General features: G+C 36.9%; 51 protein-coding genes (1 of these 51 running past the window's edge). 14 read left to right on the top strand and 37 right to left on the bottom strand.

The genetic code is table 11. From position 1 onward, the window contains the following. Together ACYT32_RS07585 and ACYT32_RS07580 are read left to right on the top strand one after the other, a co-directional pair. On the top strand, nt 1–776 hold the 3' portion of the coding sequence (locus ACYT32_RS07585) for a pyruvate, water dikinase regulatory protein (RefSeq protein WP_395265560.1). Its footprint begins 46 nt before the window's first position; the window shows 776 of its 822 coding nt (coding positions 47–822); its start codon lies off the left edge, out of view; it ends in the stop codon at nt 774–776. Nucleotides 777–978: 202 nt separating this feature from the next. Then, nucleotides 979–2,259 (top strand): PTS sugar transporter subunit IIC, encoded by a 1,281-nt coding sequence (locus ACYT32_RS07580; RefSeq protein ID WP_395265561.1) that lies wholly within the window; start codon nt 979–981, stop codon nt 2,257–2,259. A gap of 57 nt (nt 2,260–2,316) precedes the next feature. On the opposite strand, the gene ACYT32_RS07575 is transcribed toward ACYT32_RS07580, so the two are convergent. The 6 genes from ACYT32_RS07575 to hisS form a co-directional block, all read right to left on the bottom strand. Beyond that, nucleotides 2,317–3,213 carry a deoxyribonuclease IV gene (locus ACYT32_RS07575; RefSeq protein WP_395265562.1) on the bottom strand — a complete coding sequence of 299 codons (897 nt, stop codon included), beginning with the start codon at nt 3,211–3,213 and terminating at the stop codon, nt 2,317–2,319. Nucleotides 3,214–3,292: 79 nt separating this feature from the next. Further along, nucleotides 3,293–4,171, bottom strand: coding sequence for a YitT family protein (locus ACYT32_RS07570; protein WP_395265563.1), 879 nt, complete (start codon nt 4,169–4,171; stop codon nt 3,293–3,295). A gap of 65 nt (nt 4,172–4,236) precedes the next feature. Next, nucleotides 4,237–4,755, bottom strand: a complete 519-nt coding sequence (gene msrA / locus ACYT32_RS07565; protein ID WP_395265564.1) for a peptide-methionine (S)-S-oxide reductase MsrA — start codon at nt 4,753–4,755, stop codon at nt 4,237–4,239. Continuing rightward, entirely contained in the window at nt 4,755–5,195 is a 441-nt protein-coding gene (msrB, locus tag ACYT32_RS07560; RefSeq protein WP_395265565.1) for a peptide-methionine (R)-S-oxide reductase MsrB, read from the bottom strand. The genes msrA and msrB overlap by 1 nt, the downstream gene beginning before the upstream one ends. Nucleotides 5,196–5,480: 285 nt before the next feature. After that, nucleotides 5,481–7,250 (bottom strand): aspartate--tRNA ligase, encoded by a 1,770-nt coding sequence (gene aspS, locus ACYT32_RS07555; protein ID WP_395265566.1) that lies wholly within the window; start codon nt 7,248–7,250, stop codon nt 5,481–5,483. Between the two features lie 2 nt (nt 7,251–7,252). Continuing rightward, nucleotides 7,253–8,524, bottom strand: a complete 1,272-nt coding sequence (gene hisS / locus ACYT32_RS07550) for a histidine--tRNA ligase (protein ID WP_395265567.1) — start codon at nt 8,522–8,524, stop codon at nt 7,253–7,255. Nucleotides 8,525–8,927: 403 nt separating this feature from the next. Here hisS and ACYT32_RS07545 point away from each other — a divergent pair, with 403 nt between their 5' ends. Next, a complete protein-coding gene (locus ACYT32_RS07545; RefSeq protein WP_395265568.1) occupies nt 8,928–10,229 on the top strand; it encodes an N-acetylmuramoyl-L-alanine amidase in 1,302 nt (433 codons plus the stop codon). Nucleotides 10,230–10,385: 156 nt separating this feature from the next. Here ACYT32_RS07545 and ACYT32_RS07540 read toward each other — a convergent pair whose 3' ends face one another. From ACYT32_RS07540 to ACYT32_RS07495, 10 genes are all read right to left on the bottom strand, one after another. Next, nucleotides 10,386–11,216: a triphosphoribosyl-dephospho-CoA synthase gene (locus ACYT32_RS07540; protein WP_395265569.1), complete on the bottom strand. Its 831-nt coding sequence runs from the start codon at nt 11,214–11,216 to the stop codon at nt 10,386–10,388. Nucleotides 11,217–11,552: 336 nt separating this feature from the next. Then, the gene (locus tag ACYT32_RS07535) at nt 11,553–11,948 is read right to left on the bottom strand and encodes a hypothetical protein (protein ID WP_395265570.1); all 396 of its coding nucleotides are present in this window, start codon (nt 11,946–11,948) and stop codon (nt 11,553–11,555) included. 9 nt (nt 11,949–11,957) lie between these two features. After that, nucleotides 11,958–12,581, bottom strand: coding sequence for an HAD-IA family hydrolase (locus tag ACYT32_RS07530; protein WP_395265571.1), 624 nt, complete (start codon nt 12,579–12,581; stop codon nt 11,958–11,960). Nucleotides 12,582–12,583: 2 nt separating this feature from the next. Further along, nucleotides 12,584–13,021 (bottom strand): D-aminoacyl-tRNA deacylase, encoded by a 438-nt coding sequence (gene dtd / locus ACYT32_RS07525; protein ID WP_395265572.1) that lies wholly within the window; start codon nt 13,019–13,021, stop codon nt 12,584–12,586. Continuing rightward, on the bottom strand, nt 13,021–15,252 hold the full coding sequence (locus tag ACYT32_RS07520) for a RelA/SpoT family protein (RefSeq protein ID WP_395265573.1): 2,232 nt from the start codon (nt 15,250–15,252) through the stop codon (nt 13,021–13,023). The genes dtd and ACYT32_RS07520 overlap by 1 nt, the downstream gene beginning before the upstream one ends. 86 nt (nt 15,253–15,338) lie before the next feature. Next, nucleotides 15,339–15,677: a hypothetical protein gene (locus tag ACYT32_RS07515; protein WP_395265574.1), complete on the bottom strand. Its 339-nt coding sequence runs from the start codon at nt 15,675–15,677 to the stop codon at nt 15,339–15,341. A 10-nt stretch (nt 15,678–15,687) separates the two neighbouring features. Continuing rightward, entirely contained in the window at nt 15,688–16,437 is a 750-nt protein-coding gene (locus ACYT32_RS07510) for an RsmE family RNA methyltransferase (protein WP_395265575.1), read from the bottom strand. Further along, on the bottom strand, nt 16,418–17,335 hold the full coding sequence (gene prmA / locus ACYT32_RS07505) for a 50S ribosomal protein L11 methyltransferase (protein WP_395265576.1): 918 nt from the start codon (nt 17,333–17,335) through the stop codon (nt 16,418–16,420). Before prmA ends, ACYT32_RS07510 begins: the two co-directional genes overlap by 20 nt. A gap of 64 nt (nt 17,336–17,399) precedes the next feature. Continuing rightward, entirely contained in the window at nt 17,400–17,801 is a 402-nt protein-coding gene (locus ACYT32_RS07500; RefSeq protein ID WP_395265577.1) for a hypothetical protein, read from the bottom strand. Nucleotides 17,802–18,287: 486 nt separating this feature from the next. Then, nucleotides 18,288–18,473, bottom strand: coding sequence for a hypothetical protein (locus ACYT32_RS07495; protein ID WP_395265578.1), 186 nt, complete (start codon nt 18,471–18,473; stop codon nt 18,288–18,290). Between the two features lie 169 nt (nt 18,474–18,642). On the opposite strand from ACYT32_RS07495, the gene ACYT32_RS07490 reads away from it, so the two are divergent. Further along, a complete protein-coding gene (locus ACYT32_RS07490) occupies nt 18,643–19,149 on the top strand; it encodes an aminoacyl-tRNA deacylase (RefSeq protein ID WP_395265579.1) in 507 nt (168 codons plus the stop codon). Nucleotides 19,150–19,188: 39 nt separating this feature from the next. Here ACYT32_RS07490 and ACYT32_RS07485 read toward each other — a convergent pair whose 3' ends face one another. Then, nucleotides 19,189–19,320, bottom strand: coding sequence for a hypothetical protein (locus ACYT32_RS07485; RefSeq protein WP_395265580.1), 132 nt, complete (start codon nt 19,318–19,320; stop codon nt 19,189–19,191). A 156-nt stretch (nt 19,321–19,476) separates the two neighbouring features. Between ACYT32_RS07485 and ACYT32_RS07480 the strand changes: the two genes are divergently transcribed. Beyond that, nucleotides 19,477–19,656, top strand: a complete 180-nt coding sequence (locus tag ACYT32_RS07480) for a hypothetical protein (protein ID WP_395265581.1) — start codon at nt 19,477–19,479, stop codon at nt 19,654–19,656. A gap of 138 nt (nt 19,657–19,794) precedes the next feature. On the opposite strand, the gene ACYT32_RS07475 is transcribed toward ACYT32_RS07480, so the two are convergent. Beyond that, nucleotides 19,795–19,968, bottom strand: a complete 174-nt coding sequence (locus ACYT32_RS07475) for a hypothetical protein (protein WP_461793388.1) — start codon at nt 19,966–19,968, stop codon at nt 19,795–19,797. A 99-nt stretch (nt 19,969–20,067) separates the two neighbouring features. On the opposite strand from ACYT32_RS07475, the gene ACYT32_RS07470 reads away from it, so the two are divergent. From ACYT32_RS07470 to ACYT32_RS07460, 3 genes are all read left to right on the top strand, one after another. After that, nucleotides 20,068–21,291: a M20/M25/M40 family metallo-hydrolase gene (locus ACYT32_RS07470; RefSeq protein ID WP_395265583.1), complete on the top strand. Its 1,224-nt coding sequence runs from the start codon at nt 20,068–20,070 to the stop codon at nt 21,289–21,291. Nucleotides 21,292–21,715: 424 nt separating this feature from the next. Beyond that, complete coding sequence (locus ACYT32_RS07465) at nt 21,716–22,729, top strand: inorganic phosphate transporter (RefSeq protein WP_395265584.1); 1,014 nt, start codon at nt 21,716–21,718, stop codon at nt 22,727–22,729. A gap of 12 nt (nt 22,730–22,741) precedes the next feature. Next, nucleotides 22,742–23,365 carry a DUF47 domain-containing protein gene (locus tag ACYT32_RS07460; protein ID WP_395265585.1) on the top strand — a complete coding sequence of 208 codons (624 nt, stop codon included), beginning with the start codon at nt 22,742–22,744 and terminating at the stop codon, nt 23,363–23,365. Between the two features lie 129 nt (nt 23,366–23,494). Here ACYT32_RS07460 and ACYT32_RS07455 read toward each other — a convergent pair whose 3' ends face one another. Then, nucleotides 23,495–24,463: a DUF6933 domain-containing protein gene (locus ACYT32_RS07455; RefSeq protein ID WP_395265586.1), complete on the bottom strand. Its 969-nt coding sequence runs from the start codon at nt 24,461–24,463 to the stop codon at nt 23,495–23,497. 131 nt (nt 24,464–24,594) lie between these two features. After that, nucleotides 24,595–25,656 carry a ribosome small subunit-dependent GTPase A gene (rsgA, locus tag ACYT32_RS07450; RefSeq protein ID WP_395265587.1) on the bottom strand — a complete coding sequence of 354 codons (1,062 nt, stop codon included), beginning with the start codon at nt 25,654–25,656 and terminating at the stop codon, nt 24,595–24,597. A 344-nt stretch (nt 25,657–26,000) separates the two neighbouring features. On the opposite strand from rsgA, the gene ACYT32_RS07445 reads away from it, so the two are divergent. Continuing rightward, entirely contained in the window at nt 26,001–26,345 is a 345-nt protein-coding gene (locus ACYT32_RS07445) for a hypothetical protein (RefSeq protein ID WP_395265588.1), read from the top strand. A 106-nt stretch (nt 26,346–26,451) separates the two neighbouring features. On the opposite strand, the gene ACYT32_RS07440 is transcribed toward ACYT32_RS07445, so the two are convergent. Further along, nucleotides 26,452–26,976 carry a MarR family winged helix-turn-helix transcriptional regulator gene (locus ACYT32_RS07440; RefSeq protein WP_395265589.1) on the bottom strand — a complete coding sequence of 175 codons (525 nt, stop codon included), beginning with the start codon at nt 26,974–26,976 and terminating at the stop codon, nt 26,452–26,454. A gap of 150 nt (nt 26,977–27,126) precedes the next feature. On the opposite strand from ACYT32_RS07440, the gene ACYT32_RS07435 reads away from it, so the two are divergent. Together ACYT32_RS07435 and ACYT32_RS07430 are read left to right on the top strand one after the other, a co-directional pair. After that, on the top strand, nt 27,127–28,062 hold the full coding sequence (locus ACYT32_RS07435) for an ATP-binding cassette domain-containing protein (protein ID WP_395265590.1): 936 nt from the start codon (nt 27,127–27,129) through the stop codon (nt 28,060–28,062). Nucleotides 28,063–28,081: 19 nt separating this feature from the next. Continuing rightward, nucleotides 28,082–28,858 (top strand): ABC transporter permease, encoded by a 777-nt coding sequence (locus ACYT32_RS07430; protein ID WP_395265591.1) that lies wholly within the window; start codon nt 28,082–28,084, stop codon nt 28,856–28,858. Nucleotides 28,859–29,128: 270 nt separating this feature from the next. Here the strand turns inward: ACYT32_RS07430 and ACYT32_RS07425 are convergent, their stop codons facing one another. Next, on the bottom strand, nt 29,129–30,646 hold the full coding sequence (locus ACYT32_RS07425; protein ID WP_395265592.1) for a collagen-binding domain-containing protein: 1,518 nt from the start codon (nt 30,644–30,646) through the stop codon (nt 29,129–29,131). 528 nt (nt 30,647–31,174) lie between these two features. After that, nucleotides 31,175–33,373, bottom strand: coding sequence for a Tex family protein (locus ACYT32_RS07420; RefSeq protein WP_395265593.1), 2,199 nt, complete (start codon nt 33,371–33,373; stop codon nt 31,175–31,177). 154 nt (nt 33,374–33,527) lie between these two features. Here ACYT32_RS07420 and ACYT32_RS07415 point away from each other — a divergent pair, with 154 nt between their 5' ends. Both ACYT32_RS07415 and ACYT32_RS07410 read left to right on the top strand, forming a co-directional pair. Then, nucleotides 33,528–34,025, top strand: a complete 498-nt coding sequence (locus ACYT32_RS07415) for a prolyl-tRNA synthetase associated domain-containing protein (RefSeq protein ID WP_395265594.1) — start codon at nt 33,528–33,530, stop codon at nt 34,023–34,025. Between the two features lie 32 nt (nt 34,026–34,057). Further along, a complete protein-coding gene (locus ACYT32_RS07410; RefSeq protein ID WP_395265595.1) occupies nt 34,058–34,591 on the top strand; it encodes a GNAT family N-acetyltransferase in 534 nt (177 codons plus the stop codon). Nucleotides 34,592–34,640: 49 nt separating this feature from the next. Here ACYT32_RS07410 and ACYT32_RS07405 read toward each other — a convergent pair whose 3' ends face one another. The 14 genes from ACYT32_RS07405 to ACYT32_RS07340 all read right to left on the bottom strand — a co-directional run bounded on the left by ACYT32_RS07405 (nt 34,641) and on the right by ACYT32_RS07340 (nt 56,961). Beyond that, nucleotides 34,641–35,063, bottom strand: a complete 423-nt coding sequence (locus ACYT32_RS07405; RefSeq protein WP_395265596.1) for a hypothetical protein — start codon at nt 35,061–35,063, stop codon at nt 34,641–34,643. A gap of 432 nt (nt 35,064–35,495) precedes the next feature. After that, on the bottom strand, nt 35,496–37,277 hold the full coding sequence (locus ACYT32_RS07400; protein WP_395265597.1) for an ABC transporter ATP-binding protein: 1,782 nt from the start codon (nt 37,275–37,277) through the stop codon (nt 35,496–35,498). Continuing rightward, nucleotides 37,274–38,995, bottom strand: a complete 1,722-nt coding sequence (locus tag ACYT32_RS07395) for an ABC transporter ATP-binding protein (RefSeq protein WP_395265598.1) — start codon at nt 38,993–38,995, stop codon at nt 37,274–37,276. The genes ACYT32_RS07400 and ACYT32_RS07395 overlap by 4 nt, the downstream gene beginning before the upstream one ends. A gap of 522 nt (nt 38,996–39,517) precedes the next feature. Further along, nucleotides 39,518–41,074, bottom strand: coding sequence for a hydantoinase/oxoprolinase N-terminal domain-containing protein (locus ACYT32_RS07390; RefSeq protein WP_395265599.1), 1,557 nt, complete (start codon nt 41,072–41,074; stop codon nt 39,518–39,520). Beyond that, complete coding sequence (locus ACYT32_RS07385) at nt 41,067–42,188, bottom strand: DUF917 domain-containing protein (protein WP_395265600.1); 1,122 nt, start codon at nt 42,186–42,188, stop codon at nt 41,067–41,069. The genes ACYT32_RS07390 and ACYT32_RS07385 overlap by 8 nt, the downstream gene beginning before the upstream one ends. Before the next feature lie 26 nt (nt 42,189–42,214). After that, the gene (locus ACYT32_RS07380; protein WP_395265601.1) at nt 42,215–43,561 is read right to left on the bottom strand and encodes a purine-cytosine permease family protein; all 1,347 of its coding nucleotides are present in this window, start codon (nt 43,559–43,561) and stop codon (nt 42,215–42,217) included. A gap of 699 nt (nt 43,562–44,260) precedes the next feature. Beyond that, the gene (locus tag ACYT32_RS07375) at nt 44,261–44,758 is read right to left on the bottom strand and encodes a VanZ family protein (RefSeq protein ID WP_395265602.1); all 498 of its coding nucleotides are present in this window, start codon (nt 44,756–44,758) and stop codon (nt 44,261–44,263) included. 70 nt (nt 44,759–44,828) lie between these two features. Beyond that, nucleotides 44,829–47,285: an SLAP domain-containing protein gene (locus tag ACYT32_RS07370; protein ID WP_461793387.1), complete on the bottom strand. Its 2,457-nt coding sequence runs from the start codon at nt 47,283–47,285 to the stop codon at nt 44,829–44,831. A gap of 507 nt (nt 47,286–47,792) precedes the next feature. After that, nucleotides 47,793–49,007 (bottom strand): PTS fructose transporter subunit IIC, encoded by a 1,215-nt coding sequence (locus ACYT32_RS07365; RefSeq protein ID WP_395265604.1) that lies wholly within the window; start codon nt 49,005–49,007, stop codon nt 47,793–47,795. Nucleotides 49,008–49,032: 25 nt separating this feature from the next. Next, nucleotides 49,033–49,497: a PTS sugar transporter subunit IIA gene (locus ACYT32_RS07360; RefSeq protein WP_395265605.1), complete on the bottom strand. Its 465-nt coding sequence runs from the start codon at nt 49,495–49,497 to the stop codon at nt 49,033–49,035. Next, nucleotides 49,490–51,412 (bottom strand): BglG family transcription antiterminator, encoded by a 1,923-nt coding sequence (locus ACYT32_RS07355; RefSeq protein WP_395265606.1) that lies wholly within the window; start codon nt 51,410–51,412, stop codon nt 49,490–49,492. Before ACYT32_RS07355 ends, ACYT32_RS07360 begins: the two co-directional genes overlap by 8 nt. 470 nt (nt 51,413–51,882) lie before the next feature. Continuing rightward, the gene (gene ppsA / locus ACYT32_RS07350) at nt 51,883–54,279 is read right to left on the bottom strand and encodes a phosphoenolpyruvate synthase (protein ID WP_395265607.1); all 2,397 of its coding nucleotides are present in this window, start codon (nt 54,277–54,279) and stop codon (nt 51,883–51,885) included. An 882-nt stretch (nt 54,280–55,161) separates the two neighbouring features. Beyond that, nucleotides 55,162–55,890, bottom strand: coding sequence for an SDR family oxidoreductase (locus ACYT32_RS07345; protein ID WP_395265609.1), 729 nt, complete (start codon nt 55,888–55,890; stop codon nt 55,162–55,164). 267 nt (nt 55,891–56,157) lie between these two features. Beyond that, complete coding sequence (locus ACYT32_RS07340; RefSeq protein WP_395265610.1) at nt 56,158–56,961, bottom strand: aldo/keto reductase; 804 nt, start codon at nt 56,959–56,961, stop codon at nt 56,158–56,160. Nucleotides 56,962–57,107: 146 nt separating this feature from the next. Between ACYT32_RS07340 and ACYT32_RS07335 the strand changes: the two genes are divergently transcribed. After that, a partial coding sequence (locus tag ACYT32_RS07335) for an aldo/keto reductase (RefSeq protein WP_395265611.1) occupies nt 57,108–57,671 on the top strand: 564 nt, incomplete at its 3' end.

Below are 57,671 nucleotides of genomic sequence, written 5' to 3'. Positions count from 1 at the left end.
AAACCGCTTTAAGAGTTGCTAGAGCAGCTTTCATACAATTCCCAGAAATGGATACAACTTTCACTAAATATCCCTTTATAAAAAAAGATGATCAGCTTCAAAGGATCTTAAATCGGGCTCGAGACGTCCATGCGGTGATTTTACATACAATTGTCTCAAAAGAAATCTGTGAAAATATCAATGAATTTTGTCAAAAGAATGGCATCGTCTATTATGATATTTTAAATCCCATTATTGGAACATATTCACAGATCAGTCATCAAACACCTTTGCGTAAAAAAGGCTTGTTGCATGAATTGGATAAAGACTATTTCGATATGATCTCTGCAATGGAGTTTACTATTACTAACGATGACGGTCAAAATCCAAAAGGTTTCCTCGAAGCCGACTTAGTTCTACTTGGTATTTCCAGAACTTCGAAAACCCCACTGTCGCTTTATCTAGCCAATAAAAACATTAAGGTAGCTAATCTACCACTATCACCGGCAACGGCCATCCCAGAGCAATTATGGGCGGTTGACAAGCAAAAGATCATTGGCTTAACTAACGATATGAATGTTCTATTAAAAATCCGTCGTCAAAGAATGATTGCCTACGGGTTAAATCCTGATACTAATTATTCAGATGAAGGCGAGATTCAAAAAGAAATCGACTACTCGAATGATATTTATCAAAAATTAGGTTGTCCGGTGATCAATGTTGCTGATCGTTCAATCGAAGAGACCGCAGCCATCATTATGGAAAAATTGAATTTCAATGGCTACAAAAATAGTTAAAAAATAATCCAAGTTACTAACCTATTACCTCTGACTCGAAACTTTGAATCAGAGGTTTTTTTATTTCATTAATCCGAAAATTATAAATAATTAAAAATATTTACTAAATTTGGTATATACCTATTGTTTGCAAACGATTCCAGGTTTATACTCTTGTTTGTTGTCAACTGAATTGAGCAACTATTAAGAGGGGGGATTTTTCATGAACAAATTCATGGATTGGCTTCAAGGAACTATCATGCCGCCGATGTCTAAAGTCGGTAACAATCGATACTTAGTCTCGATTCGTAACGGTCTTGTACTAACGCTTCCAGCTATTATCAGTGGGAGTATCTTTCTTATTTTAGGTAATATCCCGATTGCCGCTTGGACTAATCTGATCAAGCCTTATATGAATATGATCAGCGTCGCCGTCAATGGTTCTTTTGGAATCATTTCGTTACTAGCTGCTATCGGTATCGGATTTGAATTGGCTAAATCGTTAGAGATCGATCCAATTTCTGGCGCTGGGTTATCGACTATGGCCTTTGTTATCGTCTCATTCGATAATAAATTCAAACTCAACACTGATAATTTTTCATCATCAGGTTTATTTACAGCTATTATTACAGCAATGATTTCAGTAACTATTTTTAATTTCTTCATCAAAAAGAATATTGTCATCAAACTACCTGATGGTGTTCCCACGGCGGTATCAAATTCATTCGTTTCACTACTGCCTGGTTTTGTCATCCTGTTACTCTTTTGGGTCATCAGAATGCCTTTACACATCGATATCAACCAAGTAATTCAATCGATTTTCCATCCATTATTGTTTGCGATGAACACCTTACCGGGAATCTTAGTCTATACTTTCTTGGTCAGTTTACTTTGGGTCTGTGGTATTCACGGTGATATGACGCTAGAAGGAATTGCTGACCCTATCTTTTTACAATTTCTCGCTGCAAATGCAACCGCCTTTGCTCACCATCAACCACTGCCCTACGCGACAGCTGCCGGTTTTTCTAGTTTAATGGTCAACGTTGGTGGTACTGGTGCCACAATCACCTTGGTATTATTGATGCTCTTTTCCAAGAGTCGAACGTACCGCGATTTAGGACGAGTAGCTTTTCCAGGCGCCTTATTTGAAATCAACGAGCCCGTTATCTTTGGTTTCCCAATCGTTATGAATCCTTTGACGATGATACCTTTCATCATTATTCCATTGGTATTAGCCACTGGTAGTTACATTTTAATCAGCTTAGGTCTGATGAATGCTCCTGTAGCCATGGTGCCTTGGACAATGCCTCCAATTATCGGACCATTGATGGCCACAGGTTGGGATTGGCGTGCCGCCGTTTGGTCAGCTATTGAATTAATTATTGCTGGAGCAATGTATTATCCATTCTTTAAAGTAGCCGAAAAACAGATGGTTGCTGACGAACTAAAGAATGCCCAAAATGAAACTCAAACAACGACAGACCATCTACCTGTAAATTCGTAAAAAAATAAAGGGCCTCTAATTTAATAATTAGGTCCTTTATTTTTGTCTGGGAAAAGTCTATTGAGCTCTCAGTTTATCTTTCATTTCAGGATCAAATTGCCCTGCTTTTAACATTTCAATTTCTAGTTTGTATGGAGCAACACCCTTTTTATCATTTTCGTCTTTTTTAACATAAGGCGTTTCCATAATTTTAGGGACATTTTCCAACTGTGGATGGTGGGCAACATAATTCAAAGCATCAAAACCAATCGTTCCAAAACCTATACTGTCATGGCGATCCTTGTGCGACCCCATTTCATTCTTGGAATCATTCAAGTGGATAACGGAAAGTTTATCCAACCCAATAATGTGATCAAATTCATTCAAAACGCCGTCAAAATCATTTTTAACGTCGTAGCCGGCATCGTTCATGTGACAAGTATCCATTGTGACTGACAATTTATCGTTTTGTTGACAATTATCAAAAATTTCAGCAATTTGTTCAAAAGTGATCCCTACTTCCGTTCCCTTACCAGCCATAGTTTCAATCGCAACACTGACTTTTTGATCCGGCATAATAGCTTCATTCAAAGCTTGGCCAATTTGTTTCAAAGCCACCTCTGGCCCTTGATTCAAATGTGCTCCGGGATGAAAGCTCAACGCTTCAATACCTAAAGCATCCGAACGCATAAATTCATCATGCATAAAAGAGATCCCAAAAGGTAATTTGTCTGGTTTGACCGTGTTACCAAGATTAACAATATAAGGGGCATGACCAATAATATGGTCAATTCCGTATTCTTTCAAAAGTTTTTGGCCCTCTGGAATCTTCATTTCTGAAACATCTTTTCGACGAGTATTTTGTGGCGCCCCGGTAAAGATCATCATCGCATTAGCGCCATAACTGTGAGCCTCTTGTGCCGAGCCAACTAACATCTTTGGTGCTTTCATCGCTACATGTGAACCTATAATCATCCTAAAAACCTCCCTGAATTTAACTATCAAAAGTATAGCATAACAAAAAAAGTGAAACCTGACGGTCTCACCTAAAATTCTAATAAATATGTGCCTGATAGAAACGTCCCATAACTTTAACAGTATCGGTCACACTAACAAAGGCATGTGGATCAGATAATGACATCGCATTTTCTAAGTCATGTAATTCTGAACGGGAAATTACTGTAAAAAGAATTGTTTTTTCTTCATGCTTATAGGCACCTTCTGCATCATGAACAATCGTGATACCACGACGCATCTCATTTTGAATTTGCGTAATAACATTCTTTGGTTTTGAAGTTACGATCATAACTTGAAGTTTTTGATCCTTATTGTAAATCATATCAATAACTTGTCCGTTGATGAAGATACTGACCGCACTGTAGAGAGCATGGACCCAGCCGAAGAGAAAACCAGCACAGGCAACAATGAAGATATTGAAGATAATGTTGATCGTACCAACACTCTTACCAGTTTTCTTTCGTAAAATAATTCCCAAAATATCGATACCACCGGTAGAAATACCATTTCTCAGCGCCATTCCGGTACCGAAACCATTCGCTACTGCACCAAAAATGGCACAAACAAGCGGATCAGCAGTGATTCTAACAGGTGGCAATAAATGCATCATCAAACTGGCTAAAGCTACTGCAATCACCGTGAAAACAGTAAACTTATGATCGATTTTTCGCCACGACAATACGAATAGTGGTTCATTAAGTGCAAAGTACATAACCGCTGTTGACAAATTAAACGGCAACCAGCGATGTGAAACGGTAGAAATCAATTGGGCTGCACCAGTTACACCAGAACCATAAATCCCGCCCGGCGTCCAGAACATATTAACCGCAATCGATACCGCAATTGAATACAAAAAAGCTATTGATACTTTAGATAAGTACTGATGTCTTTCAATCAGCTTATCAATCTCGCCCATACTAAAAGTTCTCCTAGTTGTCTTAGTTACCTAAACATATTAGCACAAATGACGGGAATTTCAGACTATTTACGATGTTTTTTAATAAAATCAGCTCGACCGCCGCTCTCTTCGAGTTCAAAGCGTTCTGGATTTTTCTTATAAAAATCTTGATGATAGTCCTCAGCAGGGTAAAAAGTCGTCGCTGGTTGAATTTGAGTAACAATTGGTTCAGAAAATTCTCCTGATTCACTTAAAGCTTTTTTCGAGGCCTCGGCTATTTCTTTTTGTGACTCATTCTGATAAAAAATAACAGGACGATATCTATCACCACGGTCTTGGAACTGGCCCATTGCATCGGTTGGATCAGCTATTTGCCAATAAATTTCAACCAAATCTTGATAAGACACAACGTCGGCATCGTAAGTGATTTCAACAGATTCGGCATGACCTGTAGTCTCGGTACAAACTTGTTCATAGGTCGGATTGGCAACATGACCTCCGCAATAACCGGAAACAACTGAAATAATTCCTGGTTGTTCGTCAAAAGGCTTTACCATGCACCAAAAGCAGCCCCCAGCAAAAATGGCAGTCTCTTTTTTCATTAATCAGCATCCCCTTCATCAACATATTTCTTATAATCGGAATATCCTTGGTCATCCATATCTTCATATGGAATAAACTTCAAGGCAGCTGAATTAATACAATAACGTAAACCACCTAATTCTTGAGGTCCATCGGTGAAAACATGTCCCAAATGTGAGTCAGCACTTTCACTTCTAACTTCCGTTCTTTCACGACTCAAGCGAGTATCACGACGTTCCTTTAATTTAGCAATTGGTTCACTGAATGATGGCCAACCGCAACCAGCATCGTATTTCTTAGCTGATGAGAACAATGGCTCACCACTAGTAACATCAACATAGATGCCCTTTTTGTAAAAATCATCGTATTTTCCACTAAAAGAACGCTCTGTGGCAGCATGTTGGGTTACTTCAAGTTCTTCTTCATTCAGATTGGTTAGATCTTTTTTAAATTCCTTCATAAATAAACACTCCTTCTCTATTTATGTAACTAGTATAAGCTTTCATTAATTTTTTTCTAGCTATTTGCTTAAATTGTGTGCAATTAAAAAGCAAACTAAACAAAATATCAATTAATCAAAGGATTATCTAAGAACATCAGAAATGTATTTAAATACAGGATAAAAAATACCAGTACCTCAACCATCAATAATAGTTGACCCACTGGTATTTTAATCTAGAAATAATTTGTTGCTTTGCAAAATCTATCTTGCAAGTTTAGTTAATTGCAGTTTGTGTTAATCACATTAATCCTTTTTACTTACTTCAATGCCCAAATCATCCAATTGTTGTTTGGCAACTTCAAGCGGAGCATGTGTCATTGGTTCGGTAGCGTTTGAATTCTTAGGGAAAGCAATCACGTCACGGATATTGTCCTTGCCAGATAATAACATAGCGAAACGATCCAAACCGATTGCCAAACCACCATGTGGAGGACAACCATATTGCAAGGCATCTAATAGGAAGCCGAATTGTTCATAAGCTTTTTCTTTAGTAAAGTTCAAAGCCTTGAGCATCTTTTCTTGAATCTTGTAGTCATGGATACGAATTGATCCACCACCGAGTTCATAACCATTGAGCACGATATCATAACTTTGAGCGTAAGCTTTATGTGGATCTTCGCCATCATTTAGATAGTGAACATCTTCTTCATTTGGCATAGTGAAAGGATGATGGGCGGCAGTCCAACGTTGAATACCTTCATCATATTCGAATAATGGCCAGTTAACTACCCAAATAAAGGCAAATTCATTTGGATCATAAAGATGTTGTTCTTTGGCAATCGCATTTCTCAAGTAGCCTAAAGCATCGGCAACGACCTTTTTCTTGTCAGCAACGAATAGTAATAGATCATTATTTTCAAGGCCTAAACGTTCAACTAAGGCAGCTTCTTGAGGCTTGATGAATTTAGCAACGCCACCAGTTAACTCATTATCATTGAATTTAGTCCAGGCTAAACCTTTAGCACCGAAACGTTTGATATATTCTTGGTAAGCCTCAATATTCTTTCTGGAATATTTGTCAGCTCCATCTTTAACGACAATAGCCTTAACTTGACCCCCATTGTCAATGGTACCTTTGAAGACTTTGAATTCTGTATCGGCAAAAACATCATTAAGATTTTGTAGTTCCATACCAAAACGAACATCGGGTTTGTCAGAACCGAAGCGATCCATGGCATCGTCCCAGTTAATTCTTGGGAAAGGAGTCTTAACTTCAATACCCTTTTCATCCTTCATAACTCGAGCAATCAAACCTTCAGTAACAGTTTGGATTTCTTCTTTGCTCATGAAACTAGTTTCGATATCGATTTGAGTAAATTCTGGTTGACGGTCGCCACGAAGATCTTCATCACGGAAGCAGTGAGCCAATTGGAAGTAACGGTCAAAACCACCGACCATCAATAATTGTTTGAACAATTGTGGTGATTGTGGCAATGCAAAGAATCTACCTGGGTAGACACGTGAAGGTACCAAATAATCACGGGCACCTTCGGGTGTTGATGGTGTCAAGTTAGGAGTTTCGATATCAATGAAGCCGTTATCGTACAAATATTCATTAACAGAATGTTTAATCTGAGCACGAGTTCTGATGGCCTTTTGCATCTCTGGACGACGAAGGTCAAGGTAACGATACTTCAACTTAGTTTCTTCAGAAGAATCAATATCATCTTTAATTTCAAAAGGTGGTGTCAAAGACTTATTGAGAATTTCAACCTTTTCAACGACAACTTCAACTTTACCAGTTTTCATATCGTCGTTAGTAGCGCCTTCACCACGAAGTCTGACAGTCCCAATCGCATTGATGACATACTCTGAACGAAGCTCTTCAGCGGTTTGGAGTGCTGCTTGATGATCATTGTTGAAAACTAATTGGACGATTCCTTTGTAGTCTCTTAAGTCAACAAAAATCAAATTACCTAAATCGCGGCGTCGTTGAACCCAGCCGCTTAAAGAAACTTGTTTACCAACATATTCTTCTGTGATGTTGCCACAGTAATCAGTTCTTTCTTCCATAATTATCCCTCGATCTTTTTCAATTCTGCTGCTAAGTTTTCTAATGAAACGCTAACTTGGTCACCAGTCGCCATGTTCTTAACATTGGCTGTATCATTCTCTAGTTCTGTATCACCGATTGTGACAGTATATTTAGCGTGCAAATTATTGGCCGTCTTAAACTGAGCTTTAATTTTTCGTTGTAAATAATCCTTATCAGCACAGAATCCAGCTCTACGTAAGCTAGAGAGAATCTTAACTGAAGCTCGTTCAGCTTTTTGGCCGATAGTTACCAGATAGACATCCAAATCGTCTGTACTTGGCAAGTCTTCATCCTTCAATAACAACATCAAACGTTCAACCCCTAGGCCAAAACCAATACCTGGTGTTTCCGGACCACCTAATTCTTCGACCAATCCGTTATAACGACCACCGGCTAAAACAGTGATCTCCTTGTTGCCAAAAGCTGGATCAGTTACCATAAATTCAAAAATCGTGTGGTTATAATAATCAAGTCCGCGAACCATGGTCGAATCTACTTCGTAATTAATACCTAAGTCTTCGAGCAAACCTTTGAGATATTCAAATCTCTTTGCTGAAGCTTCGTTTAAATAATCCAAAATTGATGGCGCATTGGCAACGAACTTCTTATCATTCTCATCTTTACTATCAAGAATTCTTAGAGGATTTTTATCCAAACGAATCTTTGAATCCTCACTCAATTGATCTTTAAAAGGTGTGAAATAATCAACTAAAGCTTTGTGATAAGCGGCTCTTGATTCCGGATCGCCTAGCGTATTCAAAGCTACTTTCAAATTCTTAATACCTAAACGGTTTAAGAATTCCAAACCTACAGAAATAATTTCGGCATCTAATTCTGGTGAGTCAGATCCAAAAGCTTCGACTCCGATTTGGTGGAATTGACGTTGACGCCCAGATTGTGGACGTTCATATCTAAACATTGGGCCCTTGTACCAAACTTTATATGGTTTAACATGTTCTGGTCCATAAAGTTTATTTTCGACATAAGCCCGAACTACTCCCGCTGTTCCTTCAGGACGTAAAGCCAAATGACGATCACCTTTGTCTTTAAAATCATACATTTCTTTGGAAACGATATCTGAGGTATCGCCTGATGATCTTTCAAAGACTTCATATGATTCAAAGATTGGTGTTCTAATTTCAGAAAAACGATACTTATTAAAAGTTTCTTGAGCGATTGCTTCGACATATTGCCACTTTTGAGAATCTCCTGGCAAAATGTCCATCGTTCCTTTAGGTTTTTGATAGCGCATAAAAAATCCTCCTTAAATAAAAAACACCCTTGTCTAAATAAGACAAGGGTGCATTTTGCACGGTACCACCTAGTTTTTTTGCTGCAGTTAACGCCTGCCAAACGATAAAAAAGTCACACAATCAGTCGTTATCTGCTCTCAGCCACCAGATTCTCTGTAAAACGATTTATTTGATTAAGAATATACTTATAAACTATCCAAAAATACAGACGTTGTCAAGCCAATCAACCAATGTTAACGTTTTCTCCTAAAATTTATCAGCGATTTCACTTTTATTTTCAAACAGCAAGAAAAAGTGTAAAATTTATCAAAAATTTTGCAATCTAATCTTTCAACTTGTTGTCATATTAAGTAATATATAGTTATAGAAATGTCAGTAATTTGACACTAAGGAATCAGTTAAATGAAAAAAATTATAAAGTTTTTTATTAAAAACCGGATCCTTGTTGCTATTTTGCTCTTAATTGCTCTGTCAAGCTGGTCAACTGTCGCCCTAGCAAGTGCCAATGCTGTCGTTGTACAGTCTGATTCAGTTAATGTCCGAGTTGGCCCTGGTCTTTCCTATGCCAACATGGGACAGGTAAAAAAAGGTGACAAATTAGCCATCTTGGATGAAAAGAACAAGTGGTATCAAGTAAGATTGTCCGGAGATAAAATTGGCTGGGTTGCCAGCTGGCTGATCGATAATACTGATGTTAGCTCAGCTACTAATAAAGTTGGGATCATAAAGGTTCCTAATACAACCGTCTTCAAAGGTGCTGATGAGAACAGCAGCGTCTTGGGTACGATTGAACAATCACAAAAAGTTACCATTATGTATCAAGAACAAGATTGGACACAAATCCTTTACAATGGTACTGCTGGTTGGGTCAAATCGAGTTTCATCCAAGGTACCCAAGAAACTTCTGGTTCCACTTCAACGAGTGACAACTCAGATGATGGAATTAAAAAAGTTACAGTCACCCAACCCAATACTAAGTTACGAATTGAACCTGATCAAAACGGACGAGTAGTTAAAACAGCCAAAGTTGGTAAACAATTCGATTACTTGGGTAAAGACGGCAAATGGTACAAAGTTAGAGATTCTGACGGTTCAGTCGGTTACGTTGCCAGCTGGGTCGTAACGATTTCTGGAACTAAGAGTGCTGTTAAATCCGCCGCAACTAATATTTCAGAAGCAACTATCGTGATCGATCCTGGTCATGGTGGCGACGATTCTGGTGCTGAGTCTAAAAAAGATACTTATGAAAAGAATTTTACTTTAGCTTATGCAAAAGCTATTCAACAAGAACTGGCTAAAACAGGTGCACGGGTAATTTTGACCCGGACTGGTGATCAAAGTAAGACTCTTGGGCAAAGAGCTCGTTTGTCTAGCAAGATGCAAGCGGATGCCTTCATCAGTTTACACTTTGATTCCAGTGCTCAAGCTAATGCCGGTTCAGGCGTCACAACTTATTACTATAATAAGAATAAAGACGGTCAGTTAGCCGATGATATAAACTCACAATTGAAGAGTTTGGCTATCGGTAACCGTGGAACTGCTCAGAAAGACCTCTATGTCTTGCACTATAACAGCCAACCATCAATCTTGATCGAGCTAGGCTATATCAATTCGACTGCGGATTATAAGTACATTAACTCCAACTCGTACAAACAAAAGGTTGCGCAAGATGTTACAAATGGTCTCAAAGAATATTTCAAATAACAGTAATATAGCTGTGACAAAACAGCCTCTTTAGCATAAAAGTTCGGTGGGAAATTTTTTCAAATCCTCACCGAACTTTTTTATGTGACTTAAACTCGTAAAAAAAGCAAATCTTCCATAGATTTGCTTTTAAAATGCTATGCATATTTATTTAAATTAATAATTTGACTCAATTTCAAGTGAATATAAAAAAATCGTAACAATTAGTATATCTTTGTAAAAACCAAGACCCAGTTTATTCTCATTGGAATAGCTGTTCATTTCTTGTAATAGTTGACGTCCTTCAGTCCGATTGCAGCCGCCGACCCGTAAAATTTCCTTGGCATAACCTTGCATGTTTTTTAATTCTTCAACCTTATCAGGCATAATCATAACCTTGGGGTCAGTTTCTGCTACAATATCCATCAATGTATCTAAAAGATTTCGCTCAAAGTTGTCATTGTGACGACTCTTTAAGAATGGCAAAGCAATATCAAAAGCTGTTGGAAACCCCTTTATAGCTTCAGAACGTACTCCACCGATGCCATATTTCAAATATAACTTCTCACCTGGCATCAAGTCAGTCTTTTCTTCAAGCTCTTCAGGCTGCTCGTTATCAAGATCGACTAACATCTTTTTGACAGTTTCTTGCAGATGTTCTTGATCATATCCAGCGGCCGTCAAAAGTATCCCCAGTGAAAAAAGCGCACCTTGATTGGGATTTACGCCATTAGTTTCAGGCAAGTAAACGTTTTCCGCTTGTTTTCCCAAAGTACGCAAGGATTCAAACAATTCTGATAATCTATCACCGTCGAAATATTCTCCAAGTTGAACAAACTTAATGAAATAAGGCTTCAGAGTATAAACCTTGTCTATTGCTTGATGAATTGCTTGCTCTGAATTTGAAGAAGCGTCGCTTGGCTCTAGCAACCATGGCCTTGGTTGTAAATTTAATTCATATAGAAGCGACTTTATGGCAATTTTAGAAAGATCCGACTCACTTTTCATACACAATCACCTTTTCATTAATCAAAATTTGATGTAATAAGATGACCTTTTTAACCGAGTGAAGACATTGAAAAAGGTCCTGGCAAGACCGTTGTTAACGATTGGCATATTAGGTTCACATCGATTAAAAATATATTTACATCTCCCACGTTATTCTATGACATTTATTTATTATAATCCAGCTAATTAATGAAGCCTATGGGATATTTTTCATTTTTTATTATTCCACTTATTAATATTTTTGAAAAAAAAAACGTAGAATCAGCAGCTACGTAAGTAGCCATTGTTCTACGCTAAAAACATTTACAAAAACAAATTATTATTTAATTCAAAGACTTACTCCGAATAAGGATGAACGCAATCAGCTAATCGCGATTGAATATAATTTAATTCTGTTTTTTTCAACTCACGACTATCCTTAATCGTCTTTACCAGGCCAAGGATCGTTTCTTTTTCTTGGTTGTCAGTCAAATTCAAGCTGTATCCATTGCGTCGTAAGAAGAAATCCATCGCCGCAATAGCAGTTTGAGTATTATATTTTTCAAAAATATCATCACAAATGACGGTACAGAATAAATGAGTTAAATACTCATTCAAATTATCGAATTGGTTCAAAAACTCAATATTACTTTGCAAACGTTTCTCACTAAAAGTAATCTCGTCACTATCTTCAATTGCTAAATGAATTGCTACGACTTGATCGTATGACAATTTGTTCAGTTTATTTTCCATCGTTACATCCTAAAGTATTTTTTCGATTTCTATTAGATCTTTCACTTGATAATCATGATCAAAATCAACCTTATCAGCACTGAAAATGATTGTATTAGCGCCGACACTTTTACCGAAGTCAACATCGATCTTGCGGTCGCCAATGACCCACAATTCATCGCTCGATAATCCATATTTTTTGATCAAATACTGTAACATATCAGGATCTGGCTTACGTTGAAAGTCATCAGCAACACTGACAGCTTCTTTGAAATAGTCAGCTATTCCTAATGATTTAATCAATGGAAAAATAGATTGATCGCGGTGAGTCACGATAAATTGCGTATATCCATGATCAGCACAATAATGTAAAACTTGTTTGATATGAGGCATTAACGTGATTTTATCATGATATTCTTTTTCGTAGCGAAAATAACTGAGATAAAATACTTTAACCGCCTGCTCGACATTATCTTGATCTTGCAATAATTCAGTCACAAACTTTCTAACTGAAGTCTTCTTTGATTCCTTAAAAATAGTATCTTTTGACAAGCTAATATCAAAGTTTTCCCGCAGAGATCTCTGCGTCGCTGAGACAATCCCCGGATAACTATTGGCAATAGTGTCATCAAAGTCCCAAACAATACTCTTCATTATCATCTCTCCATTAAAATAGTTACTGGTCCATCATTGGTCAATGAGACTTGCATATCGGCACCAAATTCCCCAGTTTCAACTTTTAAACCATAACCTCGCAAAAGTTCGTTGAAGTGGTCGTACTTTCTACTAGAGGCTTCGAAATTTCCAGCCCCAGTAAAACTTGGACGATTTCCATGTTTGGTATCTGCATAAAGCGTAAATTGTGAAATGGACAAGATTTTTCCATTGACCTGATTGATTGCCAAATTCATTTTATCATCGGCATCGGAAAAGATTCTCATATTGGCAATCTTATGAGCCATATACTCCAAGGTTTCTTCATTATCCTCATCGGCAAAAGCTACTAATAAACAAAAGCCCTGATCGATTTGACCAAGGACTTTGTCATCAACAGTAACTTTAGCCTTTGAAACACGTTGTAACACTACTTTCATTAAGCTACCGTCCTCTTGATTTCATAGACATTTGGAATATTCTTCAACTTAGCAATAATATTATCCAAATGTTCCTTATTATTTACCCCAATGCTGACGTGAATGATCGCCATTTTTTCCTTGTCCAGACGACCGATCACATTATTCAGTGTATTGGTATTAGAATTTATTACTTGTAAAACTTCGTTGATCAATCCATTACGGTTAAAGGCATAAATATCCAATTCAGCGGTGTAACGTTTCTCTTTGGTGACATTATCCCAACTGACATCGATGAACCGCTTCTTTGCTTCCTCACTTTGGACATTAGGACAATCAGCTCGATGAATCGTCAAACCTCGTCCTTTAGTGATATAGCCGACAATATCATCCCCAGGAATTGGGTTACAACATTTGGCTAAGCGAATCAATAAATTATCGATTCCTTGAACAGAGATGCTGGTATTGGCGTTATTACGTTCCTTCTTCAGCTTTTCACTTTCAACTGGAGGCTGCACCGCTTTTTCAGTGGTATCAGTAATAACCTGTTCCTCGAGCTCTTTTTTCTCAGCTTCCTTTTTACGATCAGGGTCTTCACTCACTAACCGATGGACCACGTTAATTGGCGATAATTCACCGTATCCCACGGCATTGAACAACTCGTCTGGATCAGTATAATTGAAGATCTTCATCGCAATTTCCAAATGTTTCTTATCTAAATACTTCTTACTTGATAATGAACGATTCTTCAATTCGTTTTCAATTGCTTCTCGACCAAGAACGATATTTTCTTCACGATCTTTCGTTCTAAAATATCGTTTGATCTTGTTGCGAGCTCTGGAAGTATAAACGACGTTTACCCAGTCACGACTTGGTTCTGAACTGGAATTAGTCAACATCTCGACAATATCGCCATTTTTCAACTGATAGTTCAAAGGAACCATTCTGCCATTGATCTTGGCACCAATAGAATGATTACCTACCTCAGTGTGCACTTGATAAGCAAAGTCCAAGGTGACCGCACCTTTAGGCAATTCAATAACTTCGCCTTCAGGCGTAAAGACATAGACGCGATCGTTGAAGATTTCTCCTTTAACCGACTTCATAAAGTCAGAGGCATTGTCAGAGTTTTCTTGAAGTTCCAAGATTTCACGGAAGACATCGATCTTTTGTTCGTCATCGTCTAAATGAACACCCTCGAAATTACCTTCCTTGTAAGCCCAGTGAGCGGCAACACCATATTCAGCTACTTGGTGCATTTCAAAAGTTCTAATCTGGACTTCAAGTGGTTGACCACCAGGACCAATAATAGTTGTATGCAGCGATTGATAACCGTTAGCTTTTGGTACCGCAATATAATCTTTGAAACGTCCGGGAATTGGTTTCCACTTTGAATGGATCGACCCGAGGACGGCATAACAATCTTTCACCGAATCAACGACGATTCGAATTGCTAACAAATCGTATAATTCTGAAAATTGCTTATGTTTGTCCCGCATTTTTTTATAAATCGAGTAAATGTGCTTAGGACGACCATAAATATCATATTTAATACCGAGTGCATCGACATTTGTCTTAATATAATCGATAGCTTCTGCAATATAAGCTTCCCGTTGATCACGTTTACTATTCATCAAATGGACGATTCGATAATATTGTTGAGGATTAATGTAATGTAAAGAAAGATCCTCTAGCTCCCATTTGATTTTGCTAATACCTAAACGGTCTGCCAAAGGAGCGTAAATTTCCAAAGTTTCATTAGCAATCCGTCTTTGTTTATCAGGGCGCAAGGCTTTCAAAGTTCTCATATTATGCAAGCGATCAGCTAACTTAACCATAATCACCCGCAGATCCTTAGCAGTAGCGAGTAACATTTTACGGTGATTTTCAGCTAATAATTCTTGATGTGAATGATACTTGTATTTACTGATCTTAGTGACGCCATCGACAATTGTGGCAACTTGCTTGCCGAAGAGTTCCTGAACATCTCCCAAAGTGACTTTGGTATCTTCAACGACATCGTGCAAATATCCGGCAGCGACTGTATATGGGTCCATGTGTAACGAGGCTAAAATTTGTGCAACTTGCGTTGGATGAATGATGTATGGTTCACCAGTTGCACGCTTTTGATCTTTATGAACGTAGGCCGCAAACTTATACGATTTATTGACAAATTCAACATGCTCATCGTTCATATAACCACGACAGATATCTAAAACTTCTTCAGGCGTATAATCCTTATTCTTTTTCATAGAAATTCACCCCGTTTACAATAAAAAGCACTCATTGAGTGCTTTAAGTTATATACCATTATGATGGCTAGTTGCGATTATTTCAATTACTTTTCTTTTTCAAATAAGAAATAAATTAAAATACTTAGAACTAAATAAATTCCTGCTAAGAAATAGCCGTAACGTCCGTACTTAACAAAAACACTGACCACAAAAATGACTGGAAAAATAACTAAATTATAAAATGACAAGTTATATTTTCGTGAAAACCAACCGATAAAACTGGAAAACAAAATATTAATCACAAAGAATAGCCAAATAATACGGTTGGTTCTTCCTAAATGAAATAGATTAAAGATGATTGGCATGATGAATACCAATAAAATAGAAAGTAATGCAATGTAAGTTGTTTTTGATTTTTCAACTTTTTTCCAAATATTTTTCAAAATTCGATCCTCATTTTACATTTAGTTCGTACTTATATGATAGCACTGATAGGAAGTACATGGGGGCTGTTTCTGCTCGCATGATCCGTGGTCCTAGACCAACCGACAAGAAATCCGCTTGATTGAGAAAAGCAATTTCATCTTCTGAAAAACCACCTTCTGGTCCAAAAGTACAGACAATCGATTTGGGAAATTCATCCAATGATTGCGCTAATTGACTAATCTCACCATTCTTGGCCGATTCTTCATAAGCTACTAAATTGGTCTCAGCCTTATATTGCAATAAATTACTTAATTTATCCAGATAAATAACTTCGGGAATAATTCTTCGTTTGGACTGTTGCGACGCATTTTTAGCAATCTCGTTCAAACGGGCAAGCTTTTTTTCAACGACATTTGGTTTCCACTTCATGATCGAATACTTAGAATCAAAGAAAATAATCCGCTTTGCTCCTAATTCAGTTGACTTCTGTGTGATCCACTCGATCTTATCTTTTTTTGATAATGAACAAGCCACCGTCACATCTAACGGCATTTCAGTTGTAGGATTATCCAACAATTGAGTGGTCGTTTCAAAGCTTTGGTGATCATTGTCAATTCCCACAATCGTAGCGTGGAATAGATTTTGGTCAACATCTACCAAGTTAATGACATCACCTTTTTTATGACGCAACACTTTGATCACATGCTTGTATGTTTCCAAATCGTCTACTAGATAATTAGTGTCTTTAATTTTATTTTTAACGAAGTATTGCTCCATCTTCCGCCTCAAACTCTTCTTTTCTTCTACAAATCATCGTTGACCAACCTTTTAAGTGGAAAGCTTCCAAGACGATAAAACCTTGGTCTTCCATTTGCTGAGTGATTATTGCTTCTTTTTCATTGATGATACCTGACAAAATCACAAATCCATTCTGATTCAAATGACTGTCTAAATCAAGAATAAATTGTTCGATCACATCGGCTAACATATTCGCCACAATCACATCAACTTTGCCATTGACACCGTCTAACAATGAATTCTGGTAAACTTCAATATCTTCACAACCAGGATTCAATTGAATATTCTCTTTAGCTGCTCTAACAGCTTCAGGGTCAAGATCGTACGCTTTGATATCTTTGACACCCAATAACCGAGCTTGTATTGAAAGGATACCCGAACCAGTTCCTACATCGTAAAGTGAATGAGCATCGCCCAAAATGAGCTCTAAAGCTTGCATACATGAATAAGTCGTCGGATGAGTCCCGGTCCCAAATGACTTGCCTGGGTCCATTACAATCACATGTTCATCCGGATGTTGTGGTTGATAGTCTACCCAATTAGGAACGACGGTCAAATAACGGCTGATTTTAACGGGGTGGTAATACTGCTTCCATTCGTTTTCCCAACTACTGTCATCAAGTTCACTGACGGAAATTTCAACACCTGTCACATCAAAACCAAATTCTGGCAGACGCTTGATTTCCTGTTGTAAATTTTTCAAAATCTCGTCGTGGTAATTATTTTCATCAAAATAGGAATTGATCTTTGTTTTGACGTCGGTCTTGTCATCGTCAACCATTTCTGTCCCGTTGGCTCCAACACGCATAAAAATGTCAGAGATAATTTCTTGGTCAAAATCTTTTGGGATCGCAACTGATATTTTTTTCCAAAGCATAAACGTTCCTCCATTATTAATAAGATTACTAAAAAATGGCCATAAAAAAAAGACGTTCCCGCCTTTATTTGACGAAAAAGTTAATCGAATTAACAAATTCATCCCGACTTCTATCTATTTTACTCCGAGCTTGCTCCCAACTCAGATGATTTAAGGAATTATTCTCTAAATCTAAACATTGCAATGCAGCAATCAATTCCACAAAATAGTTATTCATTTTCTCGGCAATCCGACTATTTTGAAGATGGTATTTTTCGACATACGACATGCACAGTTTCATAAAGCGATGAATATTAGAAATGTAATTATCAGCTAACCGCGAATAAGTTTCATACCGAAGAGCCTCACCTCTTTCGATCACTTTCATCGTTTTAAAATACTCTGTAAAGACCTCATTGTATGTTACAAATCTTTCTAATAGAACATTCGTCTCTAAAATTCGATATTTGCTTGTCTTTGTTGCCATAATGATACACCCCATTTCCTTTTTCAACACTATAGCATACGTTTTAAGTTATGCAAAGAATAAGTTAAATATGATATGAAGGCTAATGATTGGAAAAAAAGGCAAAATCTTTAATCGGAGTAATTAAAAAATATACTTTGCTTTTTACTGGAAATGTACGCTGGTTTCTTTTGATCATGTTTAAATAACTTTCACAGAGAAAGACATATAATTTAAATAACTTTCACAGAGAAAGACATATAATATGAAGAAAAAATAAAATCAAATTTTATAAAGAGGCCCAAACGGCTATTTAATGCGTTTTCTTAACTATTTAAGTTGATTTTCAATTTTTATCACTTTGATAAATATATTTGTTCAATTTTATTTATTTTATTTTTAATAAAAAACGTAAAAAATTATTTTGCAGACAAAGAAAAAGGCAAAGTCCCAAAAAACTTTAGGACCTTGCCTTCAAACTGTATGCACACTCGCTTAAAACATCAATTACTTCTTATCTTTTACGTCGAGATCTTCTCCTGGCCGACCGACAACTTTCTTTCTTAAAGATTCATTATCTTTAAATAATTTTTGAGCCTCAGATAATTTTTTAGGACTATTCTTAATTTCTTGAGAAATTTTACTAAAATCATTCTTGGCAGGATCTTCTTGATTTTTCTTGAAAAAACTCATGCTAACCGCTCCTTATCCTGTTGTATCGCTAATAATTATATAACAATCGAGTGAAAATGGGTTTGAAAAGAAGAAATATTTTTCTACCAACCAAAGCTTCAATCCTTTTAAAAAATACTAGCTTTGTTATTATATACTACGTAACGATGATTTAGGGGTTGAAATAATTATGAGCAAAAAGAAAAAGATCCAAAAAACATTAGTCGAAAAGATCCTCGATAAGGAAAAAATCGACTACGTACCGATGACTTTTGAAACAGAATCTGATGGTGACACTCAAGAGTTAGTCACTGATAAAAGTACTCGGGATGGATACAAAATATATAAAACACTTGTCTTAACTGGTAATAAGACTGGCCCTCTTGTGGGCATGTTACCCTTAGACAAACACTTGAGCTACAAGATGTTAGCCAAATTGTCAGGAAATAAAAAAGTCGGCATGGTTCCACTGAAAGATCTTGTTAAAACGAGTGGCTTTGAACATGGAGCTAATAGCCCGGTAGGAATCCATTCCCTACATAATTATCCAATTTTCTTTGACAGTGAGGCTGAACGTTCGGAAAAAATTATTGTTTCGGCCGGTAAAATCGGTCAATCAATTTTGATCGAACCCCATGCACTGGCTAAAGCAGTTAATGCTACTTTTGGTGATTTTGCCGTAGATAATCCCGAATAATAAAAAAACCAATGACATAAGTCATTGGCAATAATATCTTTAAGCAGCTTTATTTTTTAGATTGTCGATAGCTTTTTCAATGGTTGTACCGTTACCAAAGTGGTTGCTATCATTAACATCAACTGCAGTGAATAATTGATCTTTAAGATCTAAAAGAATTCTATATTTCATATTATTCACGCCTCCTTTATGTTCCGTATATCTAAGAGGTAGCGACTAACTGTTACATTAAACGCTTTTAGCTCTAAAGTCAACCAAAAACTCTTTTACTTGACTTTAAAAGTAAATATGAATAAAATCTAAGTCACAATAAAAAAGGAGAATTAAATGAACAATATTTGGAAATACGTTTTGGGCTTCTTCATTGCCCTGCTTTTATTCTCAATCTTCATTCATATAATTTTGCCACTAGCACTTGTTCTGGCAATTATCGGTGGGATATATTACTTATATCGTAGACATCAAAACAACAAGTACACCCCCGATGGTCGCAAGAAAGTCAACTAATACAAAATAGAGGTCTTTAAGACCGTTTTTGAAGAATCATATACTAATCGATATGGTTCTTTTTCTTTGCACAGACTCAATTATACAAAACAAGGAAAAAAATAATTCCAGTTTTTGTCCTTGTTTTTGTAGAAACATCTATTTATTAGGCTTATCGATATCGGCTGTTCCTGCAATTAGCAACAAGACTCCCCCAGCCACTGCCGTAGTAATCAAATTTCCGTTACTCAACCATTTGAAAATAAACCCTAGCAGGGCAACAACTAGAAGCATAATACCTAGCCATAAATCTAATTTCATCAATAATTTCATTTTTCGCACCCTTTTATTATTCATTTTATAAAATTAATACTAAAATAAAGACTGAAACATCTATTAGTAACATTATACATTATCTTGGAGGGGTAACAAATGGACAAAGCACAACGTTTAAGTGTTTTAGACGATTTAATAAAGTTGAACACAGTTAATGGAAACGAAGAACTTGTAGCTAACTATCTCAAAAATTTATTCGAAAAAAATGGCATTAAAGCCGAATTAAACCAATATGCTGACAATCGCTATAATTTAATAGCTTCAATCGGTGATGGCTCTGGTAAGGTACTTGGCTTTACTGGACACGAAGATGTCGTTTCAACTGTAGATGACAGTAAATGGAATTATGGTCCATTTAATCCCAAACACATTGATGGCAAAATTTTTGGCCGTGGAACTACCGATATGAAAGGTGGTCTAGCTGGATTAGCCATTGCGATGATTGAACTTCATGAAGATGACAATTTTAAAGGCAATATTAAATTTATTGCCACTGTTGGTGAGGAAAAAGGCGAACTCGGTGCTGACAAATTAGCTAAAGAAGGCTACGCTGATGACCTATCTGCTCTAATCGTTGGTGAACCAAGCAACGCTTCATCTAAACTTGTGATGGATCAAATGATTGCCACTGGAATGATTGAGACTAATGGTAAGAAATCGGAATCACGAATAGCGGCTTTTTGTGCTCACAAAGGTTCCGTAACCTACAAAGTTATCTCTCATGGTAAAGCCGCACACAGTTCTATGCCTGAAGTCGGTATCAATGCCTTGGATAATTTGATTGCCTACTATAATCAACAGAGTGCTTACTTCCAAGAATTAGTCAAAACAGAAGATGATATTTTAGGCACAACTAAGCCATCTGTGACAGTGCTCAATGCTGGTGAACAAGAAAATACCATCCCTGATTACGCTGAAATGACTGTCAAGATCAGAACGATTCCTGAACACGGTAATGATGAAATAATTGCTGATTTGAAGAGTATTATCGATAAAATGAATCAAGCTGATCCCAAAATGAAACTTGAATTCCAACTACTCAGCAGCAACTGGCCAGTCAAAACTGACATCAATTCTAACTTTGTAAAATTAGTTAAAGAAAGCTACAAAGAAGTTCTTGATACTAACATTTTAACGGTTGGAGCTCCTGGTGGTACTGATGCCTCCAAATTTGTGGAAGCTAACCACGACCTGGATGTAATTGTTGCAGGACCAGGAAATGAAACTGCTCACCAAGTAAATGAATATTTATTTGAAGATGACTATCTACAGTACATCAATATTTATGAAGCCATTGCTAAAAAATTCAGTGAGCAATAGGCAAATAATAAGTAAAAAATTTTTGAACCGGCTGTTTTTTTATAAACTAGTTCACATTTGAAAAACTACTAATCCCCATATACTAAATATTCATTGCCACATTAATTACAATATTTTCAAAAGCACCCATCAATAATCCATTTTGATGAGTGCTTTTTTACTAGCCTCCCCTAATTTTCTCAATAAGCAATTATCATCACTTAGTAAAATTTTTAATCAATTAAAGTCAAAAAATTCTCTGTAGTTCATGGCGCCCCTTTAAAGTCTTTAGCCTCAATTTACAATCGTTTGGCTCATAATTGATAACCCGAAAAAAATAAGTTATTCTTAGTCGCAATTTTGATATAGGTTTTAACCAAAGTTCATGTTATGATTTTCACAAGAAAGCGTATTCTTTATTCATAAAATCAAGGTGGGTGATCTTATGTCTATTGCACTGATCGTTACAATTGTACTGGTAATGGGAGTCATCTTCGTTAATGGGTGGACAGATGCTACAAATGCGATTGCTACTGCTGTGTCAACTCGAGTTTTACGGCCACATGTTGCCATTGCCATGGCAGTTGTCATGAACTTTTTGGGCGCACTTTTTATGACCCTGTTCAATGCTCAAGTGGCGGAAACTATCAGCAATATTGTCAGTTTTGATGGTGCTGGCAACTCGAGTCAAATTGCCTTAGCGGCCTCGCTGTTTGCTATCGTCAGTTGGGCGGTGATGGCTTGGTGGTTTGGGATTCCAACCAGTGAATCACATGCCCTGATTGCTGGTTTAACAGGTGCAGCCATGGCCTTAGGTGGTTTGGATGCGGTAAATCCCAACGAATGGTTAAAAGTCATCATTGGCTTGGTAGTTTCAACTGTTTTAGGCCTAGGTGGCGGCTATTTGATCACCAAATTAATTATTTTTATTTTTAAAGGTGTCAATCGTCTACTAGCAAATAAAATCTTTACAATCGGTCAAGCTGTCAGCGCTATGGCAATGGCTTTTCTTCACGGGGCTCAAGACGGGCAAAAATTTATGGGTGTCTTCATGTTAACGCTTTATTACAACAATTTAGTCGAAAAGACTGGTAACGGCTTCAGCATTCCTATCTGGGTCATGGTCCTCTGCTCTGTCACAATGGGTATCGGCACATCGATCGGTGGAATGAGAATTATCAAGTCAGTGGGAATGGATATGGTCAAGTTGGAAAAGTACCAAGGCTTTTCAGCTGATTTAAGCGCTGCCATAACCTTATTTCTATCTTCAATCTTTGGTATCCCTGTTTCTACCACTCACACAAAAACTACCGCCATTATGGGTACTGGAGCTGCTCGACGTTTGTCATCTGTCGATTGGAAAATAGTTTACGATATGGTACTAGCTTGGATTTTGACCTTTCCGGGCTGTGGAATTATCGCCTACTTGATGGCAAAACTTTTTATTGCGATATTTTAAGGAGGATTTAAAATGTTACGAAAAAAAGAATTCGATTTTTTTAAAGCAATGGAACATTTAGCTGATGATGCCTTGGCAGCTAGCAAGGTCCTAGATGAAATCATCAATAACTTTGATACTCAGCCTTGGCAACAAAAAAGCGAGACGATTCACAAAATTGAAAGCGATGGCGATGATGAAGTTAAAAAAATCATGCATGAGTTATATATTTCTTTCATCACGCCAATCGATCGTGAAGATATTGTCCAATTAGTCGATAAACTAGATAACATCATTGATGGGATCGACGGTTTAACATATGAATTCGCTTACTTGCACATTCAAGAATTACGTCCTAATACCGATCAATTCATGAAGTTGATTAGTGCTGCCGTTCTGGATGTTTCACAAGCCGTCAAAGAATTCTCCCATTTTAAAAATTCTAAGATGTTGAATCAAAATATCGAAAACGCTAATAAAATTGAATCTCAAGGTGACGACCTTCACAACCAAAATTTAAGTATTCTTTTTTCAACAGAAACAGACCCTATCAACGTGATCCGTTGGCAAAAGCTCTACTCGGGTTTTGAAAAAATTCTCGATGCTTGTGAAGATTGTGCCGATGTAATTACCGGATTAGTTATTAAAAACAGTTAAAAAGTCGGAGTCTAAGTCTTGCCAACACGATTTAACAAAGAACCTAAAAAACAACTCACAGTCGTAATGATTGTGAGCTGTTTTATTATCTACAAAAATTTAAAATAATTAATACCAAACTCCTTCAACTTACCAAATTGAAGATTTCATTAATTCCTTCATTTCTTTAACAAAGTCACCATCGATCAATCCCTGCTGCGCTAAAAATTGATATAACTTATTCATACTCCGCTGTACTTGCTTTACCTCGGTCATACTGCTGCCATGAAAGTATAAATCACCCACTGATGAGGCATCATCGTCAAAAAGAGTTTTAAGATGATAAGCTAAATATTCATTCAAATATAACTTCAGCATATTTTGATGCGATTTGACCGTCTTTTTAGAATAATCGTCTTTAAGATAATCACTGAAACTAGCAATCAGTTCATCATTCAAATTTCCTATCGTGATAATTTGTTGATCAATTTTTTCGTAATCATCAGAAGATGAATACTTTTTCGCTGTAACGGCCGCTTCTTTTAATTTTTTACAGATATCTTGCAAATGTGTATTATCAACTTTTTTAGAATTTACTTTAGCCTTATGCCAAACGAGATTCTTTACCGCTAACGCCTCCGGTACAGAGCTGTAGTGAACAAAATTGTCTGAATCCAAATTTCGGACTGAGCTAGTCAAATCATTTGAAAGCAATACTTCATCCGTTTCGTTAGCATCCAAATATTGTTCTACTACCATCGATACTTCATTCAGATGTCCAACTTGACTCCGATTGACAGTTGGACCAATTTGCCAATCTCCGGCAGTTTTTAAATATTCATTAAGCGTTGCTTGTGAAATCCCCATATTTTGACATACCTCCGCTAGCTGCTCCTCAAATCTAGCTTTCATTTGTGAACGATTTTTGGCGTTGACATCAAATATGACAACCGTCAAAGTACTGGCATCATGACTAAAAATCACTACCTTTTTGCGATTATAAGTCAAGTACTTCACATGCCACGAAAAAACTGGATTTGCTAAAGCAGTTTGCTTATCTTCTTTCATTGGATAATCTTTGAATAAGGACTGTGCTTTTTGAACAACATTAATAAACATTCTGACACCTCTATAAGTTTTGTTGTACTGATATTATACGTTGAAATAATCACAAATAATAATAGAAAATGAAGTATGAGTCTTAAAAATAAGTTTTACTAACCCGATTTGACTTTTTCTGCTCATGCAGCTTATTTTCTAATGTGCTTGATATGTTTACGGACTTGCTTCATCTGCTGTTTACTGCCAAACATTCGATTTATTTTATCATTTTCTAATTGGCGGGAATTCATGCCATCATATGACATTTCTCGCTGCAATTTAAAGTAACTTTCCAGACGATCTAGGCTCAAAGTCCCCTCTGCAATCGCTTGTCTGACCGCACATCCAGGCTCAGTTTGATGAGAACAATTTCTAAATTTGCACCGGACAGCCAATTGTTCAATATCGCTAAACGTCTTGGACAAATCACCGACTTGAACTTGTAATTCCCGCATGCCTGGGGTATCAATTACTACTCCGCCTTGAGGCAACAATAATAACTGACGAAAAGTGGTGGTATGCCGTCCCTTATCATCAAATGTCCGAATATCATTCGTAACTAGTTTGTCTTCACCAGCTAACCAATTAATCAAAGTTGACTTACCAACACCTGAAGAACCAACGAAAGCAACTGTTCTATTTTGAGTAGTAAATTTTAATAAATCACTATAACCTTCTTGATTCTTAGCTGAACAGATGATGATATCAACACCCAAACAAACATCTTCCAACTGATGTAATTTTTCTGGTAGATCATCACATAGATCTGATTTTGTCAGAACTACTACTGGTAAGGCACCGCTTTCCCAACTAATCGTCAGATAGCGCTCTATGCGATGAACATTAAAATTATTGTTCAAAGACATACAGATAAAAACCACATCAATATTACTAGCAATAATTTGACCGTCATTATTTCCCGAAACTTCCCGAGTTAAGACACTTTTGCGGGTCAAAACTTGTTGAATGATGGCGACGTCTGAATTTTCATCGATCATAACCCAATCACCAACAGCGGGATAAGCCATCACATTCGTTATTTGATATTGCAACTTACCAGCAATTTTAGCCTGACTAAATCCCTTTTTTGTAACTATTCGATAAAGGGAACGATGTTGTTCGGTCACCCTTGCGAGAATTAAGTGAGGATAAGCTAATGCCATATTTTCAATATCTTCTGTTAAACCATATTTTTTTAAATTAATTTCCAATTTTCTTTTCCTTTACAAGTGGTGTCTCCTAAAACTTGCAAAAAAAAATGACACAATCACCCGATTGCATCACAAATAGAAAAAAGCATATTGCGCCAATTTCATTGTTTGCTAAGCATTAGGGTACACAAAATAAGCAGTTATTTAACTACTTTTATTTCATATTCTCTAAATCTTAACGAACAATGTCCATATAGCATCTACCTCATATTTTATTAGCTTTAAGATAGCATCTTCAAATTAAACTGTCAATTAGTCCTGAGACATTTGACACATTGAACAAAGTTCTGCAGAATAACTTAATAGAAACCACTCAAAATCAAACGAAAATGAAGGTCACGATCATGGATAAGCAAACTAAGTTTGTTAAATTAACGAATATTGGATTAGATAATTTGAAACTTTATAAGAAGGAGCCAACTGGCTATCTAGATAATGTCTGTTATCTGTATACCAGCACTAACAGTAGCCATACTTTTGTGGCGATGAACTCTACTCAAAAAGTATTAGATTTTTACAAGTTTAATACTTCAATGGAAAAAGACGATATTATGAAAAAAGTTATCAAACTCTTCAGCGATGATGAAGCAACTGATTTTAAGAAATCTTTTGAGTCGGTTCAAGAATTTTCTTTAACTGATAATGTTGTTGTTGAATTACCACTTAATAATGGTGTCTTTACAATCTAACTAAAAAACATCAAATAAAGCTAGTACTAAAATGCACTCTCTATATTGGAAACAATACAGAGAGTGCATTTTTCAATTCATATCCAAAACTCCAAGTAAATAATGTTTATGGTTCTCTTTTATCATCACGAATTTTAGCCATCACATGATTCAGCATGAGTTGATGATACTTATTATGCAAGGTAGGATCTGCATCTTTTATGTCGCGATACATCTGTTCATTTATTTTATCTAAAATATTATTAAACTGTTGCAGCTCTTCGTCACTCAAAGCCCGTAAGTACTTGGGAATAACTTGCATACTCTTATCTATTTCCAAACGACCAGCTTCAGTTAAACTAACGATTGTCACCCGTTTATCAGTGGTTGACTTTTTCCGTGATACTAATCCCCGACTCTCCAGTTTACGAACAAATTCGGCGACCGACTGTGGTGTCATATTAAGTCGTTCAACTAAATCTTTTTGTGACAAATTATTATTATCGGATAATGCTAACAATATTTTCCCTTGGCCTTGAAAGAGAGCTTTATAATCAATTTTGCGCTGAGCATCATCTTCAGCAATATTCTGTAACATCCCAAACTCGACTAATTTGCCGGCGGTCTTACCTTGATTAATTAAATCTGCCATTGATCAATTCCTCCATGTCATATTATACTCGCTAATCTGATTTAATTCAGGTCTACCTGAATAAATCTCTTGCTTTTTAATCAGGGACACCTTACAATGTATTTCGTCAGGTAGACCTGATTATTTTTCTCAAAAAGAGGTTATTAAAATATGCAAGCCAAGAATGCAATTACAGTCAATCATTTATCAAAAAAATTTATGCAACAAACTGCCGTTGACGATGTTTCGTTTACTGTTAAGAAAGGCGAAGTCTTCGGCCTATTAGGACCAAATGGTGCTGGTAAGACCACTATTCTACGAATGTTAACCACGCTATTGAAACCAAGTTCTGGTGAAATCACTATTTTTGGTCATGATATTCAAAAAAATGGCAAAGCTGCTCGGAGTACTTTTGGTGTGACTGGACAATATGCCTCGGTAGACGAAGATCTCTCGGCTAAGGAGAATCTCCTAATATTTTCAAGATTAAATGGTCTTAGTAAAAAAGCTGCTTTGGCAAGATCTCAAGAACTACTCCAAGAATTTTCGCTGGAAAAGAGCGCTGACAAATCAATCAAGGATTTTTCTGGTGGTATGAGACGAAGACTGGACTTAGCGATCAGTTTGATCACCCGTCCCGCACTGATTTTTTTAGACGAACCGACCACTGGCCTCGATCCCCGTACACGTTCACAAATGTGGGACACAATTAGAAGCTTAGTTAAACAAGGATCAACTATCTTTTTAACCACCCAATATCTCGAAGAAGCCGACAATTTGGCCGACCGAGTAGCTGTCATCGATCATGGAAAACTCATCAAAATTGGAACTCCCGATCAATTAAAACGTGAGACCGGTGAAGCAACTTTGTCTTTAAAAGTCGATCGAAGTCTTGATTTAACAGCCGCAATACAAATCTTTCAATCTGAATTGAGCACCAAGCCCAAGATAATCGATAACACCATCATTACTAAGTTTAAAAATACGGACCAGGCAATCAACGTTTTGGCACAATTAAAGAAAGGCCAAATCATTATTTCTGATTTGACCATTCAAGAACCTACTCTTGATGATGTCTTCATGGACTTGACTGTTGGTAAAAATTAAATAAGGAGCAAATACAACTATGGAAATCAAACAAACTCGTATTAATATAATTCAAAATATCATCACGATGGCTCATCGAAACTTATTAAAAACCCTACACAATCCCGATCAATTCATGGATGTCATCATTCAACCAGTTATGTTCACCTTACTGTTTGGATATCTTTTTGGAGGTGCCATCGCCGGAGGAGTGCACGCCTATTTACCAACAATCGTCCCTGGTATCTTAATTCAAACTATTTTATCTGCTGCTTCCGGATCTGGTACCCAAATCAGAGAAGATATGGAAACTGGAATTTTTGATCGTTTCAAGTCCTTGCCGATTGCCCATGTTGCTCCTCTAGCAGGACAATTATTGGCCGATATCTCAAGACTCTTTATTGCCACCATTGCCTCTTTAACAACTGGTTATTTAATGGGGTGGCGTCCCAATGTTAATTTTGGTTGGATCATTGTCATTATCTTGCTAGCTATCTTCATTGGCTGGGCAATTTCCTGGATCTATGCTTTGGTTGGACTATTAGCAAAAAGTGCCACAATGGTTGAAAGTATTTCCTTGATGACCATGTTATTATTGTCATTCTTATCCAATGCTTTCATCCCTATCAAAACTTTACCTAAAGTCTTACAAATCATTGCCAATCTCAATCCCATGACTTATGTCATCACCGCTATCCGCCAAATTTTAATAAAAGGCACATTTCCTAACACTGCTTGGACCGTTTTAATCTTTGGCCTCGCAATTGTCCTGATTTTCGCACCGTTGACTGTTTGGGCATATAACCGACAAAGTTAATCCCTATTAAACCTAATTTAAAAATTGAAAAAAAATATTGATATCATTCTGAAATCACGATGTTTGAGTCCTTACTTTTTTTTAAGACCTTTTGTCTACTTCTTTTTTAATTTGTAACTCGAGTATGACTGAAAAATATAGCTTATAAACAACAAAATTAACCAAAACAAAAACCCTTAGTTCGGCTGATATCCAAACTAAGGGTTTGCTTCGATCATATCTATTTTTTAGAAATTTGCTTTCATTGATTTATCAATATAAGAGTTGCCCTTACTTATCCATTCTTACTTTCTTAAACACAATACTTAATCCCAACATAATCACACCAGCAACTGTCATCAAAATACCACTAGCAGCACCAGCTTGTGGCAATCTACTTGACCCACTTGCCGAACTTGTATCATTTGATTGTGCAGTATTAGTTAATGGAACCAAACCACTACCTCTATTTATTGAAGATAATGTTTTTTCTTCATTATTACCATTAAAGTCTAAATTTCCCTCTGAACCACCGTTGATAATAATCTCTTGATCATCGTCATCCACATTTCCATCAGGTTCTGGCTCTGGACTTGTTGGTGTTGGATCAATTGTAAAGCCAGGGTCAACTAATTCATTCCCTTCGTTGTTTTCATCTGGTTCGCCTGGCTCTTCTGGCACAGTCACAATATTGTTGTTATCTTGCAAGTCCCATCTGTGAGTTTCGCCACCAACAACATTCACCTGTTCAGCTACGATATTACCGTCTAAATTGTGATGAATATTGATTGTGGCATCTGGAGCCAATACACTTCCTTGGAATGTATTATTCATTTCAATCACACCATCAAATTGCTTGTTAGCGTTTGTACTATCATAAAAATTCCAAAGCAAGTGGTTGTCGTCAAAATATTCTGTTTCTTGATTTGGTCGTTCGATAGGATTTTCTGCGCCATTATTGAATCTCAATTTAATTTGAGAATTCATTGCATAAGGATTTTGCCCCTTAGTGTCAACGTTGATAATAATTGAAGTGCCACCTTTGTCAGCTGATAATCCTGAAATTGTTAAAGGTGTATTGGCATTCAAAACTTCGGGATCTAAATTGATCACGATTTGATTGTTCGTATCAACTTCAAAATCACTAAGATCAATTACTCGTTGGTTTTGGTCTGAAAAATCAGCATTAGTAATTGTCTTAGAATTCGCCGAAACTAAACCTGCTGATTTGCTTTCCAAATTAATAAATTCTTGGTCAAAATCTAAATACTCGTTTGAATCTTTATCTTGGAAAATTTCATTATTAAGCAAGTGATTGATTGGGGTTTCATTAACTAGTGGAGAAGTATTGTCTTTGCCCAATTCAACGTCATTTGCTTCTCCAAAAATCACCTTATTTGTACGGTGATCGTTGGAACTAACGAATGAGCTTTCTGACATATTTTTTACTTCTTGAACATAAGAAATATCTTTATCCAATAATTTTTCATCCGTAATGTTTGTCCCAAAGTTAACATTTCCGAACAAAGATCCAACCGCAAGGTTTCCATTTGTATGTGCGTTTAAAGTTGCTTCTTTAGCAAAGATATGGAATTTAGAAGCGTATCCCAAATTGTTTTTAGATACGTCTTGAAAGTCGTCACTGACTTTGCCACCATTTTGAACTTCTGGATTGAGTGACTTCTCAGCCACCTTTTGAATTGATATTGCTGTATCATCACTAGCTTTCACATTTGTGATTCCCATCCCTGATAATACAACAGTACTAATTGCAACGCATGATAAAATATTCGCCTTCTTCATTTTCATTAATAATATGTTACTCCCTTATTTATTTCTTGATATAAATATTACCTTATACAAACGATAAGTTTGTTTCAAGTTATGAAAATAATTTTTTTGAATTTTGAATAGAAATGCTTTTTGGCATAAAAACAGACCATGAATTTTATGAAAATTCATGGTCCTATTTATTGTTTCACTTAAAGATTACTGATCCTGTATCCATTCTTTAATTAATTTCTCATAATCTTGGATCAATTGTTCTTGCTCAACAAATTTTCCCAGAGTATGAATCGAGTTCATCTCTTCGTTCAACAAAGGATGCTTATTAGTTCGTTTAGTATCCTCTGTGCTGACAATTCCTTGATTGGAAAGCTTATTAATATATTTTTTATAACCCATCGATAATAACCAAATATCTCGTAAACAACAAATTCAACCAAAAGAAAAACCCATAGTTCGGCTGATATCAAACTATAGGTTCACTTCAATCATATCTACTTTTTAAAAATTTGCATTCATTGATTTATCAATATAAGAGTTGGCCTTTACTTATCAATTCTTATTATCCTTGCGCATCGTCAATTGGATTCGATTTCGATTCTCATCGACACTTAGGACCCAGACGCTCACAATATCACCAATGGTCACAACGGTACTAGGATCACTGACAAAATGATCCGATAATTGGGAAATATGAACTAGGCCATCTTGTTTAACCCCGATATCAACAAAAGCACCGAAGTCGATCACATTTCTAACCGTTCCTTGCAATTCCATTCCCGGCTTCAAATCAGCCATAGTTAAAACATCTTGTCGCAATAGTGGGGCTGGCATGCTATCACGTAAATCACGGCCTGGTTTACTCAAGCCAGCCATAATATCAGTCAAAGTTGCTTCCCCAATAGCTAATTTTTGTGACCATTCTACCTTATTCAACTTACTCAATTTCTGTTGTAATTCAGGCGTACCTAAGGAATCTGGTGTAGCCTCGATCCCTTGTAAAAGCTGATGAGCGGCGGGATAACTTTCAGGATGAATATCGGTATTATCTAGTGGTTCACTTCCAGAAATAATTCTCAAGAAACCGACCGCTTGCTGATAAGCTTTAGGTCCTAAACGTGGTACCGACTTCAAGACTTTACGACTGTCAAAAGTTCCATTTTCATTTCGATATTTCACGATATTCTTCGCTGTCGTAGTCGTCAATCCTGAAATATGAGTCAATAGTTCTGGACTAGCGGTATTCAAATTGACACCAACTTGGTTAACCGCTGTTTCCACAACTCGATCCAACTGTTCATCTAACGACTTTTCAGGGACATCGTGCTGATACTGACCGACACCAATCGCTTTAGGATCAACTTTAATCAATTCCGCTAAAGGATCTTGCAGACGGCGGCCAATACTGATGGCTGAACGTTCTTCGACATGCAGATCTCCAAATTCTGCTCGAGCATTTGCACTGGCTGAATATACTGAAGCTCCGGCTTCATTGACGATCACATAATAGATTGGTTGGTGCAAAGCCTTCAAAATTTGACTGACAAATTCCTCCGATTCACGGCTGGCAGTCCCATTACCAATCGCAATCATTTCAACCTTATACTTTTCTAATAATTGTTTGAAAATTGGTGCAGCTTCTGCCCTTTTTTCACTGCTGGCTGGTTTATGCGGATAGATAACTTGTTTGGCTAAGAATCGTCCGTTTGCGTCGATAATAGCTAGCTTACACCCGGTTCGATATGCAGGATCAAAGCCCATTACTACTTTACCTTTCAAAGGTGCCTGCATTAAAAGGTGATAAAGATTTTTACCAAAAATTTGAATTGCATGATCATCAGCAGTTTCAGTTAATTGACGACGCAGTTCTCTTTCAATAGCGGGTCCAATAAAACGTTTATAACTGTCCTCAAAGGCTTCCTCGACTCTCTTTACAGCAGGACCTTGGTGACGTCCTATCAATTTAGAATGGCCATAACGAAGAATTTGTGCCGTATCAACCTCGATTCCAACAGTTAAAATCTTCTCTTTTTCACCCCGATTAATGGCTAAAATTCGATATGGCGGCAGCTGCTTCAAAGCTTGCGTGAAGTCATAATAAGTTTGATAAACTTGTTGTTCATCTTTTTCTTTGGCTCCACGTTTGACCTTACTAGTTAAAGCACCATTTTGCCAAGTATAACCCCGAACCCATTCTCTAAAATCAGCTCTCTCACTAAAAGTTTCCGCCAAAATTTCGTGTACTCCTGCCCAAACGGAATCCAAATCAGGCAGATCCTTATTGGGATCAATAAAGTCTGTAGCTTTACTGTCCAGATTATTTTGAGGAAAAGTTAGTAACCACTTAGTCAACGGTTCCAAGCCAGCTTCCCGAGCAATCGTAGCCTTGGTACGACGCTTTTGCTTATAAGGCAAATAGAGATCTTCTACTTGTTGTAAAACTATAGCTTGTTCTAATTGTTGCTTCAAATCAGGAGTCAATTTACCCTGTTCTTGAATTAATTTTAAAACATCTTCACGACGTTGATTTAGCTTCAATAAGCGACTAGCCTCATCTTCAATTGCCCGAATAGCTACCTCATCCAAAGCACCTGTGCGCTCTTTTCGATAACGAGCAATAAATGGAACCGTATTTCCTTCATCCAGAAGCGACAATACAGCTTGAATTTGAGGAACTCGATATTGATTAAGTTGTTGATGAACCGGTTTCGCCAATTCATTCAAATTAGTTTGTGTTTCTTTAGTTGCCATTACGCGCCTCCACGTCAAACTAGTTAATTACGCGGCTTTAATTATACCATGGTAACCAAAAATTTCTGTATCTCAATTTATGCGAAAGTCCTAAAACTAGCCTTTATTTAGAGTATAATTAAATTAAATTTTTTTAATTATGGAGGGCAGCTTTATGGAACCAGCAGAACAAGTTGAACAGGCTCTTGATGAAATGAAGATCAAATATCAAATTGTTCATCACCCTATCGCCCACACTACTGAGGAAGCGGATAAATTCATTGAGGGAATCGAAGGTGTCCGCACCAAAACGATGTTTCTCACCAATAAGAAAAAGACCGCATGTTATCTGTTAGTCATGGATGACAGCAAACGACTTGATTTCAAGCAATTTGAGACTTTGACTGGTGCCAAGAGACCAAAAATGGGGCATGACGACCTGTTGGCAGAAAAACTTGGCCTGGCACCCGGAATTGTTTCCATCTTTGGACTTTTGAATAATAAAGATCATGATGTCAGAGTCTACTTCGATAAAGAAATCTTGAGTGAAGCGCGAATGAGTTTTCATCCCAATATCAACACCAGTACTATTTTTGTGGCATCAGATGATGTTTTACAGTTCGTGAAAAATTTAGGCTATGACTATCAAATTATCGACCTAACTGAAGCTTAGCAATTACCATTTAGAATAGAAGGAAAAAATTAATGAGTTTAATTTATATTAGAAAAGCAACGATAAAAGATCTACCAGAAATTATGAACATTATTGATGAAGCTAAGGCTCTGTTAAAAGCTGACGGTAGCGTTCAATGGCAAGGCGGCTACCCTAATAGTGAAATTTTGACCAAGGATATTGCGGCCATGCAGTGTTTCGTCTTGATAGTTGATCAAAAAGTTGCTGGTACGGCCACTTTGATTGTCGGTAATGAACCTAGTTATGACGAAATCATCGGAGGTTCTTGGAACAATACTACTGATCCGTATGCTACAATCCATCGCATTGCAATTGGAAAAGCCTTTGCTGGTCAACATCTCAGCCATTTCTTCTTATCAAATCTAATCAGTGCCGCTTACGCTCAAGGGGTTCGTAATTTCAGAATAGACACTCACGCCGTCAATAAACGTCTTCAAGCTATGGCTAAAGGTTTTGGATACATTCATCGTGGTAAGATCTATGTCGATGAACCCGCTGAGAATCATGAAGACAACGCCCGCTTAGCCTTCGAACTTAATTTATAATAAAAGCCACCCAAAAAACGGGTGGCTTTTATTCATGCTTCTATTATAATTAGTCTTCATTGATCATTGAAACACCAGTTTTATTATTAAAATTGCCGTAATTATCAATTGTCAATCCCAAGGCCTGATTCCGTTCAACATTAACGACTGAGATACGTTCTGGTTTAAGGTACTGATTCTCCCCGATTTTCCACCAATATTGACCGTCTAATTTAATGTACTGACCATACCAGTGCTTCAAGTGATTATTAGCAACAATTGGCAAAGTCCGATTGGTAATGTTCATTTTTTGATCAACTTTCTGATAAACGCGAACTTGACTACTATTACCAACGTCATCAGCGCCCACAATAATAGTTTTTACTGGCGCCTTTTCAACTGGTTCATCGGCAACGGCTTGGATATTTTGAATAGGTAATAAAATCATTAAGAAACTTAATCCTAACAAAACTGGTAAAAACAATTTTTTCATCTATACTTACCCCTGTGATATTTTTTTAACAGATTTTAGTATATCAACGGCTTATATTGAGAGCAAGCAGATTAATCACTCATGTGCAGTAATATTGCTGGATTTATTAGGATAAATAGATAAAGCGAAAGTATCCCAACAATTCCCCAGACAAAATCAAACTTGAAACAAATCCTAATTTCATATAATTACAGGCATCTTTAAATAGATTTACCGAACAGAAGGTTTCCAAACTAAGCATAAAGATAAAGATAACGTGAAATCCCCGAAATACGACTAGTTTAAAATAATCATCGTGAAAGTTCCGTATCTTCTTCGTAAGGCATCACTAATTTTAAATGGTAATTTTCTTGTTTTGAATTCGTTGTCAAAATAGTGTTAATTAAAAAAAATACCAATCTCACAATATAGTTGAGGTTGGCATTTTTTAATTTAATCTGTAACCATCTGATTCCGATACAATCCTGCATAGAATCCATTCTCTTTTAGCAATTCTTCATGGTTACCTTGTTCAATAATTGAACCATTCTTCAAAACAACGATCTTATCAGCGTTCAAAATCGTCTTCAAACGATGGGCAATCACAAAACTAGTCCGACCTTGAATTACTCGATCCATCGCCGCTTGGATATTAGCTTCAGTAACGGTATCAACGTTTGATGTCGCTTCATCCAAAATCAATAACTGTGGATTGGTCAAAATCGTTCTCGCAATTGACATCAATTGTTTTTGGCCGGCAGAGAAAACACTCTGTTCATCGGAAACCTCTGTCTCATATCCATTTGGCAAACTTGTAATAAATTCATGAATATTAGCTTGCTTAGCAGCATCGATTACTTGTTCCATACTTGCCGTTGGATCTCCATAACGGATATTGTCAGCAATCGTTCCCGAAAATAGTTGAGGGTCTTGTAAAACGATTCCAACATTTTCACGGAGAGCTTTTAATGAAAATTTGCGAATGTCTGTCCCATCAATGGTAATTGATCCGCTATCAACATCATAGAAACGATTCAACAAATTCATGACGGTCGTCTTACCAGAACCAGTTGGTCCTACCAATGCGACCATCTCGCCTTTATGAACTGAAATCGAAACGCCGTGTAAAATTTCCTTGCCAGGTAAATAACTGAAATGAACATCGTCAATTTGTAATTCTTGCTTAATACCTGATAATTCTTGACCAGGTTTGGGCTCTATTTCATCTGGTTGGTTTCTCACTTCATCGACTCGGCGCGCTCCCGTAATGGCTAATTGAATCATTCCATAGAGCGATGTCAACGACATAATTGGTTGATAGTATTGTTGTGCATAGTTAACAAAGACCACCACTAAGGCCAAAGCTGCCCCAGTTGATAAAGTACCATTTAAGGCGAACCAGGAACCAAAGAAGATGACAATGGCAGTATTCAAAAGCGACATCCCTTGCATCAAAGGATTCAAAACTCCAGACCAAATTTGACCTTTTAAAGCTGAGTTACGAACCTTTTGATTGTGCTTGAGAAATCCTTTTACGGAGTCATTCTGCAAGCCATTAGTAATGATGACTTTTTGGGCGGTCACTTGTTCATTGATATAACCATTCAAACTTCCCAAGTCATCTTGTTGCTGATTAACGGCAACGCTAGCTTTTTTCATTACAAAGGCTGCGATAACTAAGGCAACCGGTGTGGAAGCCATCGTGACCCAAGCCATCGTGACGTTCTGATCAAACATGACGATCAACAAACCGATAAATTGTGCCACTGATAAAAAGATTTCAATCAAAGCCTGATTCAAAGCATTAAAAATATTATCCAAATCAGAAGTATAGCGGGCCAAAATATCACCATCGCTGTGCGAATCAAAGTATTGCACTTGCATCCGTTGCATCTTTCTAAATAATCCCACTCGCATTGTACCAGTCGAATAAGCTGTGATACGGGCCAAAATCAAACTGGCAATGAATAACGTTCCGGCATCACCTAAATACAGACCTAAATAAATCAGTAAGGTTTTGTGAAAATTACCTAAATTAGCATTAGCATGGGTTGCGGTATGAGTCCACTGTTGAACGTAAGTTGTTAATTCAGAAACAGCTCGTCCCAAATATGTGGGGGCAATAACGATACAGGCAGTAGAAATGCCAATCAAAATTGCCGTCATCAAGAATCCAAACCAATATCTTTTAAAATAATGGCCATAGTATTTACTAGCATTCTTTAAGTCGCTCATGACATTCCCTCCTCTCGTGCCTTTTGTGTTTGATAAATTTGTTGATAAACAGCATTATTGGCAACTAATTCATGGTGAGTGCCATTTCCAACTATCTGGCCATTATCCATTACTAAGATATGGTCAGCCCTAATAATGGAAGAAATCTTTTCTGCAATAACCACGGTAGTTGTCTTTTTCAAATCTTTATCCAAAGCTTCTTGGACCAGTTTTTCAGATTGAGCATCCAGAGCGGAAGTCGCATCATCCAAAATCAAAATCTTTGGTTCCGCAATAACTCCTCTGGTGATAGAAAGTCGCTGCTTTTGTCCCCCGGAGAAATTAGAAGAACGTTCTTCAACTGGAGCATCATAAGTCATTGGCAAACGGTCGATAAATTCCGAAGCTTGAGCGATGTTGGCTGCCCAGGCCATTGTTTCCATATTGGCATCGGATCTAACTTGTCGTAAATTAGCAGAAATTGTGCCTGAAAACAAAGTTGACCGCTGCAAGACGTAAGCAACTGTTTTACGTAAAGAAGCCTCTGACAATTGTTTGACATCAACTCCCCCAACTTTGACAGTTCCAGAATCAGGGTCGTACAAACGTGCGATCAATTGTGCCAAAGTTGTCTTACCTGACCCAGTTGCGCCAACAATTCCGATCATTTCACCCACTTTAGCTTTAAAACTAATATCTTTCAAAGTTGGAGTTGCATCCCCTGGATAAGTGAAGGTTACATGGTCAAATTCGATCTCGCCTTCAACGGGTTCATTATTACCTTCGATATAAGTCATACTTGGTTTTGTATCCATAACTTCGCCAATTCGGCCCAGTGAAATATTTGCTCTTGAAGCCATGATCATTAAAAAGCCACCATTGATGACCGCAAATAAAATTTGCATTAGATAGGAAATAAAACTAGTGATCGCAGCTAAATATGCTGGATGAACGGTAATATTTTGACCAACGATGTAAACGGCTAAGACAACTGCGATGTTAGCTGTTAAAAAGAAAGCTGGCATCAAAATCGCAAAGTTGTAGCCAATTTTTGCCGTAACTTTTGTCAACCGATCAGAGGCTTTAGAAAATTTTGAAATTTCATTGGGTTCCTGAACAAATGATTTCACGACACGAATACCCATCAAATTTTCTCGAGCAACCGTGTTAACATCTTCGATATTTTGTTGAGTTTGAGCAAAATAAATACTCATCTTTTTGTAAGAATACCAACTAACACTTAAAACAATCACCATCATACCCAACAAGACCCACCACTGTTGCGGCATGGTCACCATAGCTAAAATAAAAGCCCCGATAAACAGCAATGGAATTCGGCTAATTTGTTGAAAGCCAGCCATCACGATCTGTTGAACCTGATTGATATCATTTGTCATTCGCACGACTAAATTAGAAGCTGAAAATTTTTCCACATCGGCATAAGCAAACGTCTGAATTTGTTCATATAAATCAGCCCGCAAATCAGTAGCCACGCCCAAAGCGACCCGTGCCGAATAAATCGTATTTATGACTCCAGCTAAAATTCCCACGATAGCTAAACCGATCAAGACTAATCCTTGCTGAAAGATAACCGTCTTATTGTTATTTAAAATGGCATTCATAACTACTTGCAATAACCGTGGTTGCCAAAGAGTTGCAAAGACTAAAGCTATGACTGAAATCAAAGCAATGGCTACATCTTTTCGGTAACGTTTGATATATGGTAGCAATACCCTCATAGAGTTTCCCTCCTTCTCTAATTCAAGCCTTAAATTGAGAGTTAAAAAAGGACAAGACGCCTAAAAACACAGCAGCATCTTGTCCAGCCAGGCTAAAAAAGCCGACCCTCCGATAAATAAAAGTTGAATTAAAACGTTATTAGAAATGGTACACTGATTAATTATTAATTTCAAGATTATATTTGATAAGAATAAAAATATAAATGAAATTTTAACATTGCTAAATCTTGTAAATTTACAAACAAAGCTGCTGAAATTTATATCATGAGTGATTAGGAATCAAACTAAAAACCAAATATGATTTAAATCCTTAAGTTTGGATTTTTAAATATGTATATATTGCTTCTGTCTTCTCGGAGGTATGATGAATCATCAAGAGGTGAAGGAACAATAACCTTTATAGTATTAATGAAATTAAAAGAGATAAGGAGTGTTTAACATTTTCAATCAGTTAAACACTCCTTATTTACTTATTTAACATCAAGCTGATTAATTCTTAAGACACCGTTAAACTTAAATTATTTAATTATGACTATCACCTACAACCTTAACCTTTACTCTAGTTGTATCACCAGGTGCATATGAGAGTGGAATTTCTTCTACAGAAACTGTAGAAACAGTATTTTCAATTGCACCAGCACTGACAGCCTGTTGTCGTGCTTGCCGTTCTGCGTCATTAATGGCATCTGTTCTTGAGATATCAACATATTGATAAACCTTTTCGAATTCACCACCAATTTGAGCAATTGTGGCTCCAATTGCATTTGCTACCCCACCATACTGATCAGTGTATATATGAGAGACTCCATGAAGATTCTGTGGAGCAATTATTGCACCACCACCTACTAGGATAACCGAAATATCTTGAGAACTAGTCTTCATACAATCAAGTCCATCCTCCAAAATTTCTTTGATCTTAGACATTGCTTTCAATGCAAAGTCATTATCCAAATCTTCAATTAATTTAGGATCGCCAACTTCACACATACCTAATTTGGTCGCAATATCAGTCGTTGTAACAGTATTTCCACCAAACACTTTTGCTTTTTCAGTAATTTGATATCCAACACTATCTGGACCAACTGTTACTGTCCCGTCTTCCTTTTGTCTTACAATGCTTCCACCACCTAAACCAATAGATAGAATATCTGGCATACGGAAATTAGTTTGAATACCACCGACATTTACTGATTTAGAAGATTCACGTGGAAATCCATTGACTAAAACACCAATATCAGATGTTGTTCCGCCGATATCCAGCACTAATGCCTCTTTTTGTTTGGATAAGTATGCTGCACCACGAATGCTATTGGTGGGGCCACTTCCAATTGTTAAAATAGGATGACTTTTTGCATAATCAATCGACATTAACGTTCCATCGTTTTGACAAAGGTATTCCTGTGCATCTGTAATACCTTCAGATTTTAAAGCTTTGCAGAAACCATCTGTAACTAATTTAATCACTTTGAATAATGCTGTATTTAGAATTGTTGCATTCTCACGACCAATTAACCCAATTGATCCAATGCTTGAGGAACAAGAAACTGGCATACTATTACCAAGTATTTGATGGGTCAGTTCTGCAACTTTTTCTTCTTGATCATTATTAATAGAAGAGAAAACTCCAACAATAGCGACTCCATCTATTCGGTTTTTCCAACTCTTTAATATTTCCCTAACCTCATCTTCATCAAATGGACTGATTTCATCCCCATTAAACTCATATCCACCATGAACCAATGAATAGGAATCAGACAAAATTTTGGTAATATCTTTAGGCCATTCTGTATAGGGCAAAATTGAAGCGGTTGCTGGATAACCAATTCTAATTACACCAACTTTACCAAGATTTTGGCGTTCAACAATTGCATTTGTCGCTTGGGTGGTCCCCAACATTGCTTCAGAAATATAATCGGTTTGAATATTACTCTGTACGATCACCTGATGAATAGCATTGTTAATGCCACTTTCAATATCTTGGGTTGTATGAGTTTTGATGCTTGATACAACATTCAGATTGTCATCCAAAATAACCGCATCCGTATTTGTTCCTCCAACATCAATTCCTAATTTATACATGTGATTCACCCCAACTTTCCACAAAATCTTGATATCTTTTTTCAATAGGTACATAGTCAACTTCATACTTGAAGTACCGAGGACCAACTGATGCTATTCCTGCAGGAGTTCGCCATTTATCATCGGCGGGTAAACCAAGAATATGGACACGTTTGCCATATTTGATTTCTTCATTTGTCACAGGTTGAAGAGTATCAATATCTACTATCGTAATTAAATCTGGAGCCGTGGCTAATACTTGTTCATCAGCCTTGAAAATAATGTTTTCATTTTGGAATTCAATCTCACCCGTCATCCCAAGATTCTTATCCAAGCCTTTAATTGTCGTTTTACCAAAGTTAAAGCCATCTTTTGTTGTATGTTGGATATCAATTATTTTCCCTGTAAACAGACGATATCCCTTAGTTATTTCCAGTAACTGATTCAGAGCTTCATCAATCGAACTGTATTCGTTAGAATGTTGTATCAAATTACCAATTTTTTGACTTTTTGTGACAATTCCTAATACACCAGCTTCACGTAACTCCCTGCCGGTAAGCCCATCACTAGCACTTGTTGCGGTTGCTCCCATCTGAACAGTTGTAGAACGACCAATTTTTTCGGCCCACACAGGGTTGACAGTGTTAATCAAATTTGTATTACCGCGTTCGTCAGTAATGACCATGGGTGTAACATCGTGTCCAGCTAAAACAAAAGTTGACATTTGAAGTTCTGGAAAAGCCCTACCCATTCCATCAGCGTCTACAATTGGTAAATTCATATCACTCGCTGCCACAATAGGAATCATTGAGTTGATTCCTCCTGCTTCAATAGGAAATGTTCCATAAATCTTTTTACCATAATAGTTTTCCAACATCTCAAAAGAACGTTTGAATTCACTACCATTAGGGAATTTTTCTAAGGAAACGGCCGGAGCTCCAATCCCTGAAGCTGAAACAAATAATTCATCATCGGGAGCCTCTTCGGGAGAAATCAATTTAACTGGTCCATTTTTCTTGATCATTGAAAGTGCCATTAGCTTACCGATATATGGATTCCCTCCACCCCCAGAACCTAGTAGTGCAGCTCCGATAGCAATTTCTTTTATATCTTCTGCAAAAAGTTCTCTACTCATGCCTTATCGTCTCCTTCATTTAAACCCTAATTAAGTATTTTTGTACTTTCTGTTTTCTTACCAAACAATTTCATTCCAATGTAGTAGATTAAACCAGAAGCAATAATAACTGTTATTGATTGAATTCCCGAAGTAACAAAATATCCGATTAACGAACCACCAATCCAAGCCACAATCGTAACAATTGGGAACTTATCTGAATCATCAGGCAATCGTCCTGAAGCCCGACTTACATCAAGGGATTTTCTATTTCTTTTTAAAATCCAATAATCAACAAACATGATTGATGCAACCGGTGGGAAGACAACTCCCAAGACGGTTAAAAATGATGAAAACTTATCAATAACACCAATAACAGATAAGAAAGTTCCTAAACAACCAGCTACAATTGTTACCCACGCTCTATTTAAATTTATATGAAAAACTTGTTTGAAGAAATTGACAATGTCCAAACTAGCTGAATACAAATTCAAATCATTAACTTTAACTGACGAAAGAACAATTAGAGCAATTCCAAACATACCTGTTAATTGGTAAATGATAGGCATGATTTGGCTTGTTCCAACTGCATGCGCCATCAAAACACCAATAACGTTGACACCAAGTTCTCCAACTAATGTACCGATAACACAAATCCAAAAAACATCTTTACCATTTCTAGAACGCCGTGTTAGATCAGGCATGATTATTGCACCAACAATAAAATTACCGGTAACCATTGTAATAGCAGAACTTAAAGTCATCGCTGCACCCGGAGCTGCCATCGTTACAAGTCCAAAGATGGTATGCCCCTTCATCATGTTATAAATGGCGACACCTAAAACAACTAGAAAGGCTGGCACGGAAATATTTGTTGTCCAGCTTAAACCTTTGAATCCAAAAATAACTGACAAAGTAACCACCAAACCCGTAATAGTCGAAACTATTCCAAAATTTGCATTTTTACCGATGATAGAAACAATTCCCTGAGCAAATACAGAGTTTTGTATTCCAAACCAGCCAATTAAACTGATGGCAAAAGTTAATCCAACAACTGCAGAACCAATTGTTCCAAAGCCTGTCCATTTGGATAGTAAACTCGTTGCTAATCCCTCTCTTTGACCAGCCAAGCCTAATCCATAGGCAATAAATTGCAAAATAACACTTCCAATAAGTGTTGATAGAACAGCATCTCTAAATGACATACCGTAACCTAACTCTGCTCCCAACATAAATTGGCTTAAACAAACAAATCCACCGATTTGAACCATCAGGATTTTCCACATTGGATCTCGTTCTTCTTTGGGAACTCGTTGTGTAGAATAATCGTCAAACGTTCCTTCACTAGTTTGTGGCTCTGTTACCAAAGGTTCTTTTTCATTATCCAAATCCATATGTAAATCCTCCTTATCAAATATCAGTAGTGTGTTTCTAATGTGATTAGATTTAGATTAGAAAAACATTATTAACATTAGATTTATGTTAGAAATATTAACAGATTATTTGTGTTTTTGCAATAAATTGTCAACATTAATTTGGATTTTTGATTTTTATAAAGGAATAGCTGAACATTTTCCAGCATTCATTAGTTTTTATTAATTAAAGAATTCTAATAAAAAGTAATTGACAGTTTTTATTTGAAATTCTTAATTATATCTTTAATTCAGAAAAGGAACCTAATTAATCTGAACTCTTAAGTTTGGACATTTAATTAGATCTTGGTATGAGCGGCTTGACAATAACCCTTACGGGTATGAGGAAGGTTCTTGCTTGATTTACCGTTATACCAAGTTTCACAAGATTCTTAAATCTTATTTTGATTTTCTTCCATGATTTCCAGATATACTGTCTGAATTTGGGACGGAGTAATTAATCAAGATTTTTGATTGGTTTCCTTAAAAAACATAGAAGCTCCTACCTCAATTTCACTTAGTGAATAACTTGAGAAATTGCTTAACTTCTCCTTTTGGCTTGTCCACTTGAATTCACTAAAAAAACCCTTAGTTTTTACCAAAACTAAAGGGTTCATTTCAAATCGGAGAGATGATTTAAATTTCTTTTTATGAGAAAAAGTCTGATTCGACTACGTTTTTTTATTTATCAATCCTACTTTTAAATTGAGAAAAAATAATAATTAATAATCCACCAATAATAATTCCAGTCGTATTAGCAATGACATCGTTAATATCACTAGTCCGATTGATCAAGAAATAATGTGATAAATAATACTGCGCTATTTCAAAACCACTACTGCAAATTATGCCGAACACTGCCAGAATCAATAATGGTATTTGTGGAACTGATTTTTTGATTATCATTCCTAGAGGAATTGTTAAAATTATATTTTCAAAGAAACCGACGTCGTGAAAATAAAGCCTTGTCTCATTCACACGTCCAATCCCTGGCGGCAAGATCTGGACAGATAATCCGTCAATTGAGATGGGCGTGAACAAAATAGCACTGATTCCTATCAGGTAAAGCATTGTTAACAATGCTAATGGAAAATGTTTAGAGTTTTTATATTGATGGACCACAAATAACGTGACACAACTTAAGATTATTAGAATAATTGTTATTGGTATCCATCGCATTTTGGGCCTCTTATAAAACTTTCATTTAGACCGCTATGCTACCATATTTATCCTCAAAAACAAAATCGACTCAAGATTGAACTTTGATGTATTCATCTTTGCCAACACGAAAATATTCTTGACCATGCAAGTACAATACTTGATCAACTTTCCAAGAACTCTTAGCTGGCAAAGTTTCCTTGATAGGTGTCCCTTGAGCATCGTACAATTGAACTTCTTGATCTGCCTGATAGATAGTAGAAACTGGTTCTGTAGCGACAATTCCATCAACTTTGACATAAGCGTCTGTAGCTACTCGATACATTTTGACCCCATTGATCAATACGTAACCATCAGTATTCCAGCTACTACCTGCTTTTAAGCCTTGGCTTAGCAATTGACCTTGAGAATTATAGAGCATTGTATTACTTGGTACCGTGACGACACTCTTTGCATCAACTGGTTTAAAGACAATACTCTCATCTGCGGACAAGTATTCATCAGTCGCCACTCGATAAAAGGCCTGTCCATTGATGGCGACGATTTGATCGAACTTCCATCCACTATTTGGTGTCAAAACATCTTTAATCGGCTGACCTTTGCTGTCAAAAAGAGTTGTCTCTTTGTTAAAGGTCTTTAACTGTCCCGCTCCTGGCAAAACAGCTTCGTAGTCACTAGCCGCAATGTACTCACCTTTTGATAAGTAAAAGAGTTTACCATTGACCTCAGTTGTTCCTTGCACACCAATTGCTGCTAAATTACTACCAACAGTGGTGTTTTTATCAACCATTTTAACTTGAACTAGTTGAGGCTTAGTTGGAGCTGTTGTTGGAGTAATCACTGGTGTTTCGACAGAAGGAGCGGATTGAACGGGGTTTTGACTGAAGACTAGATTGACTACCTGAGGATTTTGAGTAAAGCTACCTTTCAAAAGGCCAGCGTCACTAGTCAATGAATAACCTTCCACCTCACTATCAGCAGTTAAATCATAAGGACTACCAATTGTTGTACCGGCGACGACCTTGGTTAAAGCTTGACCATTTTGTTCGATTGGTTTACCGCTGGCATCTAAGTAATTGATCGTGACTGTTGGATTCTTTTGCCAAATCAATGGTTGAACGTTAGTAATAATGGTATCGAAAGTTGTATTACCAACTGTCTGAGCGACATAGGCGTCAGGATTTGTCGAATAGTCCCAGCCAATATGTCCATAAGTCAACTGTGCAGCCGACGAATCTGGTGTCTTCAAAACGTAATTATCATTGCCAAGATTGGTTAAATTATCATCAGCAAGACCTGCTTTAGCGACTGTGTAACTAAAATGATAAGTGTCAGCGATATCTTTACCATTTATGCCAATGATTTTTGGTGCGGTAAAACTAATCGGTTGATTTTCAACGGCGTAAACTGGTGTTGCAATTCCGATCGTATCATTTGAAGCAATGGCCGTCACACTATTACCGGTCGAAGTCCCCTGTAGTGGCGAGAAATCAGTAATTTGTGAATTAGTCAATTCAATTAAATGACTGCTTTGCCCATTATCTGCATATTTATCCAAAGTTGGTTCAACGGCTTTTAGTTCCTGATCATTCAAACCACTATTAACTGAAACCTTGGGGTCACCATTTAGTTCAAGATCAGTTGCTCTACTAAGGTCCAAATTGCTCAGTTGATTTACATCGATTTGTTGACCCTTGGGCGAACTAAAATTCCCTGAAAGGGTTAAACTTTGAAAAGGAATATTCTCCAAGGGGCGCAAATCAGGATTAGCTTTGTCATCAGCTGCTAAATCAACTTGAAAACTTAAAGTTGATTTAGCTGGCATCAACTGCAAATATTGCATACCATCAAGACTCTCAATCGGTGTATCTTGGTCATCAGACATCGAAGTTTGTGTCTTATTTTGACGTAAAAGATAATTGGTTTCACTGATTAACACATTGTTTGGGAGAATTTTTTTAACTTCACCAACAGTCAGATCCTGAGTTGGCATCAGACCAAAGCTGTTTTTAACAATGTCACCTAATAACGGATCGGCAAACTTAACGACTGTATCATCGGTCACATTGCTGGGGATTGCATAAGGATTCGTTGTATTATCTGTGCTTGTTACAGGTGGTGTTGGTTGTGATGGAGTTTGACTAGTAGCACCAGGAGCAACACTTGCAGTTGGTGCTGCTACAGGATTTTTAACGATATTGATGGTAGATGTCGAACTAACAGTACTAGAACTCGAGCTCGTTGCAGTTGCCCCAGTCGCGCTTGGATTGGTTGTGGCCGCAACAGTTGAAACCGTATTTGTAGTTGAAGTTACCGTTTTAGGTGTGGTTGTATCTGCTGCTGTATCTGTCGCAGTGGCCGACACTTTCGAATCGGTCGTTGGTGTTGGAGTTGTTGCTGTTGAAGCTTGTGATTGGGTCGTTACTGGTGTCGCTGCAGTCGAGGAATCCGTGGTCGCTGCTTTAACACTTTGGCTTGAAACTGAACCTAAAATGATTGCTGAAAATAATGAAACACCAAAATATAAACTCTTTTTATTCATTAACATTTCAATCCACTCTTTTCTTTGTTTTCGCGCTCATTTTAGTGCATGTTTAAACAAGAATGAATCATTAACCATTACCTTCCACTGACCGGTTAAAGCAATATTCCATTAATAACTACAGCCAAGCCATTTTATTCCGAAATGACATTTTGGAAAAATCCTTTTGCTAAAAGCGCAAATAGAGCAGCAACTCAAAATTGAGTCACCACTCTATTTACATTAATGCTCGGCAGCAAAACCTTTTTTGTCTTGCTCCCATATTAGTAACGGAATATTAATTTCTCAGTCTACATCAGGCTTTGTGACATGAACTGATCGGCTTTGAAGAGCTGTTAAAAGGCCAACGCCTACAGCTACTCCAATAATAATTGCTAAAAAGAATAAAAATAGATTATTGGTTGCCCCAAGAACTCCGACAATCGGGCCACCATGCGGTACAACATCAGTTATTTTGAAAATTGCACCGAAGATTCCAGCAACTGCGGAACCTAAGAGAATTGAAGGGAAAACTCATTTGGGATTAGCGGTTGCTGAAGGAATCGTACCCTCAGTAATCCCAATTAGTCCCATTAAAACGGCAGGAACAGCTGCAGCTCTTTCATCTGAACTGAAGTTTTTACCGTTAATCAAGGTAGCAATTCCAACTACTAATGGAGGTACTGGAATTGCACAAGCTACAATACCCATTATTTGAGGAGCATTGGCCGTAATGGAAGCAACTCCAAACAAGAAAGCGACTTTATTGATTGGGCCACCCATGTCAGATGCGACCATTAATCCCATGATTCCTCCAAGTAAAATACTGGTTGAAGGGTTGGCAGATAAAGCTTTCAATAATGATTCTAAAGCGGTCATCAACCAAGAAATTGGCTGACCTAACAAATAGACAAAGGCTCCTGATAAAATTGCCGTTCCTAATAATGGAATTATAAAGATTGGCATTATCGGGCGTAATTCTTTTGGCACCTTCCAAGTATTGATCCATTTAACTAGATAACCACCCGCAAAACCAATCAAGATGGCGCCTAGAAAACCTGTTCCGGCTTTTGTCCCTAATATGTCGGGACTATTAGCGACTAAAGCACTGATCATTACTGGAGCTAAGGCAGCCCGTCCTGCAATCGCATCGGCAATATATCCAGCTAGGACTGGAATCATCAAAGTAAATCCTAAAACTCCGACTTGATTCATAACTGACCAAACCGTACCTTTAGGAATCACCATGCCACTGCTTGTCGGATGGCCACCAAAGGCAATCGATAATGCAATGAATAATCCCCCTATTACAACGAAAGGAATCATGTGTGAAACTCCATTTAATAATTGCTTAACAACTGGTGATTGTTGAGTTTTTTTTGTTGTTTTTACAGTCGTTTCATTCTCATTGTTATCCAAAAAATTTCCAACATGATACACCGGAGCCGTTTCACAAAGTTTGATTAATGATTCCGGATCTTTAATAGCCGTGGTAGTGTCACCAAAAACAACTTTTTCGCCATCGAATCTTTGAATATCATCGACAGTCACGTCAGCACCGAAAACTATGGCATCGGCGTTCACAATATCTTCTAAACTCAAAGTGTTTTCTGTCCCCGAAGCACCTTCAGTTTCAATCTTAACTTTCGTATAACCTAACTTCTTGGCAGCTTCTTCCAATTTCTCAGCCGCCATGTATGTGTGGGCAATTCCCACTGGACATTTAGTTACCCCAACTAAGGTAGTCATTGATCCATCCCCTTTTCAACTTTAGTTACTCATTTACCACTTCTGCAACCATTGCGTAAAGAACTTTCGGATTCGATAGATTACGTAGAATTCTTTCAATATATTCAGTTTTAACTAGATTTCGGGACAACTGCGACAATAATTTCAAGTGTTCGTTGTCAGTCGTATTCTTAGGGGTTAGCAGTACGAAAACAATTCTTACGCCATTACCATCAAGTGCCTCCCATTGCACCTCTTCCTTGAATGTAAAGATACCAACTATTGGTTCGTCAAGTGTCGACACAACCGCATGTGGAATGGCTAAACCGTGAATGAAGCCCGTTGTACCAAGCTCTTCTCGCTCAAAAAGACCATCTTCTAACTCTGATTCACTGACATCGATTTGGGATGCGAGTAAATTGGCTATCATTTTCAAAGCATCATCTTTAGTATTGGTACCCATCTCAATGTCAGTAAAAATATAATCAGGTTCAAGTATTTGTTTAGTCAAAGTCATTTGCTCCTAATAAATCAATAATTTCTTGCGGATCATCACTGATTAAAAGTTGATTGATCAAAGGTTTGTTCTCAACTAATTTATTCAATTGATGATAGATTTTTTTCAAACTAGCCGTATCGATTCCTTTTAACCCCATGAAGAAAGCTAAATGAATCGTCGTTCCTAACCAATCGATACCTGCTTGTGATTTAATAATGCCAATGAATGGTTTCTCAACAAAATCAGTTGTACTGTGTGGCAAAGCGATCCCATCAATGGCTGTACTGGACAAAAGTTCTCGCTTGACTGCTGCTTGAAAAATTCCGTCTTTGGCCAACTTTAAGTCAACAGCTTGAGTGGTAATTTGCTTAAGAACGGCTTGATAATCACTGCCAGTTTCATTGAAAATTATCAAGTCAGGTCTCAGTAATTCCTTAAAAGGTGTTGGTGGTAGGTTGGCTTGTTTGATATTGGAAACTAACTCCAAAATCGATTCTCGATCAGATGCGTTCAAAAATGGCGTTACTAAGACAGCAGGTTTGGGTGCATTGAGCAAAGCCACGGTGGAAATGATAATGTCAGTTGCAATGTTTTCCTTAGGTAATTCATGCAAAGTATAAATTGCCTTCACTTTCACAGAATCATGTAAATTTTGGTTGATTTTTTCTTCCAAAAACTTAGCTGTTCCGATTCCAGAATTACAAACTATCGCGGCCGATACTTTTTCACCGACGATGCCTTTACGTTCGCTAAAAGATTCGAAATACATTCCTATATAAGCAATCTCATTATCTTTGAAGACAACATCAAATTTTTGTTGAATCTTGCTAGATAATTCCAGTGCCTCTTCAAAGGCAAGCGGATATGAACGTTTGAAATTCTCAGTATAGGGGTTGACTGTGTGCATCCCAAACTTGATTCGCTTGATTGCCATTGAAATATGCTTGCTGACACCATCTAGAAATTGATCATCATAAATATTGACGTGTGTATCTGGTCCGATAATCAGTTTTTTGATAGCTTCGATCTCATTGTCCTCGTCGAATTGAAGAGATTCGCTATTTTCCAACTTGATCAAAATTACGAAATTATTCAGAAATCTCTTTTGATCAGCAGAAAAGATATATTGAAATTTTTCTTCAAAACTGCTGGCTAGACAATCAGTTTCATGTTCTAACGGCGTTGCATGATATTCAGTCTCTCGATCACGTAAGAAAAAGCTTGAATTACTGAACAACGTGTATTGAATCAACAGATATATCACCAAAGAGGTGTATTCATATTCCGTTGTCCTAAAATGGTAATATTCCAAGAACTGGTCAACGAATCGAAATATTCTTTCGGCAGTCTCTTTGCTGAAAAAGTTGCTCAAAATTGGTGGTAGAATTACGTTGTTTTTATTACTTTGATTCAAATCTTCTCCCCAATAATTGTGAAAAACGTCAATCATGAATGCATATAAGTAATCCTCTGGCATTTTTAAACGCAAGTATCCAGAATTATTGATCAAAGCACCATTATTATCTGCCAAAAACTTTCGCAACCAGGCAAGGTCGTTTTCAATACTTCTTTGACTAACGAACAACTTCCCAGTCAATTCAGAGATTGTGATCGTCCGCTTTTCAAACAATAATGAGGCAAGAATGTACATCCTTCGATCCTTGGGTGTGATAGGATTCCAAGAATCTTGATATACAAATTCTTTCTCAAAATCAGCCCGCTTGCCTACGAAATATATTCCCTTACCTCGGTCTCGAACCAGTTTCAAATTGATGCCTAAACTATCCACGTACGAAGCGATATTTGACAAATATTTTGAAATGGTTGGCTTAGAGATTTCAAAGTTTTTTTCAAGGTCAGAATAATGTGCTGTTGATTTATTCCAAATGTACTTACTTATGTCAATTTCTAGATCAGAAATAATCACGATAGGCCTCCTTTCTCTTCTAGCTGATAGCCCTTACATATAATACGAAAAATTATTCTTTAAATACCGAAAGATATTTTAATATTTAATAGTTAAAAGTTTGCGTAAACAGGCTCCTCGTGTAAATCAAATCTCCCAGTTATTCAGCTATTTGAGGGGAACTTTAACATAATAACATGTTTAAACATTTAGTAAACAAATTTATTTAATTTAGGCAAAGCAATTTAATTATCAAACGAAATTTAGACAACCTCCATTTTCGATTTTTAATAATTTATTTTTCATATATTAAGTTGTATGATTGTTAAATTATGAGCAAATAAATAATCTTAACCTTTTATTTGAATCAAACTTTACAATCTTTCAGGTGATTTTGAAAAGAAATCAGCTTTGTCAAAAGACTTATTTTGAGCAAAAAAAAAGACAACCCAATTATTGAGTTGTCTTTTCGATGAGATTACTATCTTAACTTAATCCCAATCATAATCTGTTGGATCATTTAATCCACGTCCAGTTGCCTTATCCAACATAATTCTTTGTTCAAAGTGTGCTACATTTCTCTTAGTTTCTTTAACCATATCAGGGTTAACAGATACATAGTCGATACCGCTTTGAATCAAGAAGTTAGTGAATTCTGGATACTCAGATGGTGCTTGACCACAGATTCCAACAGTCTTGCCATCTTTATGTGCAGCTTTGATCAAGTGACGAATAGCACGTTTAACAGCTAAGTTACGTTCGTCAAAGAGGCCAGAAACTGTATCATTGTTACGATCACAGCCAAGGATCAACATTGCTAAGTCATTTGATCCAATTGAGTAACCATCGATGAATTGATTGAATTGATCAGCCAAAATGATATTTGATGGAATTTCGGCCATCATGTAAACTTTGAAGTCAGCTCCACGAACTAGGCCTTCATTTCTCATAATATCTGTAACTTTTCTAGCTTCATCAACTGTTCTGACAAATGGAATCATAACGTTCAAGTTCTTCAATCCATATTCGTTTCTAACTTTCTTAACAGCAGCTAATTCTAGTTTGAAGGCTTCAATATATTTTGGATCGTAGTAACGAGAAGCACCACGCCAACCTAATAGATCAGCTGGTTCTTGTGGTTCATACTTTTCGCCACCCTTTAGTTTACGGTACTCGCTGGACTTGAAGTCTGATAGACGAAGTACCATTGGTCTTGGAGCCATTGCACGAGCTACCTTGGCAATTCCGTTTGAAAGCATGTCGACAACTTTCTCAGGATGTCCTTGTTCAATCAAATATAGTGGGTGTTCATGAATAAAGGTTGTCCAGAGGAACTCTTCACGCATCAAACCAATTCCGTCAGCAGGCAATGATGAATATTTGTCAACTAGATCAGGATCACCCAAGTTCATCATGACACGAGTTGCAGTTGGAGCAAATGTTTCAGCTGCTACTACTTGAGCGTTATTTTGAGTTGATGGATTTGATTTCTTCAAAAGACTTTCAACTTTTCCACGGTAAACGATACCATTCTTAGCATCAACTGTAACAACGTCACCGGTCTTCAAAGCCTCAGTTGCAGCAATCCCTTGACTCTTAGTCCCGACGATACATGGAATCTGCATTTCACGAGAAACGATTGCGGCGTGACAAGTCATACCACCACTGTTTGTAACAATGGCTGCAGCCTTCTTCATTGCAGGAACCCAGTCAGGTGAAGTCATCAAAGTTACCAAAACTTCGCCATCTTTAAATTCATTAATATCCTTTGGATCATCGATTACGTGAACAACGCCACTAGTTAAACCAGGACTTGCTGGTAAACCACGAACTGCTACTTCAGCGTCTTCTTCAGAAACAATGTCTTCGTCTTCGGCACTATTTTTCTTCTTCTTTTGTGACCAAACTGTTTCAGGACGAGCTTGAACGATCCAAAGCTTGTTGGTATTGGAGTCCAAAGCGAATTCCATATCCATATAACATCCATAGTGACGTTCGATCTCTTTAGCATAGCCTGCTAATTCAATTACTTGGTCATCTGTCAAAACTTGTTTATCTTGAATATCGCTTGGAACTTCTTGCTCAACTGTTCCACCATTCGTAACTCTCATCAATTCAACTGGTTGTTTGATGATGTTACGATCAACGATTTTCATTGATTGCTTATCGATTACAAAGTGGTTTGGTGTAACCTTTCCAAGAACAATGTACTCACCTAAACCATAAATTGCATCGATCACGATCTTAGAATTGTCACCATTAGCTACATTAACTGAGAACATAATTCCTGAAGCCTTTGAAAAGACCATCATCTGAACTGCTGCTGAAAGAGCAACTTTTTCGTGTGAGAAGCCTTGCTTGTGACGATAATATGTTGCACGGTCAGTGAATAATGATGAATAACATTGTTGAACCCGGTTAACTACGTCCAACTGTCCTTTGATATTCAGATAGGACTCTTGTTGTCCAGCAAATGATGCGTTAGGCAAATCTTCTGCTGTGGCTGAAGAACGAATAGCAACGAATGGATTCTCTTGCCCCATTTTGTCCCCTAGATCAGCGTATGCTTTATTAATGTCGTTTGCCAAATCTGCTGGCATTTGAGCATCAACAATCAAGTTTCTGATCTTTTCACAAGTTGCATGCAACTCGTCAGAATCTTCGTAGTCTTTAATTCCTTCCAGCAATTCGTTAACTTTATCATTCAAACCAGTTTGTTCCATAAAGTAACGATATGCGTGGTCCGTTGTGGCAAATCCATAAGGAACCGGAACATTCATTGAAGAAGTCATTTCTCCTAATGAAGATGATTTGCCCCCGACTAAGTTGACATCTTTACGATGTAATTCATCGAACCATAAAACGTTTGCAGTATCTCTGTCGCTCATAATACTACCTCCATCTAAAATTTGATAAACACACTATGAAAAGAAGCTAATTACTTTATTCAAGTAATATTGATTACGTTTTTATTATAGTTCATATATTCACAAATAGTAACCCATTTTTTGATTTCAATAAAAAAAGCTTTTCCATAGTCATTTAATCCAAAATAAATTTGATAAAGTTAAATGCAGATAGACCGCTATCTAATAGGTTTTTAAAAAATCCAATTTTATATTAGCTTTTTTAATAACAATTACATACAATTGTTATTAAATTAACAAAGTCAACCAATTTGAACAGTTTCTTCAAATAAAATGGTTTAAAAAAAGCTATCTCTATCTACGATTTGGTCCCTTTTTGGGATTGATGATCATCTTGTTTTTTGAGATTTTTGTGCAAACGCACAATTATTTTGTATTTGCTTGTTCTCGCCATTTCTTTAGAATAATAAATCTAGCTTCTTTATTCTTTATCGTGTGGGTAGATTAATTCTACTGACACGATTTTTATATCAATCCAAAGAATAAGATCAAAGATTAAAGTATTACAACAATATTCGATATTAAATAGTATCTATAAAGACAGGATCACATCAAAAGCCAATATGGTTAGATTTCCCCTATGTTCAAACTAAAAAGCACCGAAGACCCGATAGATGTTCTTGAGCAACTTGAAGAGGATAAAATTCTAGATATAAAGATGGATAATAAGTTTAGTAAGGACAATTCGTCATTGGCTATCTTTGCTACTCTTTTTGCGAAATAGCTAATCAAGAACTCGAAAAAAGTTCAAGATTTTCTCGTATGTGAGAATTTCTTGAACTTCTTGTTTGTTAGAACACAGCCCCAAGAATTACTGAAGTATGTAACTGCAAAATATGTCTTCTACCAAGGAACAATACCTTTAGTATCAGAGAACGTACCACTTACTTCGTTTGATTCATCGGTTGCTATTTCAACAGTCCTAGCAACACCTTGCTGTACGGTTTTTTGACCACTTTGACCACCGCCACCAGCAAAAGTTGTATCTACCCAGCCTGGGTTCACCGCATTAACAGTTATGTTGGTGTCGCTTAGTTCATTCGCTAAATCTACTGTAAACATATTAACCGCAGCTTTAGATGCTTGATAACCAACCGCCGTATGTCGATGCACACTAGGGTCAGAGGATAAAGTCAAGGAACCAACTTCACTAGAAATATTAATTATTTTTGCAGTTTTAGCTTTTCTCATGAGTGGAATGATATTTTGAGTGACACTGATCAAACCAAAGAAATTAACATCAAAGTCTTTTCTTACAATATCCAATTTAATCTTTGAAGGTTTCTCGTGATTATCTAGTGCAATACCAGCATTGTTAATTAGGATGTCAATACGACCATATTTTTGTTCAATGTATTTTGTTGTAGCTTTAATACTTTCTTCATTTGTAACATCTATTAATACCAAATCAGTCTCAATCCCATTAGATTGTAATTTTTTGATTGCTTCTTGTCCTAACTGTTTATTTCTTGCACCTAATAAGATGAACTGCCCTGCTTTGCCTAATTCAAGAGCTAATTCAAACCCCATGCCCTTGTTCGCACCTGTTATCAATGTGATTTTCTTATCCATAATTGCCCTCATTTGTTATTTTGTTATGATGGTTGTAATAGTACCCCCTAACGTAACGTGAGGACAAGACAAAAAGGGTCTAAGTCAAATCGTGTTGGTGAGACCTATTTCTAAGAATCATACCTTAATTGGTATGATTCTTTTTCTTGATGTCCTTTTTTGATTGGTCAAAAAAAATCGTGCCAGTAGAAATCATCTACCAACACGATAAAGTTTAGACCCATATTTAAGGGGGTATTTTTAAATAACTAAATATAGTTTTACCAATTAATAATTCAAATGTTTATCTTGATCCAAGCCATTAATAGCTTCAATTTCGTCATCTGTTAACTTAAAGTCAAAGATATCAAAGTTAGCCTTAACGTGATCGATATTAGATGATTTAGGGAAAATAACAAAGCCTGTATCTACTTGCCAACGAAGCACTACTTGAGCGGCAGTCTTTTCGTGGACTTTGGCAATCTTATTGATGGTTTCGTCTTCCAAAATCAAATGACCGTGGCCAATTGGTGAGTAGCCTTCATTGATAATGCCATTATCACGATCAAACTTAGCCAATTCTACTTGGGTCTTGTAAGGATGACGTTCGATCTGGTTGACCATTGGTTTAACTTTGCACATATCAAAGACTTGCTTCAATTGTGCTTCAGAGAAGTTTGAAACACCGATAGCTTTAACTTTACCTTGATCGTAAAGTGTTTCTAAGGCTTTCCAAGTATCTAAGGTTAAATCGAAGTTGTCATTATTTGGCCAGTGAATCAAATAAAGATCCAAATAATCTAGTTGCAGGTCCTTCAAAGTTTGCTCAAAGGCAGCCAAGGTCTTGTCATAGCCTTGATCGGAATTCCAAACTTTTGAGGTAATAAATAAATCTTCACGTTTAACATCTGAAGCTTTTAGGGCTTGACCTACTTCAACTTCATTGCCATAAATATGTGCACAATCAAAGTGACGATATCCGGCATCCAAAGCACCCTTCATTGCTTCAGCTACTTCAGACCTCTTTATTTCATAAGTTCCAAAGCCTAATACTGGAATGGAAACGCCATTACTTAATTTTTGATATTCCATACTTATCCTCCCACATTTTATAAATATCACTATATACAATTATATATTTTTTTAGATTTTTTCGCTTCCGAAATGTCTTACGCTATTTTTTTAATGAACTTTAGCGTTATCCTTGAGATATAAAATATCCAGAGGAGGTTTTGAAAATGTATCATGCAGCAGAAAGTCGTTACGATAACCAACAAGTTCGTCATGCCGGTAATTCTGGTTTGATGTTACCACCGATTTCTTTAGGACTTTGGCGCCATTTTGGTAGTGCTGACCCACTTAGTGATCGTCGGGACGTAATTTTACATGCCTTTGACAAGGGAATCTTTCACTTTGATGTGGCCAATCATTACGGTAATGGTCAAACTGGCTTTGGTAGCTCCGAGGAATTATTGGGCCAAATTCTAAAAGATGATTTAAAGGCCTACCGTGATGAATTAGTTATTTCCACTAAGGTCGGTTATGAAATCCATGATGGTCCTTACGGAATTGGTACTTCTCGTAAGTCGCTGATTCAGGGTATCAATGACTCATTACAGAGATTAAACCTTGATTATGTTGATATTTACTATGCTCATCGCTATGACGATCAGACTCCAATTGAAGAAACCGTTCGTGCTTTAGACGACATAGTTCGGTCAGGCAAAGCTTTGTACGTTGGTGTTTCCAATTATGAGGTCCCTGAAATGAAAAAAGCTATTGCTCTCTTTAAACAATTAGGA

It is taken from the genome of Companilactobacillus sp. FL22-3 (genome assembly GCF_054881455.1).
Note: the sequence above shows the minus strand (reverse complement) of the source record. Positions and strands in the feature narration are given on the sequence as shown.

What these genes read in the sequence shown, in the direction of transcription:
- ACYT32_RS07380 (WP_395265601.1), bottom strand. Translation starts at nt 43,561, where the DNA reads ATGGATTTGGATAATGAAAAAGAACCTTTGGTAACAGAGCCACAAACT.
- ACYT32_RS07370 (WP_461793387.1), bottom strand. Translation starts at nt 47,285, where the DNA reads ATGTTAATGAATAAAAAGAGTTTATATTTTGGTGTTTCATTATTTTCA.
- ACYT32_RS07570 (WP_395265563.1), bottom strand. Translation starts at nt 4,171, where the DNA reads ATGGGCGAGATTGATAAGCTGATTGAAAGACATCAGTACTTATCTAAA.
- hisS (WP_395265567.1), bottom strand. Translation starts at nt 8,524, where the DNA reads ATGCGCTATCAAAAACCTAAAGGAACGATGGACATTTTGCCAGGAGAT.
- prmA (WP_395265576.1), bottom strand. Translation starts at nt 17,335, where the DNA reads ATGCTTTGGAAAAAAATATCAGTTGCGATCCCAAAAGATTTTGACCAA.
- aspS (WP_395265566.1), bottom strand. Translation starts at nt 7,250, where the DNA reads ATGGAAGAAAGAACTGATTACTGTGGCAACATCACAGAAGAATATGTT.
- ACYT32_RS07485 (WP_395265580.1), bottom strand. Translation starts at nt 19,320, where the DNA reads ATGAAATATAGAATTCTTTTAGATCTTAAAGATCAATTATTCACTGCA.
- dtd (WP_395265572.1), bottom strand. Translation starts at nt 13,021, where the DNA reads ATGAAAGTAGTGTTACAACGTGTTTCAAAGGCTAAAGTTACTGTTGAT.
- ACYT32_RS07535 (WP_395265570.1), bottom strand. Translation starts at nt 11,948, where the DNA reads ATGGAAAATAAACTGAACAAATTGTCATACGATCAAGTCGTAGCAATT.
- ACYT32_RS07545 (WP_395265568.1), top strand. Translation starts at nt 8,928, where the DNA reads ATGAAAAAAATTATAAAGTTTTTTATTAAAAACCGGATCCTTGTTGCT.
- ACYT32_RS07510 (WP_395265575.1), bottom strand. Translation starts at nt 16,437, where the DNA reads ATGGAGCAATACTTCGTTAAAAATAAAATTAAAGACACTAATTATCTA.
- ACYT32_RS07430 (WP_395265591.1), top strand. Translation starts at nt 28,082, where the DNA reads ATGGAAATCAAACAAACTCGTATTAATATAATTCAAAATATCATCACG.
- ACYT32_RS07445 (WP_395265588.1), top strand. Translation starts at nt 26,001, where the DNA reads ATGGATAAGCAAACTAAGTTTGTTAAATTAACGAATATTGGATTAGAT.
- ACYT32_RS07420 (WP_395265593.1), bottom strand. Translation starts at nt 33,373, where the DNA reads ATGGCAACTAAAGAAACACAAACTAATTTGAATGAATTGGCGAAACCG.
- ACYT32_RS07435 (WP_395265590.1), top strand. Translation starts at nt 27,127, where the DNA reads ATGCAAGCCAAGAATGCAATTACAGTCAATCATTTATCAAAAAAATTT.
- msrB (WP_395265565.1), bottom strand. Translation starts at nt 5,195, where the DNA reads ATGAAGGAATTTAAAAAAGATCTAACCAATCTGAATGAAGAAGAACTT.
- ppsA (WP_395265607.1), bottom strand. Translation starts at nt 54,279, where the DNA reads ATGAGCGACAGAGATACTGCAAACGTTTTATGGTTCGATGAATTACAT.
- ACYT32_RS07470 (WP_395265583.1), top strand. Translation starts at nt 20,068, where the DNA reads ATGGACAAAGCACAACGTTTAAGTGTTTTAGACGATTTAATAAAGTTG.
- ACYT32_RS07460 (WP_395265585.1), top strand. Translation starts at nt 22,742, where the DNA reads ATGTTACGAAAAAAAGAATTCGATTTTTTTAAAGCAATGGAACATTTA.
- ACYT32_RS07405 (WP_395265596.1), bottom strand. Translation starts at nt 35,063, where the DNA reads ATGAAAAAATTGTTTTTACCAGTTTTGTTAGGATTAAGTTTCTTAATG.
- ACYT32_RS07390 (WP_395265599.1), bottom strand. Translation starts at nt 41,074, where the DNA reads ATGTATAAATTAGGAATTGATGTTGGAGGAACAAATACGGATGCGGTT.
- ACYT32_RS07580 (WP_395265561.1), top strand. Translation starts at nt 979, where the DNA reads ATGAACAAATTCATGGATTGGCTTCAAGGAACTATCATGCCGCCGATG.
- ACYT32_RS07375 (WP_395265602.1), bottom strand. Translation starts at nt 44,758, where the DNA reads ATGCGATGGATACCAATAACAATTATTCTAATAATCTTAAGTTGTGTC.
- ACYT32_RS07345 (WP_395265609.1), bottom strand. Translation starts at nt 55,890, where the DNA reads ATGGATAAGAAAATCACATTGATAACAGGTGCGAACAAGGGCATGGGG.
- ACYT32_RS07500 (WP_395265577.1), bottom strand. Translation starts at nt 17,801, where the DNA reads ATGGCAACAAAGACAAGCAAATATCGAATTTTAGAGACGAATGTTCTA.
- ACYT32_RS07540 (WP_395265569.1), bottom strand. Translation starts at nt 11,216, where the DNA reads ATGAAAAGTGAGTCGGATCTTTCTAAAATTGCCATAAAGTCGCTTCTA.
- ACYT32_RS07575 (WP_395265562.1), bottom strand. Translation starts at nt 3,213, where the DNA reads ATGATTATAGGTTCACATGTAGCGATGAAAGCACCAAAGATGTTAGTT.
- ACYT32_RS07455 (WP_395265586.1), bottom strand. Translation starts at nt 24,463, where the DNA reads ATGTTTATTAATGTTGTTCAAAAAGCACAGTCCTTATTCAAAGATTAT.
- ACYT32_RS07415 (WP_395265594.1), top strand. Translation starts at nt 33,528, where the DNA reads ATGGAACCAGCAGAACAAGTTGAACAGGCTCTTGATGAAATGAAGATC.
- ACYT32_RS07410 (WP_395265595.1), top strand. Translation starts at nt 34,058, where the DNA reads ATGAGTTTAATTTATATTAGAAAAGCAACGATAAAAGATCTACCAGAA.
- ACYT32_RS07365 (WP_395265604.1), bottom strand. Translation starts at nt 49,007, where the DNA reads ATGACTACCTTAGTTGGGGTAACTAAATGTCCAGTGGGAATTGCCCAC.
- ACYT32_RS07495 (WP_395265578.1), bottom strand. Translation starts at nt 18,473, where the DNA reads ATGAGTTTTTTCAAGAAAAATCAAGAAGATCCTGCCAAGAATGATTTT.
- ACYT32_RS07530 (WP_395265571.1), bottom strand. Translation starts at nt 12,581, where the DNA reads ATGAAGAGTATTGTTTGGGACTTTGATGACACTATTGCCAATAGTTAT.
- ACYT32_RS07385 (WP_395265600.1), bottom strand. Translation starts at nt 42,188, where the DNA reads ATGAGTAGAGAACTTTTTGCAGAAGATATAAAAGAAATTGCTATCGGA.
- ACYT32_RS07440 (WP_395265589.1), bottom strand. Translation starts at nt 26,976, where the DNA reads ATGGCAGATTTAATTAATCAAGGTAAGACCGCCGGCAAATTAGTCGAG.
- msrA (WP_395265564.1), bottom strand. Translation starts at nt 4,755, where the DNA reads ATGAAAAAAGAGACTGCCATTTTTGCTGGGGGCTGCTTTTGGTGCATG.
- ACYT32_RS07480 (WP_395265581.1), top strand. Translation starts at nt 19,477, where the DNA reads ATGAACAATATTTGGAAATACGTTTTGGGCTTCTTCATTGCCCTGCTT.
- ACYT32_RS07475 (WP_461793388.1), bottom strand. Translation starts at nt 19,968, where the DNA reads ATGAAATTATTGATGAAATTAGATTTATGGCTAGGTATTATGCTTCTA.
- ACYT32_RS07340 (WP_395265610.1), bottom strand. Translation starts at nt 56,961, where the DNA reads ATGGAATATCAAAAATTAAGTAATGGCGTTTCCATTCCAGTATTAGGC.
- ACYT32_RS07490 (WP_395265579.1), top strand. Translation starts at nt 18,643, where the DNA reads ATGAGCAAAAAGAAAAAGATCCAAAAAACATTAGTCGAAAAGATCCTC.
- ACYT32_RS07395 (WP_395265598.1), bottom strand. Translation starts at nt 38,995, where the DNA reads ATGAGGGTATTGCTACCATATATCAAACGTTACCGAAAAGATGTAGCC.
- ACYT32_RS07520 (WP_395265573.1), bottom strand. Translation starts at nt 15,252, where the DNA reads ATGAAAAAGAATAAGGATTATACGCCTGAAGAAGTTTTAGATATCTGT.
- ACYT32_RS07425 (WP_395265592.1), bottom strand. Translation starts at nt 30,646, where the DNA reads ATGAAAATGAAGAAGGCGAATATTTTATCATGCGTTGCAATTAGTACT.
- ACYT32_RS07400 (WP_395265597.1), bottom strand. Translation starts at nt 37,277, where the DNA reads ATGAGCGACTTAAAGAATGCTAGTAAATACTATGGCCATTATTTTAAA.
- ACYT32_RS07465 (WP_395265584.1), top strand. Translation starts at nt 21,716, where the DNA reads ATGTCTATTGCACTGATCGTTACAATTGTACTGGTAATGGGAGTCATC.